This is a genomic window from Dehalococcoidia bacterium (assembly GCA_028711995.1).
In the GTDB taxonomy this organism is placed as follows: Bacteria; Chloroflexota; Dehalococcoidia; order SZUA-161; family SpSt-899; genus JAQTRE01.
This window is the reverse complement of record JAQTRE010000003.1, coordinates 1-55,810: the sequence shown is the minus strand read 5'-3', so window position 1 is coordinate 55,810 and position 55,810 is coordinate 1. Positions and strand designations below refer to the sequence as shown.

69 protein-coding genes, 1 pseudogene and 1 riboswitch (1 of these 71 cut by a window edge) are annotated in these 55,810 nt (G+C 52.4%); of the genes and pseudogenes, 46 read left to right on the top strand and 24 right to left on the bottom strand.

Annotated features, from left to right (window positions below; genetic code table 11):
* The 35 genes from fusA to rpsI form a co-directional block, all read left to right on the top strand.
* Positions 1-686 carry the final stretch of an elongation factor G gene (gene fusA, locus PHV74_01350; GenBank protein ID MDD5093015.1) on the top strand. Its footprint begins 1,393 nt before the window's first position, so only the last 686 of its 2,079 coding nucleotides appear in the window; its start codon lies beyond the left edge, outside the window; its stop codon occupies positions 684-686.
* Between the two features lie 8 nt (positions 687-694).
* Complete coding sequence (gene rpsJ, locus PHV74_01345; protein ID MDD5093014.1) at positions 695-1,003, top strand: 30S ribosomal protein S10; 309 nt, start codon at positions 695-697, stop codon at positions 1,001-1,003.
* Between the two features lie 71 nt (positions 1,004-1,074).
* Positions 1,075-1,686 (top strand): 50S ribosomal protein L3, encoded by a 612-nt coding sequence (gene rplC, locus PHV74_01340; protein ID MDD5093013.1) that lies wholly within the window; start codon positions 1,075-1,077, stop codon positions 1,684-1,686.
* A gap of 352 nt (positions 1,687-2,038) precedes the next feature.
* Positions 2,039-2,680 carry a 50S ribosomal protein L4 gene (gene rplD, locus PHV74_01335; GenBank protein MDD5093012.1) on the top strand — a complete coding sequence of 214 codons (642 nt, stop codon included), beginning with the start codon at positions 2,039-2,041 and terminating at the stop codon, positions 2,678-2,680.
* A gap of 15 nt (positions 2,681-2,695) precedes the next feature.
* A complete protein-coding gene (gene rplW, locus PHV74_01330; GenBank protein ID MDD5093011.1) occupies positions 2,696-2,980 on the top strand; it encodes a 50S ribosomal protein L23 in 285 nt (94 codons plus the stop codon).
* 8 nt (positions 2,981-2,988) lie between these two features.
* A complete protein-coding gene (rplB, locus tag PHV74_01325; GenBank protein MDD5093010.1) occupies positions 2,989-3,813 on the top strand; it encodes a 50S ribosomal protein L2 in 825 nt (274 codons plus the stop codon).
* 12 nt (positions 3,814-3,825) lie between these two features.
* Positions 3,826-4,110 carry a 30S ribosomal protein S19 gene (rpsS, locus tag PHV74_01320; protein MDD5093009.1) on the top strand — a complete coding sequence of 95 codons (285 nt, stop codon included), beginning with the start codon at positions 3,826-3,828 and terminating at the stop codon, positions 4,108-4,110.
* 41 nt (positions 4,111-4,151) lie between these two features.
* Positions 4,152-4,484, top strand: coding sequence for a 50S ribosomal protein L22 (gene rplV, locus PHV74_01315; GenBank protein ID MDD5093008.1), 333 nt, complete (start codon positions 4,152-4,154; stop codon positions 4,482-4,484).
* Positions 4,485-5,174, top strand: a complete 690-nt coding sequence (gene rpsC / locus PHV74_01310) for a 30S ribosomal protein S3 (protein ID MDD5093007.1) — start codon at positions 4,485-4,487, stop codon at positions 5,172-5,174. It abuts the gene before it with no gap.
* Positions 5,175-5,585, top strand: coding sequence for a 50S ribosomal protein L16 (gene rplP, locus PHV74_01305; GenBank protein MDD5093006.1), 411 nt, complete (start codon positions 5,175-5,177; stop codon positions 5,583-5,585).
* 40 nt (positions 5,586-5,625) lie between these two features.
* Entirely contained in the window at positions 5,626-5,808 is a 183-nt protein-coding gene (gene rpmC, locus PHV74_01300) for a 50S ribosomal protein L29 (GenBank protein MDD5093005.1), read from the top strand.
* A gap of 4 nt (positions 5,809-5,812) precedes the next feature.
* Positions 5,813-6,094, top strand: a complete 282-nt coding sequence (gene rpsQ, locus PHV74_01295) for a 30S ribosomal protein S17 (GenBank protein MDD5093004.1) — start codon at positions 5,813-5,815, stop codon at positions 6,092-6,094.
* Between the two features lie 6 nt (positions 6,095-6,100).
* Positions 6,101-6,469, top strand: coding sequence for a 50S ribosomal protein L14 (rplN, locus tag PHV74_01290; GenBank protein MDD5093003.1), 369 nt, complete (start codon positions 6,101-6,103; stop codon positions 6,467-6,469).
* Between the two features lie 2 nt (positions 6,470-6,471).
* The gene (gene rplX / locus PHV74_01285) at positions 6,472-6,783 is read left to right on the top strand and encodes a 50S ribosomal protein L24 (GenBank protein ID MDD5093002.1); all 312 of its coding nucleotides are present in this window, start codon (positions 6,472-6,474) and stop codon (positions 6,781-6,783) included.
* On the top strand, positions 6,783-7,331 hold the full coding sequence (gene rplE / locus PHV74_01280) for a 50S ribosomal protein L5 (protein ID MDD5093001.1): 549 nt from the start codon (positions 6,783-6,785) through the stop codon (positions 7,329-7,331). Before rplX ends, rplE begins: the two co-directional genes overlap by 1 nt.
* A gap of 8 nt (positions 7,332-7,339) precedes the next feature.
* Positions 7,340-7,525 (top strand): type Z 30S ribosomal protein S14, encoded by a 186-nt coding sequence (locus PHV74_01275; GenBank protein MDD5093000.1) that lies wholly within the window; start codon positions 7,340-7,342, stop codon positions 7,523-7,525.
* Positions 7,526-7,538: 13 nt separating this feature from the next.
* Positions 7,539-7,940 (top strand): 30S ribosomal protein S8, encoded by a 402-nt coding sequence (gene rpsH, locus PHV74_01270; protein MDD5092999.1) that lies wholly within the window; start codon positions 7,539-7,541, stop codon positions 7,938-7,940.
* A 21-nt stretch (positions 7,941-7,961) separates the two neighbouring features.
* Positions 7,962-8,513, top strand: coding sequence for a 50S ribosomal protein L6 (rplF, locus tag PHV74_01265; protein MDD5092998.1), 552 nt, complete (start codon positions 7,962-7,964; stop codon positions 8,511-8,513).
* 21 nt (positions 8,514-8,534) lie between these two features.
* The gene (gene rplR, locus PHV74_01260; protein MDD5092997.1) at positions 8,535-8,897 is read left to right on the top strand and encodes a 50S ribosomal protein L18; all 363 of its coding nucleotides are present in this window, start codon (positions 8,535-8,537) and stop codon (positions 8,895-8,897) included.
* Between the two features lie 7 nt (positions 8,898-8,904).
* Entirely contained in the window at positions 8,905-9,414 is a 510-nt protein-coding gene (rpsE, locus tag PHV74_01255) for a 30S ribosomal protein S5 (GenBank protein MDD5092996.1), read from the top strand.
* Between the two features lies 1 nt (position 9,415).
* A complete protein-coding gene (gene rpmD / locus PHV74_01250; GenBank protein MDD5092995.1) occupies positions 9,416-9,613 on the top strand; it encodes a 50S ribosomal protein L30 in 198 nt (65 codons plus the stop codon).
* Positions 9,610-10,056 carry a 50S ribosomal protein L15 gene (rplO, locus tag PHV74_01245; GenBank protein MDD5092994.1) on the top strand — a complete coding sequence of 149 codons (447 nt, stop codon included), beginning with the start codon at positions 9,610-9,612 and terminating at the stop codon, positions 10,054-10,056. Before rpmD ends, rplO begins: the two co-directional genes overlap by 4 nt.
* Positions 10,057-10,094: 38 nt before the next feature.
* Complete coding sequence (secY, locus tag PHV74_01240) at positions 10,095-11,426, top strand: preprotein translocase subunit SecY (GenBank protein ID MDD5092993.1); 1,332 nt, start codon at positions 10,095-10,097, stop codon at positions 11,424-11,426.
* A gap of 18 nt (positions 11,427-11,444) precedes the next feature.
* Entirely contained in the window at positions 11,445-12,086 is a 642-nt protein-coding gene (locus PHV74_01235) for an adenylate kinase (protein MDD5092992.1), read from the top strand.
* Positions 12,087-12,091: 5 nt separating this feature from the next.
* Positions 12,092-12,841 carry a type I methionyl aminopeptidase gene (gene map / locus PHV74_01230; GenBank protein MDD5092991.1) on the top strand — a complete coding sequence of 250 codons (750 nt, stop codon included), beginning with the start codon at positions 12,092-12,094 and terminating at the stop codon, positions 12,839-12,841.
* Positions 12,842-12,902: 61 nt separating this feature from the next.
* A complete protein-coding gene (gene infA, locus PHV74_01225) occupies positions 12,903-13,124 on the top strand; it encodes a translation initiation factor IF-1 (GenBank protein MDD5092990.1) in 222 nt (73 codons plus the stop codon).
* 17 nt (positions 13,125-13,141) lie between these two features.
* On the top strand, positions 13,142-13,255 hold the full coding sequence (gene rpmJ, locus PHV74_01220; GenBank protein MDD5092989.1) for a 50S ribosomal protein L36: 114 nt from the start codon (positions 13,142-13,144) through the stop codon (positions 13,253-13,255).
* A 53-nt stretch (positions 13,256-13,308) separates the two neighbouring features.
* On the top strand, positions 13,309-13,698 hold the full coding sequence (gene rpsM, locus PHV74_01215; GenBank protein MDD5092988.1) for a 30S ribosomal protein S13: 390 nt from the start codon (positions 13,309-13,311) through the stop codon (positions 13,696-13,698).
* A 34-nt stretch (positions 13,699-13,732) separates the two neighbouring features.
* The gene (rpsK, locus tag PHV74_01210) at positions 13,733-14,128 is read left to right on the top strand and encodes a 30S ribosomal protein S11 (GenBank protein ID MDD5092987.1); all 396 of its coding nucleotides are present in this window, start codon (positions 13,733-13,735) and stop codon (positions 14,126-14,128) included.
* A gap of 80 nt (positions 14,129-14,208) precedes the next feature.
* A complete protein-coding gene (gene rpsD / locus PHV74_01205; GenBank protein ID MDD5092986.1) occupies positions 14,209-14,838 on the top strand; it encodes a 30S ribosomal protein S4 in 630 nt (209 codons plus the stop codon).
* 30 nt (positions 14,839-14,868) lie between these two features.
* Positions 14,869-15,921 carry a DNA-directed RNA polymerase subunit alpha gene (locus PHV74_01200; protein MDD5092985.1) on the top strand — a complete coding sequence of 351 codons (1,053 nt, stop codon included), beginning with the start codon at positions 14,869-14,871 and terminating at the stop codon, positions 15,919-15,921.
* An 8-nt stretch (positions 15,922-15,929) separates the two neighbouring features.
* On the top strand, positions 15,930-16,268 hold the full coding sequence (rplQ, locus tag PHV74_01195) for a 50S ribosomal protein L17 (protein MDD5092984.1): 339 nt from the start codon (positions 15,930-15,932) through the stop codon (positions 16,266-16,268).
* A gap of 5 nt (positions 16,269-16,273) precedes the next feature.
* The gene (gene truA / locus PHV74_01190) at positions 16,274-17,044 is read left to right on the top strand and encodes a tRNA pseudouridine(38-40) synthase TruA (GenBank protein MDD5092983.1); all 771 of its coding nucleotides are present in this window, start codon (positions 16,274-16,276) and stop codon (positions 17,042-17,044) included.
* Positions 17,041-17,481: a 50S ribosomal protein L13 gene (rplM, locus tag PHV74_01185; GenBank protein ID MDD5092982.1), complete on the top strand. Its 441-nt coding sequence runs from the start codon at positions 17,041-17,043 to the stop codon at positions 17,479-17,481. The genes truA and rplM overlap by 4 nt, the downstream gene beginning before the upstream one ends.
* Position 17,482: 1 nt before the next feature.
* Entirely contained in the window at positions 17,483-17,881 is a 399-nt protein-coding gene (gene rpsI, locus PHV74_01180) for a 30S ribosomal protein S9 (GenBank protein MDD5092981.1), read from the top strand.
* Between the two features lie 57 nt (positions 17,882-17,938).
* Here rpsI and PHV74_01175 read toward each other — a convergent pair whose 3' ends face one another.
* The 16 genes from PHV74_01175 to proB all read right to left on the bottom strand — a co-directional run bounded on the left by PHV74_01175 (position 17,939) and on the right by proB (position 34,287).
* Positions 17,939-18,865: a glucosamine-6-phosphate isomerase gene (locus tag PHV74_01175; protein ID MDD5092980.1), complete on the bottom strand. Its 927-nt coding sequence runs from the start codon at positions 18,863-18,865 to the stop codon at positions 17,939-17,941.
* Positions 18,866-18,935: 70 nt separating this feature from the next.
* Positions 18,936-19,412, bottom strand: a complete 477-nt coding sequence (locus PHV74_01170; GenBank protein MDD5092979.1) for a GNAT family N-acetyltransferase — start codon at positions 19,410-19,412, stop codon at positions 18,936-18,938.
* Between the two features lie 5 nt (positions 19,413-19,417).
* A complete protein-coding gene (locus PHV74_01165; protein ID MDD5092978.1) occupies positions 19,418-20,413 on the bottom strand; it encodes an ATP-grasp domain-containing protein in 996 nt (331 codons plus the stop codon).
* Positions 20,398-21,405, bottom strand: a complete 1,008-nt coding sequence (locus PHV74_01160) for an ATP-grasp domain-containing protein (GenBank protein MDD5092977.1) — start codon at positions 21,403-21,405, stop codon at positions 20,398-20,400. Before PHV74_01160 ends, PHV74_01165 begins: the two co-directional genes overlap by 16 nt.
* A 2-nt stretch (positions 21,406-21,407) precedes the next feature.
* A complete protein-coding gene (locus PHV74_01155) occupies positions 21,408-22,766 on the bottom strand; it encodes a KamA family radical SAM protein (GenBank protein MDD5092976.1) in 1,359 nt (452 codons plus the stop codon).
* Positions 22,767-22,955: 189 nt separating this feature from the next.
* The gene (locus tag PHV74_01150; GenBank protein ID MDD5092975.1) at positions 22,956-24,077 is read right to left on the bottom strand and encodes a type III PLP-dependent enzyme; all 1,122 of its coding nucleotides are present in this window, start codon (positions 24,075-24,077) and stop codon (positions 22,956-22,958) included.
* A 148-nt stretch (positions 24,078-24,225) separates the two neighbouring features.
* Positions 24,226-24,582: an adenosylmethionine decarboxylase gene (gene speD / locus PHV74_01145; GenBank protein MDD5092974.1), complete on the bottom strand. Its 357-nt coding sequence runs from the start codon at positions 24,580-24,582 to the stop codon at positions 24,226-24,228.
* 25 nt (positions 24,583-24,607) lie between these two features.
* Positions 24,608-24,796 carry a helix-turn-helix domain-containing protein gene (locus tag PHV74_01140; protein MDD5092973.1) on the bottom strand — a complete coding sequence of 63 codons (189 nt, stop codon included), beginning with the start codon at positions 24,794-24,796 and terminating at the stop codon, positions 24,608-24,610.
* A 92-nt stretch (positions 24,797-24,888) separates the two neighbouring features.
* Entirely contained in the window at positions 24,889-28,350 is a 3,462-nt protein-coding gene (locus PHV74_01135) for a DNA polymerase III subunit alpha (protein MDD5092972.1), read from the bottom strand.
* A gap of 249 nt (positions 28,351-28,599) precedes the next feature.
* Positions 28,600-29,508 carry a signal recognition particle-docking protein FtsY gene (ftsY, locus tag PHV74_01130; GenBank protein MDD5092971.1) on the bottom strand — a complete coding sequence of 303 codons (909 nt, stop codon included), beginning with the start codon at positions 29,506-29,508 and terminating at the stop codon, positions 28,600-28,602.
* Positions 29,501-30,205, bottom strand: a complete 705-nt coding sequence (gene rnc / locus PHV74_01125) for a ribonuclease III (protein MDD5092970.1) — start codon at positions 30,203-30,205, stop codon at positions 29,501-29,503. The genes ftsY and rnc overlap by 8 nt, the downstream gene beginning before the upstream one ends.
* Positions 30,206-30,393: 188 nt before the next feature.
* Positions 30,394-30,705, bottom strand: a complete 312-nt coding sequence (locus tag PHV74_01120; GenBank protein ID MDD5092969.1) for a hypothetical protein — start codon at positions 30,703-30,705, stop codon at positions 30,394-30,396.
* 96 nt (positions 30,706-30,801) lie between these two features.
* Positions 30,802-32,097, bottom strand: coding sequence for a glutamate-5-semialdehyde dehydrogenase (locus PHV74_01115; protein MDD5092968.1), 1,296 nt, complete (start codon positions 32,095-32,097; stop codon positions 30,802-30,804).
* 60 nt (positions 32,098-32,157) lie between these two features.
* Positions 32,158-32,577, bottom strand: coding sequence for an anti-sigma regulatory factor (locus PHV74_01110; protein MDD5092967.1), 420 nt, complete (start codon positions 32,575-32,577; stop codon positions 32,158-32,160).
* 88 nt (positions 32,578-32,665) lie between these two features.
* Positions 32,666-33,049 carry a PH domain-containing protein gene (locus tag PHV74_01105; GenBank protein ID MDD5092966.1) on the bottom strand — a complete coding sequence of 128 codons (384 nt, stop codon included), beginning with the start codon at positions 33,047-33,049 and terminating at the stop codon, positions 32,666-32,668.
* A 125-nt stretch (positions 33,050-33,174) separates the two neighbouring features.
* Positions 33,175-34,287 carry a glutamate 5-kinase gene (proB, locus tag PHV74_01100; GenBank protein MDD5092965.1) on the bottom strand — a complete coding sequence of 371 codons (1,113 nt, stop codon included), beginning with the start codon at positions 34,285-34,287 and terminating at the stop codon, positions 33,175-33,177.
* Positions 34,288-34,388: 101 nt separating this feature from the next.
* Here proB and PHV74_01095 point away from each other — a divergent pair, with 101 nt between their 5' ends.
* From PHV74_01095 to PHV74_01070, 6 genes are all read left to right on the top strand, one after another.
* Positions 34,389-35,183 carry a ribonuclease HII gene (locus PHV74_01095; protein MDD5092964.1) on the top strand — a complete coding sequence of 265 codons (795 nt, stop codon included), beginning with the start codon at positions 34,389-34,391 and terminating at the stop codon, positions 35,181-35,183.
* Entirely contained in the window at positions 35,173-35,538 is a 366-nt protein-coding gene (locus PHV74_01090; protein MDD5092963.1) for a YraN family protein, read from the top strand. Before PHV74_01095 ends, PHV74_01090 begins: the two co-directional genes overlap by 11 nt.
* Positions 35,539-35,765: 227 nt before the next feature.
* Entirely contained in the window at positions 35,766-36,161 is a 396-nt protein-coding gene (locus PHV74_01085) for a zinc ribbon domain-containing protein (protein MDD5092962.1), read from the top strand.
* Positions 36,118-36,531 (top strand): zinc ribbon domain-containing protein, encoded by a 414-nt coding sequence (locus PHV74_01080; protein MDD5092961.1) that lies wholly within the window; start codon positions 36,118-36,120, stop codon positions 36,529-36,531. The genes PHV74_01085 and PHV74_01080 overlap by 44 nt, the downstream gene beginning before the upstream one ends.
* An 11-nt stretch (positions 36,532-36,542) precedes the next feature.
* Positions 36,543-37,598: a thiamine phosphate synthase gene (locus tag PHV74_01075; GenBank protein MDD5092960.1), complete on the top strand. Its 1,056-nt coding sequence runs from the start codon at positions 36,543-36,545 to the stop codon at positions 37,596-37,598.
* Positions 37,585-38,235 (top strand): haloacid dehalogenase, encoded by a 651-nt coding sequence (locus PHV74_01070; GenBank protein ID MDD5092959.1) that lies wholly within the window; start codon positions 37,585-37,587, stop codon positions 38,233-38,235. Before PHV74_01075 ends, PHV74_01070 begins: the two co-directional genes overlap by 14 nt.
* Before the next feature lie 79 nt (positions 38,236-38,314).
* Here the strand turns inward: PHV74_01070 and PHV74_01065 are convergent, their stop codons facing one another.
* From PHV74_01065 to PHV74_01055, 3 genes and pseudogenes are all read right to left on the bottom strand, one after another.
* On the bottom strand, positions 38,315-38,839 hold the full coding sequence (locus tag PHV74_01065; protein ID MDD5092958.1) for a chemotaxis protein CheW: 525 nt from the start codon (positions 38,837-38,839) through the stop codon (positions 38,315-38,317).
* A gap of 113 nt (positions 38,840-38,952) precedes the next feature.
* The gene (locus PHV74_01060) at positions 38,953-40,983 is read right to left on the bottom strand and encodes a HAMP domain-containing methyl-accepting chemotaxis protein (GenBank protein MDD5092957.1); all 2,031 of its coding nucleotides are present in this window, start codon (positions 40,981-40,983) and stop codon (positions 38,953-38,955) included.
* 540 nt (positions 40,984-41,523) lie between these two features.
* Positions 41,524-41,610, bottom strand: a riboswitch (cyclic di-GMP riboswitch).
* Between the two features lie 369 nt (positions 41,611-41,979).
* Positions 41,980-42,206, bottom strand: a pseudogene (locus tag PHV74_01055) (chemotaxis protein CheW).
* A gap of 428 nt (positions 42,207-42,634) precedes the next feature.
* Between PHV74_01055 and PHV74_01050 the strand changes: the two are divergent.
* The 3 genes from PHV74_01050 (at position 42,635) to PHV74_01040 (ending at position 47,907) form a co-directional block, all read left to right on the top strand.
* Positions 42,635-44,905, top strand: coding sequence for a sodium-translocating pyrophosphatase (locus PHV74_01050; protein ID MDD5092956.1), 2,271 nt, complete (start codon positions 42,635-42,637; stop codon positions 44,903-44,905).
* Positions 44,906-45,111: 206 nt separating this feature from the next.
* Positions 45,112-45,423 carry a helix-turn-helix transcriptional regulator gene (locus PHV74_01045; protein ID MDD5092955.1) on the top strand — a complete coding sequence of 104 codons (312 nt, stop codon included), beginning with the start codon at positions 45,112-45,114 and terminating at the stop codon, positions 45,421-45,423.
* Between the two features lie 39 nt (positions 45,424-45,462).
* Positions 45,463-47,907: an AAA family ATPase gene (locus PHV74_01040; GenBank protein ID MDD5092954.1), complete on the top strand. Its 2,445-nt coding sequence runs from the start codon at positions 45,463-45,465 to the stop codon at positions 47,905-47,907.
* Between the two features lie 148 nt (positions 47,908-48,055).
* Here PHV74_01040 and PHV74_01035 read toward each other — a convergent pair whose 3' ends face one another.
* Entirely contained in the window at positions 48,056-48,715 is a 660-nt protein-coding gene (locus PHV74_01035; GenBank protein ID MDD5092953.1) for a response regulator transcription factor, read from the bottom strand.
* Entirely contained in the window at positions 48,712-49,944 is a 1,233-nt protein-coding gene (locus PHV74_01030; protein ID MDD5092952.1) for a sensor histidine kinase, read from the bottom strand. Before PHV74_01030 ends, PHV74_01035 begins: the two co-directional genes overlap by 4 nt.
* 225 nt (positions 49,945-50,169) lie before the next feature.
* On the opposite strand from PHV74_01030, the gene cooS reads away from it, so the two are divergent.
* The gene (cooS, locus tag PHV74_01025) at positions 50,170-52,152 is read left to right on the top strand and encodes an anaerobic carbon-monoxide dehydrogenase catalytic subunit (GenBank protein ID MDD5092951.1); all 1,983 of its coding nucleotides are present in this window, start codon (positions 50,170-50,172) and stop codon (positions 52,150-52,152) included.
* A gap of 161 nt (positions 52,153-52,313) precedes the next feature.
* Here cooS and purM read toward each other — a convergent pair whose 3' ends face one another.
* Together purM and purF are read right to left on the bottom strand one after the other, a co-directional pair.
* Positions 52,314-53,345 carry a phosphoribosylformylglycinamidine cyclo-ligase gene (gene purM, locus PHV74_01020; GenBank protein MDD5092950.1) on the bottom strand — a complete coding sequence of 344 codons (1,032 nt, stop codon included), beginning with the start codon at positions 53,343-53,345 and terminating at the stop codon, positions 52,314-52,316.
* A 4-nt stretch (positions 53,346-53,349) separates the two neighbouring features.
* Entirely contained in the window at positions 53,350-54,744 is a 1,395-nt protein-coding gene (gene purF, locus PHV74_01015) for an amidophosphoribosyltransferase (GenBank protein MDD5092949.1), read from the bottom strand.
* 311 nt (positions 54,745-55,055) lie between these two features.
* Here purF and PHV74_01010 point away from each other — a divergent pair, with 311 nt between their 5' ends.
* Positions 55,056-55,631, top strand: a complete 576-nt coding sequence (locus PHV74_01010) for a CoA pyrophosphatase (GenBank protein ID MDD5092948.1) — start codon at positions 55,056-55,058, stop codon at positions 55,629-55,631.
* On the opposite strand, the gene PHV74_01005 is transcribed toward PHV74_01010, so the two are convergent.
* The coding region (locus tag PHV74_01005; GenBank protein MDD5092947.1) for a CinA family protein at positions 55,622-55,810 on the bottom strand (189 nt) is incomplete at its 5' end. The genes PHV74_01010 and PHV74_01005 overlap by 10 nt on opposite strands.

The following is a 55,810-nucleotide window of genomic DNA, read 5'->3' as shown; positions in this document are numbered from 1 at the left end:
GCGAGTTTAAGGTCCACGCGAATGTAAGCAAGCCTCGTGTGGCTTATAAGGAGACTATCACGACCTCCGCCAAGGCTGAGGGTCGGTTCATCCGCCAGAGCGGCGGCAGAGGTCAATATGGGGATGTATGGCTCGAAATGGAACCTTTGGAGCGAGGGAAAGGGTTTGAATTTGTCAACCGTCTCGTCGGTGGGACGATACCCAAGGAATACGTTTCGTCGATACAAGCCGGGGTAAAGCAGGCTTTAGATGAAGGCGTCATAGCAGGCTATCCGGTGATCGATGTGCGAGCTACAGTTGTGGACGGAAGTTACCATGAAGTAGATTCTTCCGATATCGCTTTCAAGATGGCCGGGTCCATGGCGGCGAAAGCTTGTATCCAGAAAGCTGCCGCGGTAATCCTTGAGCCAATCATGAAGGTGGAAGTTTCAACCCCGGAGGAGTTTCTTGGTGACGTCATTGGCAGTCTGAATTCAAAGCGAAGCGGTATTGAGGGTATTGAGCAAAATGAGGGGATCAGTATTATTCAATGCTATCTTCCCCTGTCAGAGAGTTTTGGTTATGCCACTGACCTGAGGTCCATAAGTCAAGGGCGGGCCAGCTTTTTTATGGGTTTTGACCATTACGAAGCAGTCTCTAAAGATATGGCTGAAAAGATCACATCAAAATACAGGATCGGGAGATAGCGGTTAACATGGCAAAGCAAAAAATCAGGATCAAGCTGAAATCTTATGATCATCGAATACTAGATCAGTCGGCGGCTCATATTGTTGAGTCTGCGGAAAGCACCGGGGCAGCCGTAGTTGGGCCTGTACCGCTGCCGACACACATCAAGAAATTCTGCGTTATTCGCTCACCGGTTATCGATAAGGACTCCCGCGAGGAGTTTGAAATTCGTACTCATAAGCGCTTGATTGATATCGTGGATCCGACATCGAAGACAGTTGATGCCCTCACCCGTCTCAATTTGCCTGCCGGTGTGAGCATCGAGATCAAGATTTAAAAGCGATCCGTGCTTGACTGACGATCGAAGATGGCAGCGAAGGTGCTGTGAGTCTAGGGAAGGAAAGTGAAATGGTTGGTGGAATTTTAGGTAAGAAGATAGGCATGACCCAAATCTTTGCTGATGATGGCGCGGTGGTTCAGGTCACTGCCATCGAGGCAGGCCCTTGCGCTGTGACACAGATCAAGACATTGGACAAGGAAGGCTACAATGCCGTTCAGATTGGCTTTAGCGAGTCCAAGAAACTGAATAAACCGGAGAAGGGGCATCTCAAAAAGTCCGGGAATTTCAAGCAATTGCGCGAACTGAGGACGGATGATATTTCCGGAGTGGAGCTTGGTCAAAAAGTAGGCGTTGATATTTTCAAGCCTGGAGATATTGTCGATGTTATCGGCACTTCAAAGGGAAGGGGCTTCGCCGGTGGAGTGAAGCGCCATCACTTTAAGGGTGGCCCTAAAACACACGGGCAGTCTGATCGTCACCGGGCTCCCGGTTCCGTTGGCGCCGGCACTGGCCAATCCAAGGTGCTAAAAGGGCAGCGCATGGCCGGACATATGGGGAACGAAAGGGTGACCGCCAGAAGATTGAAGGTAGTAAAGGCCGACCCGGACCGCAACCTGCTTCTTCTGCGAGGTTCTGTTCCCGGGCATAGAAATGGGCTGGTCATCATCCAGAAGGTCTAACGTTTGTTGGGCACAGTGCGATTCGGTCGAGACACACTGTAATTGTTGCGAGATGCTATAGGGTCTTATTGAGCTCTATTTTTAGGGTGAAGATGCTAGCAGGGAAGGAATGGGGATTATTAATGGTTTTTGAAATTGGCGTGATCTCAGTTATAGGGGTGCTTTTTGGCGCTACCCTCTTGACTTTGCTGATATTTCCTGTAAGCTATAGTAGTCCAGTTGGTAGGGAGTGCGGGGCCGCATCTAGTTTGCGAAATCTGGTAGCTACAGCCCACAGTCTACAGTCACCAGCAAAGAGGACAAACTGTAAGCTGTTGGCTGTTTTTGTGAGTGAAGCACCCAAGGGGATATGATGCAAATTCCAGTTTATGATGCTGAAGGGGCAATTGTAAGGCAGCTCGATCTAGATGAGAGCGTTTTTGGCGTGGCTATGAATGAGGCTGTCGTTCACCAAGCAATGGTGAGGCAGCGAGCCAATGCCAGAGTGGGCACGGCTAACACGAAGACCCGTAGTGAAGTAGCAGGCAGCACTCGTAAGCTATTCCGACAAAAACATACCGGCCGAGCGAGAGCGGGTGACCTTAGATCACCTTTGCGCCGCCATGGCGGGGTAACGTTTGGTCCTCGCCCCAGGAGCTATCGACAGGCCATGCCCAAGAAGATGCGTCGTTTGGCGATAAAGTGCCTGCTTTCCGGAAAGCTTTCTGATGGGGAGCTGAAGGTAATAGATAGCTTGGTGATGAGCGAACCCAAAACCAAGAACATGATCAGTCTCTTGAAGGCTTTGGAAGTTGATCGCTCAGCCCTCATTGCCTTATCTTCGCCGGACGCGAATGTGATCAAATCAGCATGTAATCTCAGTCGAACCAAGGTGACTCAGGCTCGGCAGCTGAATGTGGTCGATCTGCTCTCCCACAAGAGTTTGATAATGACGGCTGATGCTGTCCGGGCGGTTGAAGAGCTTCTGGGGGCAGAGAAACCCGCTGTTGCATGAGGATAGGTTATCAAGATGCATATCTATGAAGTACTCCGAAGGCCAATAGTCACGGAAAAGAGCTCCGACCTCAGGGTTCAGAATAAGTATGTCTTCGAAGTGATGAAAAAGGCCAACAAAGCTCAGATAAAAGCAGCCGTAGAGAAGGCTTTCAAGGTTACCGTAGTCTCGATAAATGTGGTCATGGTTCCGTCCAAACCCAGAGGCTTCGGAAGGATGAAAGGCCAAAAGCCGTCGTGGAAGAAGGCTATCGTTATGCTGAAACCGGGCGACAAGATCGAGATATTCGAAGGGGTCTAGGAAGAATAATGGCAATCAAGTTACATAAACCAACCTCACCGGGTCGCCGGGGCATGAGTGGGCAGGATTTTCGTGAGCTGACCAAGAAGAAGCCTGAGAAATCGCTGGTTGTGCCCCTACGCAAGAAGGCAGGCAAAAACAATCAGGGGCGGATCACCGTAAGGCACCGTGGGGGTGGGGTAAAGAGGAAATACCGGATCATCGATTTCAAACGGAGCAAGCATGATATCCCCGCTAAAGTGGTGGCTCTTGAGTATGATCCAAATCGTTCAGCGCATATCGCTCTCCTTCAATACGCTGATGGGGAGAAGAGATACATCTTGTCGCCGCTGGGGCTCAAGGTCGGTGCAGAGGTTATGTCTGGTGAGAAGGCCGAGATAAAAGTAGGGAATGCTCTCCCGCTCAGGCTCATTCCTGCGGGAACACCTATTCACAATATTGAAGTTCATCTAGGGCGGGGCGGACAGCTCGTTCGAAGCGCCGGGTCGGCCGCCCAACTTATGGGCAAAGAGGATAAATATGCCTTAGTGAGACTTCCTTCAAAGGAGACTCATCGCATCCGGCTGGAATGTATGGCAACGATCGGTCAGCTTGGAAATATTGACCATAACAGTATCGTTCTCGGCAAGGCGGGCAGGAAGCGATTGATGGGGTGGCGTCCAACGGTGCGAGGTACTGCCATGACGCCGCGTGATCATCCTCATGGTGGTGGTGAGGGAAGGTGCTCAGTGGGTTTCCCTGGTCCGAAAACCCCTTGGGGTAAGCCTGCCCGTGGCGTCAAGACTCGGAAGAACAAGCGAACCGACAATATGATTATCAGAAGGCGAAGGTAAGCGGAGGTTCAGGTGGGAAGATCCACAAAGAAAGGCCCATTTATTGATCCCAAGTTAATGAAGAAGGTGAATGCTCTCAAGGAGAGTAAGCAGAAGGCCGTAATCAAGACTTGGGCTCGCAGTTCAACCGTCATACCTGAGATGGTTGGCATTACGCTGGCGGTTCATGATGGCAGACGCCATGTTCCTATCTTTTTGACGGAGAACATGGTGGGTCATAAACTGGGAGAGTTTGTGCCGACTCGGACGTATCGCGGGCATACTGCCAAAGCGGAAAAAGCAACTCGCAAAGCGTAACTTTCAACGAAAAAAGAAAATCCCCGGTTGGTAGAACGAGAATGGAAGTAAGAGCAACAGCAAAAGGAATAAGGCTTTCTCCTGAGAAGGCACGGCGGATTGTCGATAGTGTGCGCGGGAAAAAGGTCGATGAGGCTCTAGGTATTTTGAGTTATATGCCAAGCGCAAACGCTCGGATTGTCTCGCGAGTGGTGAAGTCTGCTGCTGCCAATGCAGAGAACAACTTTCAGATGGCACCAGCGGAACTCAAAATTGTCGGAGCATTCGTGGATGACGGATTGCGCATGAAGAGGATGCGGTTTAAGGGTCGTGGTAGGGTCAATCCAATCCTCAAGCGAATGTGTCACATTACGATCGTGGTTGAGGAGACATAAATGGGGCAGAAGGTTCACCCAGTAGGGTTTAGGCTTGGTAGCTTCAAGACGTGGCAGTCCAAATGGCATGATGATCACCATTATGCTGCACTGGTGCACGAGGATCTGTCTATTCGCAGTGCCATTAGATCCAACTATAGCGGAGCCGGTATTTCAAAGTTGGAAATCGAACGCGGCACCGGCGATGTCACGATTACCATCTATACGGCTAGGCCCGGAGTGGTTATTGGGCGTGGGGGGCAGAGGGTTGATGAGATGAGGGGCATCCTGGAAAAAGTTGTCGGAAAAAAGGTCCGGCTGAATATTCAAGAGATACGGGAGCCCGAACTTGATGCCTATCTGGTGGCTAGAAATATTGCAGACCAGCTGGAGAGAAGGATTTCCTATCGACGGGCCATGAAGCGGGCTATGCAGCAAACTATGGATGCCGGAGCCAAGGGAATAAAGATCCAGATCAGTGGAAGACTTGACGGACATGAAATAGCTCGGCGTACAATGGAACACCAGGGGAGCGTTCCTCTGCATACCCTGTGTGCCGATATCGATTATGGTCTTGCCGAAGCTCTTACGGCCACAGGTAAGATCGGTATCAAGGCGTGGATTTTTAAGGGCCTCATCGTCCCTGAAGTCCGACAGCCAGTTGTGAGAGAAAGGCTCGAGGCAGCTGAAGAGCCTGGGGAGTCATCTTAGATGTTACAGCCAAAGAGAGTCAAATATCGGAAAGCACAGAGGGGCCGTATGAAAGGCAAGGCCCAGTCTGGGAACTCTGTTGATTTTGGAGAATTCGCTCTGCAGGCATTGGAGCCCGCTTGGATTACCAGTCGCCAGATTGAGGCCTCCAGGCGCGCCATCGTGCACCATGTAAAACGCGGAGGGAAAGTCTGGATTCGCGTCTTCCCTGATAAGCCGGTTAGCTCCCGCCCACCGGAGACCAGGATGGGCAAGGGGAAGGGTGCCGTAGATCATTGGGTAGCTGTGGTGAAACCGGGCAGAGTTCTATTTGAGATGGCAGGCATTCGCGAGGACGTGGCAAAGGAGGCCTTGAAGCTGGCTTCCCATAAGCTTCCAATCGCTACCCGGATCATAACGAAAGCACAATAGGTATATTGAAGAGGAGTTTGGAGAGTTGCGGATAACAGACATGCGGAAGTTGAAATACGAGGAACTCCGGCGAGAGCTCGAGAGTTCACGTCAGGAGCTTTTTAATCTGCGATTCAGAGCTTCCACGAGGCAGTTGACCGACTATCGCGAGGTCAACAAGGCAAAGAAGAAAATTGCCCAGCTCCAGACTATAATGCGCGAAATGGAACTATCCAGGAGTTAGAAATATGGGTAACAGGCGAACCCTCGTGGGGAACGTAGTGAGCAATAAGATGGATAAGACGGTTGTGGTGCTGATAAGCACTCGTCGCCAGCATGTTCGCTACAAGAAACATGTCGTTTATAATAAGAAGCTCAAAGCCCATGATGAGACCAACGCCTGTAGTGTTGGCGATAGGGTCAAGATCAGCGAAACGCGACCTCTATCGAAGGAAAAGTGTTGGCGGGTAGCGGAGATTCTGACTAAGGCAGAGACAAGAGAGCCGTCAATAAAAGAGGAAGCGAGTTAAGAAGTCATGATCCAGATATATACTAGGCTCAGAGCGGCGGATAACTCCGGGGCAAGGGAGATTATGTGCTTCGGGATTCCCGGAGGGACGAGGAAGCGATATGCCACAATAGGCGATGTGATCGTGGCTACAGTCAAGGAGGCAAATCCAGGCGCTGCAGTCAAGAAAGGCGATGTGGTCAAAGCGGTCATAGTCCGTGTAGCTAAACCATATGGCCGTCGGGATGGTTCGTATATTAGATTCGATGAAAACGCGGCTGTCATCTTGGATGAAAAGGGAAATCCGAAAGGGAGCCGCATCTTCGGTCCGGTAGGCCGTGAGCTTCGGGAGAAAGACTTCATGAAAATCGTCTCGCTGGCTCCTGAGGTGTTGTGATGATGAAGATCAAGAAGAACGATGAAGTGCTGGTGATATTGGGGAGAAGTGAAGGAAAGAAGGGGAAAGTACAACGGACTTTCCCTAAGGATGAGCGGTTAATTGTGGAAGGGGCCAATATGACCAAGCGGCATATGAAGCCGCGGGGAACGATGAGGCAGGCGGGAATTATTGAGAGAGAAGCCCCCATTCACGTTTCCGACGTGAAGTTGATTTGCAAGAAATGCCACCAACCTACACGGGTAGGGTTCCGCTTTCTTGGGGACAAGAAAAAGGTTAGAATATGCAAAAAGTGTCACGAGGTAATCGACTAATGCCCCAGATTTCACGTCTAAAGCAGAAGTATCACGAAGAAGTAGTACCGCAGATAATGCGGGAGAGCGAGTATCGGAGCCCGATGAGGGTTGCTCGGTTGGAGAAGGTGGTGCTCAATATAAGCATGGGCGAGGCCATCCAAAACGCGAAGGCACTTGAGGCAGCAACCACAGATCTGGCAACGATCACAGGGCAGCATCCGGTAACTACCAAAGCCAGAAAATCAATCGCCGGTTTCAAACTGCGCCAGGGCATGCTGATCGGGGTCATGGTAACACTCCGGGGCAAACGGATGTATGATTTTCTTGATCGTTTGATCAATGCTGTAATCCCGCGCATCAGAGACTTTCAGGGAGTGTCCAGAGATTCATTCGACGGCCATGGAAACTATTCGTTAGGAATAAAGGAGCAAATCCTCTTCCCCGAAATCGACTATGATAAGATCGATAAAGTGCGAGGGTTGCAGGTCTCTATTGTAACCACGGCGCAGGACGATGAAGAAGGCAGGCGTCTTTTGGAGCTCATGGGCATGCCCTTTGCCAAGTAAGGAGATAAGTGGCGAAGACTTCTCAAATAGTAAAATCACAAAGAACCCCGAAATACAAGGTACAGCATAGGAATCGATGTCGCTTGTGTGGGCGGCCGAGGGCTTATATGCGCTACTTTGATCTCTGCCGCATTTGCTTCCGCAAACTGGCCAATGAAGGACAGTTGCCGGGGGTTCGGAAGTCCAGTTGGTAATGGGAGAGCAATCATGACTGTAACTGATTCTATAGCTGATATGTTAACGCGGATAAGAAACGCTAATATGTCGGGCTCAAATTTTGTGCTCGTTCCTTGTTCAAAGAGCAAGATTGCCATTGCCAAGGTTCTCAAAGATGAGGGATTTATCAGAGAGTACGAACTCTTGAAGGGTGAGACACCGCAGCGGGTCATAAAGATACATCTCAAGTATACACAAACAAAGGAGCCCGTTTTAAAGGGACTCAAGCGTGTGAGTAAGCCAGGTCTCAGGGTGTATGTCGGTAAAGGGGAAATCCCTCGCGTTTATGGGGGGATGGGGATAGCCATGTTATCTACTACGCAAGGGATAATGCCAGGAAAACAAGCGTGGCGGAGTGGGCTGGGGGGGGAAATCTTGTGTTACGTATGGTGAGTGACACATTGAGGATAGAGGATGTCAAGAGTAGGAAAAAAACCCGTAACAATACCCAAAGAGGTTGAGGTTAAGATTGAGGGAAGTAAAATAACTGTCAAAGGGCCTAAAGGGGCCCTTAGTTGCTCCGTGCAACCGGCTATGTCCATTGAAGTTGACGGGAGCATTCTGACAGTTTCGAGGCCGTCTGATAGCAAAGAGCATCGTTCTTATCATGGTCTCACCCGGACGCTGATCGATAACATGGTTCAAGGGGTAAGCCAAGGATTTCAAAAAAACCTGGAGCTTGTGGGAGTCGGATATCGTGTTCAGGCGGCGGAGGGAAAGCTGATGCTTTATTTAGGCTATCCCAAGCCCATCGAATTCATGTCACCCCCGGGGATTTCGCTTACTGCTCAGGGAACTAATAAGATTACTGTCTCGGGTATTGATAAGGAGCTAGTGGGGAGAACATCGGCCCAAATCAGAGGGCTAAAGCCGCCTGATCATTATAAGGGTAAGGGTGTCAGGTATTCAGGCGAATATGTGAGGCTAAAAGCAGGCAAAGCCGGCAAGATCGGCGGCAAGAAGTAAAGAGTTTTAAGAAGAACTGCTATGACAAGTGTGAAAGAAGCTAGAGTCAACCGAACAAGGAGACATTTAAGGGTCCGAAAAAAGGTTAGCGGCACAGCAACCAAGCCCAGGCTCTGTGTTTTCCGTAGCTTGAAGCACATATATGCTCAGCTTTTGGATGATAGTGAAGGGCGGACTCTGGTCTCGGCCTCCTCATTTGATACAACGAAAGAAGCCGGTCCAAAGAGCAAGTCTGAGGATGCCAAGCTTGTTGGCACTCTGTTAGGAAAGCGGGCTCTAGATATCGGAGTTGAGCAGGTTGTTTTTGACCGTGGGGGGTATAGGTATCACGGCCGAGTCAAAATCCTGGCGGATGCAGCCAGAGAAGCCGGACTAAAATTCTGAGGTCTTCATGAATCAAAGGATTAATCCAGAAGAGCTAAACTTGACCGAAAAGCTGGTCCACGTAAGGCGTGTTGCTAAAACTGTCGCTGGTGGGAGAAAGCTTTCATTTAGTGCCCTGGTAGTGGTGGGTGATGATCAGGGTCATGTGGGTTTCGGCCTTGGTAAGGGCAAGGAGATACCTGTTGCTATCAGAAAAGGGGCAGCTGTAGCTAGAAAGAAACTCATCCGGGTACCGATCAATGGAAGCACCATTCATCATGAGATAACCGCCAAATTTGGCGCCGCCGAGGTTTTTCTTAAGCCGGCAGCTCCGGGAACCGGAGTGATTGCGGGGAAGGCTGTTCGAGCTGTGGTTGAATCGGCAGGAATAAGAGATATTCTGAGTAAGTCTAAGGGTAGCTCAAATCCGATCAATGTCGTCCAGGCGACTCTGACGGCGCTGAGTCAGCTCAGAGACCCAAGAGAGGAATTGGCCAAGCGTGGCAAGGCATTGCCGCAAGACAGGGAGACCAGCTAAGATGTCCACACTGCGCATTACCTGGAAGAGAAGCACGATTGGTTATGCCAAGGACCAAAGAAGGGTGATTGAAGCCTTGGGTTTGCATTCATTAAATGGTGTTGTGGAACACCGCGATTCGCCGCAAATTCGGGGAATGGTGAGGAAGGTCAGACACCTGGTGGAGGTAGAGGAAATGAGCCAGGAAGGTGAGTCTTGAAACAGAATGAATTACACCCCCCAGTGGGGGCTAAGCATAAGCGGAAGCGTGTAGGGCGCGGTCTGGGAAGCGGGCATGGTACTTATTCTTGCCGTGGACTGAAGGGACAGAAGTCCCGTTCGGGAGGTGGGGTTCACCCGCTTTTTGAGGGGGGGCAGAATCCTCTGGTGAAGCGTTTGCCGTACAAGCGCGGATTCAATAACATATTCCGTACGGAATATGTTATTGTAAATATCGAGAGGTTGAGCATTTTTCCCGAGGGATCCGAGGTGACTCTCGAAGCTATGGTTGCTGCAGGGATACTGAAAGGATTGAATAAGCCTGTTAAGATATTGGGAGACGGTGAGATCGCGCGCAAGATGGTGGTGAAAGCGAATAAATTCTCGCAAGCAGCTAAGAGCAAGATAGAGGGCGCAGGGGGGACGGCGGAGGTGATCGCCTGATGCAGCGTCCAGAGGCAAGGCAGAGCGGGATGCCCAAACTGGTACAGGCGGTGGTGAATGCTCTTCATCACCCCGATCTTCGACGAAAGCTGTTGTTCACCTTCGGCATTCTGGTGATCTTCCGCTTCATTGCTCATATTCCCGTGCCTGGTGTTGACACTGAGGCACTCAAGGACCTCTTCGAGCAAAACCAGTTGTTGGGCATGCTGGATATCTTCAGCGGAGGCGCCATGCGCACGCTGAGCATAGCTGCCATGGGGGTCTATCCCTATATAACTGCCTCAATCATCATGCAGCTTCTGGTTCCGATAGTCCCGAGACTGCAAGCGTTATCTAAAGAGGGCGAAGACGGAAGAAATAAGATAAACAAGTATACCCATTGGCTCACCGTCCCGCTGGCTATGATGCAGGGGTACGGTCAATTGGAGCTTATGAGTCGACCTGTCTCTGGAGGTGGGGTTCCTCCCATCCACGGGGTTGGCCTAACAGGGAGCGATCTGCTGCCCACAGCTGCGATGGTGATAGCTCTCACAGCGGGCACCATGTTGCTTGTATGGATGGGTGAACGTATAACAGAGAGCGGGATCGGAAATGGGATTTCAATCATAATCTTCGGGGGCATTGTAGCCGGAATGCCGCAGAATTTGGAGCGCACTCGTCTCTTATCAGGCTATGGCGGCTTGTTTAAGCTGGCAATATTGCTGGTGGCTATCGCTTTCTTGATCGTATACGTTACGGAAGCCTTTCGGCGCATTCCGGTTCAATATTCGAGAAGTACCTTCCGTGGAGGAAGGGTTTATCGGCAAAGTGGGGGAACGCACATTCCGCTTCGAGTGAATTCGGCCGGAATGATCCCTCTCATTTTCGCCATGTCACTGATGGTATTCCCGGGTACGGTGGCCAGTTACTTTATGAATGCAGAGGGGCAGAACTCTAATTTTGCCAATTTCATCTACGAACTATTCAATACAGGAGAAGGATACGGATGGTTTTACTGGTCCTTCTATTTTCTGCTGGTGGTTGGGTTTACCTTCTTTTATACGATGGTTATTTTCCAACAACAGAATATCGCCGATAACTTGCAGAAGCAGGGAGGGTTTGTTCCGGGCATTCGCCCGGGGAAGCCAACAGCAGAGTATCTTAATGGTATAACCAACAGGCTCACTTGGGGAGGGGCGCTATTCTTGGGGTTGGTGGCCATTATGCCCGTATTCGCAGGAGTGATGGTGGGCTCTTCAGCTACTAACGCGCAGACACTTATGCTCATCAGCAGCGCGGGGATACTGATCGTGGTCGGGGTGGTCCTCGACACAATGCGGCAGATGGAAGCGCAGCTTTTGATGCGTCATTATGAGGGATTTATTAAGTGATCTCTGGGGAGAAGTGAGATGAATATCATTCTTTTGGGAGCGCCAGGGGCAGGCAAGGGGACTCAAGCAGTTGTTCTCGTCAAAGAGAAGAAGATGGCGCATGTTGCTTCAGGGGATCTCTTCCGGGAGGCTCAGAAGAGCGGGACGGAGTTGGGTAACCTCGCCAAGTCCTATATGGAAAAGGGGGAGTTGGTTCCTGACGAGGTAACAGTAAAGATGGTTCTGGAACGCATCGCGAAACCCGATTGTGCCAATGGGTTTCTGCTGGATGGTTTTCCACGAACCATACCGCAGGCAGAAGCGCTGGATAAAGCCCTGTCATCGCAGAATAAGGCCATCGATAAGGCTGTTTACATTTATGTGCCGGAAGAAGATTTGATCAAGCGTCTTTCGGGTCGCTGGATCTGCCGAAAGTGCCAGGCGCCTTTTCATCTGGTCGACGCACCGCCGAAGGTGGTCGGCAAGTGTGATCACTGCGGCGGTGAGCTCTACCAGCGTGCCGATGATAATGAGAAGACGGTGAGAAATCGATTAGAGGTCTATCTAAAGCAGACCTCTCCCTTGATTGATTACTATGCAAAGGCAGCCAAGCTGCTCAAGGTCAACGGTAAGCAGAGTGTCAATGATGTGAGCAAGGAGATGCTCGCTGCCTTGGCCTGAATAAGATGGGAATCATTATCAAGTCGCCAAGCGAAATCAGAGTAATGCGGCAGGCGGGGAAAATCGTAGCCATTGTGTTGGAGATTCTGAGCAAAGAGGTCAAACCGGGAATCACAACTGGTGAGCTTGATGGCATCGCAGTCAAGGCGATAGAAGAGCAGGGAGGTAGGCCTTCATTCAAGGGATACAGAGGTTTTCCGGCTTCTATTTGCACTTCTGTAAATGAACAAGTAGTTCATGGTATTCCGGGAGGGCGCATTCTCAAAGAAGGCGATATTATTGCCATCGATGTGGGCGCGATATATAATGGTTTTCAGGGTGATGCAGCCGTCACCGTTGGGGTAGGCAAGATAAGCCCTGAGGCGAGAAGCCTCATCGATGCAACTTCCGGATCGCTGGAAGCAGGTATTAAGGAGGCTAGTGCGGGGGCCCGTTTAAGCGATATTTCAGCTGCGATTCAGGCTTATGCTGAATCCAGAGGCTTTGCAGTGGTGAGGGAGTATGTGGGCCATGGCATTGGTCGGGAGATGCATGAAAAGCCGGAGGTGCCCAATTTTGGGCTGCCCGGCAAAGGGCCAATCCTGAGGCAAGGTATGACAGTGGCCCTAGAGCCAATGATTAATGCTGGTGGCTGGCGCACGAAAGTGCTTGATGATCATTGGACGGTCGTCACCGAAGATGGTAAGCTGTCAGCTCATTTTGAGCACACGATTGCGATCACTGATGGGGCGCCGGAGGTTTTGACTCGACTCTAAGTTGGTTTTGAAGAGGCAGAGATTATCAGGAAGATATTAGCTAGAGTAAATGAGGGGGGTTATGGCGAAAAAAGAGGCCATTGAAGTTGAGGGGGTAGTAACTGAACCCTTGCCCAATGGCATGTTTCGCGTTGAGTTACCCAATGGACATCTGGTCTTGGCCCATGCTTCGGGTAAAATGAGGCGTTACTTTATAAAGGTTGTGCGCGGTGATCGTGTTCTTGTGGAACTCTCGCCTTATGATCTGACCAGGGGCAGAGTTACTTATCGGTTCAACAAATAGATATCGAGGTTAAGTAAATGAAAGTCCGAGCTTCAGTGAAGCCACGTTGTAACAAATGCAAAATAGTCAAGCGCAAGGGAGCAGTTCGAGTTACGTGCTCAAATCCCAAGCATAAGCAGAGGCAGGGATAAGGCTGTTTCTTGCGAAATTGAGGTTGCGCCTCGTTAAGGAGTAAGGAGAATACATGCCACGTGTTGCAGGTGTTGATATCCCAGCAAATAAAAGGGTCGAAATTTCTCTTAGCTACATCTATGGGATTGGGCCCACCCTCAGTAAGAAGATTCTGGCTCAAACGGGTGTTGATCCTGATACCAAGGTCAAAGAGCTCACTGATGAGGAATTAAACCGTATCCGAGAGGCCATTGACAAGGGTTATCGGGTGGAAGGCGATCTAAGGAAAGAAGTCACCTTTAATATCAAGCGGCTTATCGAGATAGGGAGCTATAGGGGCATAAGGCACAGAAGAGGGCTTCCTGTGCGGGGTCAGAGAACGAAGACCAATGCCCGCACCAAGCGTGGACCGAAGAAGACGGTTGCGGGTCGAGGGCGACGCCGTGGCATGACCAAGAAATAGGGATCATAGTCAAGAGTTAGCGAGGGGTACATAGATGGCAGTAAAAGGCAAGGGAACCAGGGTTAAGAAACGTGAACGCAAGGGCGTTGTAAGAGGACGTGCGTACATTCAGTCGACTTTTAACAATACGATAGTCAGCCTGACCGATGATAGGGGGGGGGTGATTTCTTGGAGCAGTTCCGGGACCACTGGGTTTAAGGGATCACGTAAAGGAACAGCTTTCGCAGCTCAACGAGCTGCGGCGGAAGCCACGCGCAAAGGTATGGAACATGGATTACGGCAGGTTGATGTCTATATAAAGGGGCCTGGCAGTGGACGTGAGGCGGCTATCCGCACATTGCAGGCAAGCGGTCTTACCATTTTGAGTATCAGGGATGTTACCCCAACACCTCATAATGGATGCCGCCCCCCGAAGAGAAGAAGAATTTAGAATAAGATCGAGGATAAGGAACGGAGATTGCGTATGGTTCTTATCTCCGCTTTCCGCATTCCGTTTCAAGAGGAGGAGATATGGCCCGATACACTGGGCCCGTTTGTCGGCTTTGTCGACGACAAGGCGAAAAATTGATGCTCAAGGGTGAAAGGTGTGTCACACCGAAGTGTGCCGTCGAGCGGAGGCAAAATCCTCCTGGGCATAGGCGTCGTACGCGCCCTCGCAAAATGTCGGAATACGGCATAAGGCTGGTTGAAAAGCAGAAAGTCAGGAATATTTATGGCGTGATGGAACGCCAGATGCGCAGACACTTTGCGGAGGCTGAAACGGCTCCCGGGCGAACGGGTTTGCGCATGCTCCAGATATTGGAATTGAGACTGGATAACGCAGTTTTCCGCCTTGGTTTCGCTGAAAGTCGGCGTCAGGCGAGACAGCTGGTGACACACGGACATTTCACCCTAAATGGGCGTAAGACAGATATTGCCTCATGCCAGGTGAAACCAGGTGATGTCATTGCTTGGAATACAGGAAGAGATAAGCTCGTTCCCTATCAGGCTGCGCTGCAGAATATCACGTCTAAAACGATACCGGGATGGTTAAGTGTGGATAATAAGACCCTTGTGGCAAAGGTTCTGAGCGAGCCATCGCGGGAAGATATCGGGGTTACGATTAATGAGAGGCTCATAGTTGAATATTATTCCCGATAAAATGGGTCTCTTCGCTAGGAGGTCAATAAGTTGCCTGAGTCAGTAACTCCCACAATTGAATATCGTCTGGTTTCGGAGAATTGCGGGACCTTTGTAATTGAGCCGCTGGGACCGGGCTATGGAATTACTCTGGGCAACGCTTTGCGGCGGGTTCTCCTGAGCTCGTTAACCGGAGCCGCAGTGAGCGAGGTGATGATCGAGGGCATTCAGCACGAATTCTCTACCATTCCGCATGTCAAAGAAGACACGATGGAATTTTTGTTGAATGTTAAAGGAATACGCTTACGCCGCTTGTCCGATCGCCCTGGCAAGCTCATCCTTGAAGCTTCCCGGGAAGGTGAGATCTGTGCAGGTGACATAAAGCCTTCGGCCGATTTTGAGATCGTAAACCCTGAACATGTTCTGGCCACTTTGGATTCACGCAATGCCAAACTGAATGTTGAGTTTACAGTCAATATTGGTAAGGGATACCTTGCTGCAGGTCACAGTGAAGGGCGTCCCTTGGGAATGCTGCCCGTGGATGCGGTTTTTACGCCGGTCAGGCGGGTAAACTATAGGGTGCAAAAGACCCGTGTGGAAGATAAGAGCAATTATGATCAATTGACGCTTGACGTGTGGACCGATGGCACGATCTCTCCCGATGAGGCAGTGGCCGAATGCGCCCGTCTTTTGATTGAACAATTCTCTATCTTTTCCAAACTTGTTCAAATGCCAGATAAGGCAATTACCGTTGTAGAAAAGTCGCCACTGGAACCAGAAAACTACGACATGTCCTTGGATCAACTGGGGCTCTCCATGCGAACTCTTAATGCACTGAGACGAGGGGGAATCACCAATGTGGGGATTCTCTTAGGGAAGAGCAGAGAAGAATTGCTCGATTTGAGGAACTTCGGTCAGAAATCATGGGAGGAAGTTCAAGACCAATTAGTTGAGAGAAACCTGGTGGAGAGAATTGAAGCCGAAGAGGTTGCATCTGAAAGTGGTGACGAGCCAGCTAGTGAAGATAAGATAGCTGAGGATGCAGAGAAGGAAGAAATGAGAAGGAAGCTGCAGGAGAGATTCAATGTGAGGGAGGAGAAATGAGACACCGGGTGGCAGGGCGCAAACTCTCAAGGAGCACAAGCCATCGCGTGGCGATGTATCGAAACCAGGTAACAGATCTCCTGAAATACGGCAAGATTGTCACCACCGAGGCTAAGGCCAAGGAAGTCCGTTCGTTGGCTGAGAAGATGGTTACGCTTGGGAAAGCCGGGAATCTTAGCGCTCGACGTCAAGCGCTGGCCTATATATATAGCGAAGACGTGGTGAACAAGGTATTCAGTGAAATAGCGCCAAGGTATGCCGATCGCGCTGGTGGTTATACCAGAATGTTGAGATTAGGCACGCGCCTCGGCGATGCAGCAACCGTGGTCCAGCTCGAGCTGGTTTAGCAGGTGTGGGTGGAATTGTTAAGATTGCTCTGCTGATTGAATACGAAGGCACGAACTACTATGGGTTTCAAATTCAGACAAGCGTGCCTTCCATCCAGGGGGAGTTAGAGAAAGCGATATCGAAAGTTACAGGGGAAGTTGTCCGTCTCCATGGTGCCGGTCGTACTGATGCCGGAGTTCACGCCAGCGGACAAGTTGCAACCTTTGAAACGCAATCGGGCCATCACCCTTGCACTTTCGTTAAAGCACTTAATTTTCATCTGCCAGCGGATATCGCGATCAGGGATGCCTGCCAGGTAGAAGCAGATTTCGATCCGAGGAGACATGCTCTCAGTAGAGAGTATCGCTATACGATTCTGAATAGTCCGGTGCGTTTGCCGTTAACCCGCAGATGGGCATATCTAGTACCTAGAAAACTGAATATCGGGGCAATGAGCGAAGCGTGCGATATGTTGCTGGGGCAGCATGATTACGCATCATTCACCAACAAGGAAGGTGGTGCCAAGAATACGATAAGGACTATTCTGGGAGCCAGTCTGAAGAGAAGGGGCAATTCCGTAGTCTTTGATATTTCAGCTAATGCGTTCCTTCCTCAGCAAGTTCGGCGCACTGTGGGGTGTTTGATAAGGATCGGATTGGGCGATATGGAAGCAGCGGAGTTGGGTGAAATGGTCGTTTCGCCCAAAATAGGAACAGCAAGACCAACCGCGCCATCGCACGGATTGTGCCTGATAAGGGTCAATTATTCTTATATTGGATTTGGTAGTCAATTATGAAAACATACAGTACTAAAGCGTCAGATATTCAACGGAAGTGGCATGTAATTGATGCCTCCGGGAAAACGCTGGGCCGTTTGTCCACGGAGATCGTCCAGCTTCTGAATGGGAAAAACAAACCCATCTACGCGCGTCATCTGGATACCGGTGATTTTGTCATCGTGGTGAATGCTGAAAAAGTGAAAGTGACAGGAAACAGTAAACCCCTGCAGAAGATTTATTATCGGCATTCAGGATATCCCGGGGGAATTAAGGCAGTTACATTCGAGAGGATGATGGAAACCCATCCAACCAGGGTTATCGAATATGCCGTGAAAGGAATGTTGCCCAAGGGTCCGCTGGGACGAGCAATTTTCAGAAAATTGAAGGTCTATGAAGGCCCAACCCATCCCCATGGGGCTCAGGTAAAGGCTGCAAGCGAGGTCGAGGAGGGATAGTTTGAACCAACAATTACGTTACTACTATGGCACGGGGCGCAGGAAGGAAGCGGTAGCGCGCGTGCGGCTCTATCCGGGAAATGGAGCCATCAAGGTCAACGATAAGCCTTTTGAGAGCACTTACGGAACAGAGAGCCTAAAGAGAACTGCTTTGCAGCCGCTTGTGGTGACCAACACTCTGGGCAAGTTTGATATCGTGGTGAAGGTAGAAGGCGGCGGGATATCTGGTCAGGTGGGGGCGATAAGGCATGGCATTAGTCGCGCCCTGCTCGCAGCCGATGAGAATTCGAAACCTGTCCTTCGAGGCAACGGATTTCTTACCCGGGATTCGAGAACCAAGGAACGCCAGAAATATGGGTTCAAGCGCGCCCGTAAAAGAAAGCAGTATCGTAAGAGATAATCTCAAAAAGGCTCCCCAAGAGGGGAGCCTTTTTCATTTGATGAGCGGATGAGCCATTCACTGCATCAGCATCTCGCAGGTACTGATCCCGCCACGGTAGAAGTTAAACTGTAGATTTGGGTGATCGGCCAGCAGTGACATCGGCACAGCGGCGTCGGTGATCTTCTTTGAGATCATAAACGTGGTCAGCCGTATCCCAAAGGGATTGTCATCATCCCCCGGGTGCCAGATAGACACTTTGTCTGCCTTCCACGTTTCCACCGGACCGACAGTAAGCGCCTGGGTGGGTATGTTATGAATCATGCCTCCTCCAGAGGTTCGGGCGTTCTGGATCAGGCTCAAGGGATGAAGGTCAACTAGGCGAGTGGTCAGCTTGCGGAATTCCTTTGGAGAAGGTGGGGCATCTCCATATTTCCCTTCTCGCCTGGGCGGGTCATTGAAAGCCCAGTGCTTGACCTCTCCCTGCCCGCCTTGCATGATCACGCAGTGAGCCTTGTCCCAACTCTCGATGTAATCCCTGGTGTCCACCTTGGGGAAATGGATGTTCTTTGAAGGCATGCGCAGGTCTTCGCGGATGCGATTGAAACACAGGCGCATGTCAGCCCCCGCAAGGCTGAGGGGGTGATCGAACTCCAGCTCCTTTCCATCGGAAACCCACTCGTCCATGCCCCAAAAATGGCAATGATCGAGGTTAATCTCAAGCTCGTTGACCAGCCGGGCAACCAGCGGAAGTTGTTCCGATGGGCCAATAGGGCCACAAATACCGGCCGGTTTATCCGCCGAGGCCTGTTTCCATGCGGTGATATACTCCATTGCTTGGGCGAGGAAGAAGTCCTCGAGGGTATCGTAGAATTTGATAGAGAAGCCTTTTCGGCTCAGACCCAAGAGGTCTTCCGCCGTAAGCCGGGCAGCCTGATCCAGAATCTTGTGATCCAGCGTGGTATAGTCCCACCATCCGGGAGCGATTTTGCTGATCGGTCTCACAGGGCCCTCCTTTCACAGAAAGTTGCAGTGAGCAGGTATGGGCATCACTTCTCGCGCTGCTGACTGCCTATCACAAAAGCTTGCGCAGAATCAACCGGTCGTCACCGACATCATAAAAATCAGGAACTCGGCTGACCTCATGGTAGCCTTGCTTCTGATGAAAACGTAAGGTCTTGGCATAGCTTGGTTTTCCGGATGTCTCAATCAGAGAGAGCCTTCCATTGGCTTCTCTCATATTTTTCTCGGCAGCTGCCCAAAGCGCGCTTCCGATACCTTTCCCTTGTTTGGTGGGATCAACTGCTGCCCAGTACATGTCCCATGTCCCTTTGGTTAGGGGTGTAGGTCCGTAACAGATATAGCCTGCAACAGAGGAATCAACCTCGGCCACCAGTATTTTGTAATCAGGGCCGGAAGGATCGCGCAAATAGCTATCCATCACCTCTTCTGCCACAACTACCTCTTCTGCCATAAATTCAGGAGTATTCCTGAGAATCTGCATGATAACCGTCTTGTCGCCAGAAGTCATAGGCCTGATATTGGGTTTCATACTTCCTACCTTTCAAGTGCCAGTGATACGATCCTTTTGATGAATTGAGCGTAGGTCATTCCGGCGGATCGAGCCTGAAGCGCAGCACCAGAGCGAGGGGCTATGGCCGGATTGGGGTTCACCTCCAGCACTTTTGCCCTTCCCTCGGCATCCAGTCGCATGTCAATTCTGGCATATCCCCGGCAACCCATCAGTCGATAGGCTGAAAGCGAGGTTTCAGCAACCTGATCCCACAGTTCCGTATCGATCTCCGCGGGACACACCGGGTCGGTGTTCTCAAAATAGATATCCCCGGGCAACCACTTGGCGCCAAAAGTAACCAGGCGGGGCAGTTCGGGTGGCAAGGTATAGACTATTTCTGAAATTGACAGGATGTGAATGTCCTGGTTACCCATGACGGTGGAATTGAATTCCCGGCCGTCAATGAACTCTTCCACAAGAGCCGACCCGCCATAGTTGAGGCACACCTTTTGTACTTGCCGCGCCAAGGCAGCGGAATCATTGACTACGCTATCGACAGTGATGCCGTGGCTGGCATCTTCGGCTGGCGGCTTGACAATTACTGGGAAATCTAAATCAAACCGACCCATTGTTTCCGGACGCAATACGTGATATCTGGGAGTGGGCACACCGGAACCGATCAAAAATTCCTTGGACTTAACCTTGTCCAAGGCCAAAAACAATGTGGGCGAGGTGGAACCAGTGAATGGCTTTCCTGAAAGTGCCAGCATGCCGGCGATGATGGGTTCAGTATCCGGCTGACCGGCAAAGCCCTCAAACAGATTGAAGAAGATATCTACGTCCAGATTCCGTATGGTTTCCCTTACTTCATCCAAAGGCGGAACCAGGGGCACATTGATGACGTCGTAACCCAATTCTTTCAGGGCATCATTGACCGTCTCTACCTCTTCCAGAACGTCGGAGACAGCATCGGCCTCGCCAAACTGGGTGTAGCGATCAGGGATGGGGTCGTTGTAGACAATGGCTATCTTACTTCGCACTGTGGATACCTTAACAGAGCGGCGACAAGTATGCCAGAGATTAGGGCCTGGTAGCCAATCCCCAGCTTGCCAACCATAATGGGCAGGTCGCTGCTATAAGGATTCAGTCCGGCTAGCGGATTGATCTCCAAGAAATACGGTATCCCTTCGCGACTAATCCTGAAATCGATTCTGGCGAAGTCCCGGCACCCCAAAAGCTCAAACGTCCTCAGGCTGGAAAAATTGATCTTCTCCAGAACGTCATCCCCAAGCTGAGCGGGGCATTCATATTCCACCAGCTGTTCCCAATCCCGCTTCACTTCCAGGGAATAAACAAAATATGCCCCCTTTTTCTTGGGGAGAATGCGCATCACACCAAGAACTTTGGGGGGGGAATTGCCTGTTATCCCTACCGTGACTTCATCCCCGTCGATGAATTCCTCCGCCAGGATTGGTTGGCGGTACTGCTCCAAGAGACTAGCGATGACAGAAGCGGCTTGGCCGCCATCCTCAACTCTCGAATTGAAGCGAATGCCTTTGCTGGACCCGTCATAGGCTGGCTTGACAATGGCAGGCAGAGGGAATTGAGCCCAGTCGATCTCCTTCAATTGACGAGAATCGGTGATCACCAATCCCTTCGGAACACAGATGCCTGCCGCTGCCACCAATTGCTTGGTCAAAGGTTTATCCAGACAAACCGCCAGACTCTGCGGGTCAGAGCCTGTATAGGGGATATCTAGCATCTCGAGGATACAGGGCACTTGAGATTCTCGGCTCCTGTAGTTTCCACGTCCCTCGGAAATGTTGAAGACGAAATCAACCTTCTGTTGCAGTATCTGGGTGAGGAAATCTCTTCCCCCACCCAGCCTGATCACCGAATGTCCCTGGCTCTCTATGGCCATCTCAATTGCCGCCACCGTTGCCGGAGAATCGTATTCCTCGAGGGCATCATCTGTCTGGGCCGACCCCACGGTCACGGCTTCTTTGAGATCGTACGAGAGCCCGATCTTCATCGCTATCGTTTAACCCCGACAAGCTGAGGTTGGGGTTGTTCGGCTGCCAAAGGCGAGCTGGGTAGGGGCAATATCGTTTGTACCGGCTCGCCCACCCGCTTGCCATTGCGGCGGATATTTTTGTTCCGGCTCTGGCTCATGGGATTTCGATACTGGAAGAGATTGCCTTGATAGTTTCTCAGTATCATTCCATCTTCAGTTTGCGCCACCACATAGTTTGGCTGGACGGGCACCTTCCCTCCCCCGTGAGGGAGATCGATCACGTAGTGAGGAATAGCCAAGCCTGAAGTGTGGCCCCGCATACCCTCAATTATCGCAATCCCCGTTTCCACCGATGTGCGCAAGTGTTCCGTTCCTTGCACCTCATCCGTCTGGAAAAGGTAATAAGGTCTTACCTTTATCCTGAGCAATCCGTGAGACAGCTTCAACTGTGTTTTGACGGTATCGTTCACTCCGCGAAGAAGCACCGACTGATTGTTCACTGGTACCCCGGCCCTCAAAAGCCGATCAACAGCCCGCGCTGCCTCCGGTGTTATCTCTCGCGGGTGGTTGAAGTGCGTATTGAGCCATATCGGCCCATACTTGGAGAGCATGGCGCACAACTCGTCATCGATACGCTGCGGCAATACCACCGGGAACCTGGTGCCAATGCGGATGATCTCCACATGCCCTATACGCCGAATTGCGGCAATGACGGTTTCCAGACGATGCGTAGTAAGAGTCAGACAGTCACCACCGGAGATGATGACATCGCGGACTTCCCTGTGCTTGCGGATATAGTCCAGCATTGCCTCAACCTCGGCCGGCGTACGCACCCATTCGCCATTGCGCCATTCTCTCTTTCGGGTACAGTGACGGCACAGCATCGGGCAGATGTCGGTTAACACCATCAATACCCGGTCTGGATAACGGTGAACCAGCCCCGGAACTACAGAATGACGCTTCTCTTCCAGAGGATCCTCAACCCCCATGCCGGCCAGCGCCACCTCATCAAAACAAGGCACTGCCTGTTTTCGAATGGGGTCATCAGGATCGCAAGGATCGATGAGCGAGAGATAGTAAGGGGTTATCGCTAGGGGATACTTGGCCGTTACCAGTTTGAGCCGGGACAGCTCTCTGGCTGATAGGGGAATGTATCGTGCCAACTCTTCAACCGATGTGATTCGGTTTCGGAAATGCCATTTCCAGTCGTCCCAACTTTCAGCTGGAACATGGCTGAAGAACCTGTTTCTAAATGTCAGGGCCGAAATACCCGGAGGCTCCTCTTCGGCCTCATTGAATACGGCACTACAACCCGGAGGCTCCTCTTCGGCCCGGGCTACTGTTTCTTGCTGCTGCAGAATTGTCGATGTTTTTATCACTTTCGGCTACACCTCCTTAAATTGTGGAATTTTTTGAATTCGCCTGTATCTTTATTCGCGCTGAATTATATCACATTTGTCAAGTGTTGCATATTGGTCTAAACCACCAATTCCCGGAAGATCTCAAGGTAGAGGCAAAAATGCCTGTTTTAGGGCTAGGGGGTTAAGTCAAACTTTTTCAGCAGCCCGCTAAAGGAAGTACGTCTTTGGGATGGGAAAGCCATTGAATCGAGAGGCATAAACTGTGGTATAGGCGCCTGCCGAAAGGATATACACCTTGTCGCCTATTTCTAACTCCGGCAGGTCTTTATCATTGGAAATAACATCCATGCTATCGCAAGAAGGCCCTGCCACCACCCACTTGCGCGTTGGTCCTTCCCGATGGGTAACCATTGAATATCGAAACCCACCCACGCTCTCCATCAGTCCGTTAAAAACCCCAACATCCAGATAGAGCCAATTCTGCTCACCGCGCCTTGCCTTGCCAATAACGGTGGTCACCAGAATGCCGGCTTCGCCGACGAAAACCCTTCCGGGCTCCACGAAGACCTCTGTGCTTTCAAGAAAGTCACGGCCTACCGTTTTTTCTATCGCCCTAGAGATTCGGCTGAGGGGAGGGATAGCATCCGTATAGTGGATAGGAAAGCCACCGCCGATGTTGAGCATACGCAGTTTTACGCCTTTTGCTGCCGTCATGTCCCAAACTCGCTTGCTTTTCGAGATCGCATTCACCCATGCGATCTCATTGGTGCATTGCGAACCAACATGGAAAGTTAAGCCATACGGCACGAGAGATCTCTTGGCAGCAGTTATAAGGAGTTCGGCGGCCTCATCGATTTCCACGCCGAATTTCCGGCTCAGCGGCCACTGGCTTCCCTCGTTTGATACGGTAAGCCGTACATAGACCCTGCTCCCGGGGGCATATCTCGAGAGCTTTTCGATTTCATCCAGGGAGTCAAAGGCGAAATCCATCACTCCAGCTTGATGGCAAGCCTGGATAAAAGGCACGCTCTTTACCGGATTACTGGTGATGATCTTCTGAGGAGCTATCCCACAGTCGAGTAGTAAATTCAGCTCTTCCTCTGAGGCAATCTCAAAATCACTTCCCATGGCGTGCATCGTCTTCACGATGCGCTTGTGGGAGTTGGCCTTGACCGCATAGAATATTCTGCAGGCGGGCAATGCCTCCCGGAATTGCTGGAATTTATCCCGGATCGATTTCTCATCGATAGCAAGAAAGGGTGTTTTTCGATTCTGCGCCAGACGTAATACGCTCTCAGGGACCGCTGCTGTTGGGAGATTAGTGGACAATTCTGCGAAACCTCTCAGGATTTAGACTTCTATGACCCACGGCATGAACCCGGCATCTTCTATCTATCCGTGGCCTTGATCTCCGCCATTCTCCCTTCGCCGGTCTGTTGTCGCTCCTGCCATTTATCGGACGTAGTATGAATCCCACCTATTCTGTGATTGAATGCGGCCGGTTGAGAATATAACTTTTTACGTCAGCCAGGCCGAATTGTTGTTCCAGCCCTCTTACCACCTGTTCAGGATCAAAATCCTTACAGGAAAAGACATCGATGTTGATATAAGAACTTTCAGGGAAAACATGAATGCTGATATGACTCTCGGCAAGGAGGACAAATCCGGATATTCCCTGCTCCTGATGCTCGCTATCCTGATATTGAGATACTTTTGGCGTGGAAACCTTGGTCATCTGTATTTGTTGGGGGTAGGTATCAAGGAACTCACGAATGAACTCCTTATCCATTATCTTGCCGCGATCTCTTGCATATCCATCAATTATCAGATGCATTAGACCCACCCCCTTTTTCAGTTTATTACTGGAATACGTTTTCTTTCAGGAATTTACCTTCGTACCACCTGTCCAGATCAGCTTTCTTGATGCGATACGATTTGCCAATTTTTGCCGCAGGGACTTCCCCCTCATGGCACCATCTCTGCACCGTTATCTTGCTAACTTTCAGAATGCCACCCACATCTTCCGTTGATAATAAATCGGGATCCATAAATTGGAGCCATCACCCCCTCTGTCGCTTGATCTAGCCGATGCGAACAGCATATTAACACATTTTGGCATAGGATACAATACTTGCTTGGCCTATGCAAGGGCTAACCCATCTTCCCCCACCACCTCAGCAAGCTGCCGATGCAGCTCCTCACAGTAAGTCACCGGGCAATTGGGAAGCTCCATCTTGACCATTCCCATCCCATTGGCGACCTTCAGATATGTCTTATCTTCACCGGGAAATCCCTCAAGTATAGCGAAAACCCGGTTGAGACGCGAGACATCGGCCGCTTCATCGCCGGTTTGATGGAGGCTGATGATAAGCTGGTAAACGCGTTTTGAAGGCGGACGCTGAGCCGCAGCCCAGGGAATTTCCATGCCGGTCTGGTAAGCAATAACATCTTTGCAGGTTAGCTGTACCCGGTCTCCCCGCAAGTCGACTTTCCCGAACAGCAATAGGGTTTTGCCCTCCTCCCAGAGTTCCGCTGTCCGACTATACACCTCCGACCATGCAGTGACTTCAATCTCGCCGCCGATATCTTCCAGCACGGCGCTGACGAACGGTTTGCCATTCCGGGTCACCCCCTTGCGCGCCGAGTTGACCATTCCAACCAGCGTGACTTCCTGGCCGGCCATTTCCTCATCGATCTGTCCGCAGAATGCGGTTAAACGATCCCCCAAATCTTTTGCTGCCGATACGAGGGGGTGAGCGGAAAGATAGACACCGAGCAGTTCTTTCTCCCAGTTCAATGTTTCGCTCTCCGGTATGGCGAGATTCTTCAATTCGAGTTCGGGCAACGGGGTCGCGGCGCTTTCGCCCCAGAGATCGAACATCGTCGCCTGTCCGCTCTCCTTGAGCTGCTGTTCCTGCTGCGAAAGGCGCAAGATTCGATCCATCCCTGTCAGCAGCGCCCCTCGCTGACCCAACGAATCCAGGGCGCCTACTTTGATGAGGCTCTCCAGGGCGCGTTTGTTGAGCCCCCGAAGATCGCAGCGGCGGGCAAGGTCTTCAACTGATTTAAAAGGTCCTCCCTTCTCCCGGGCAACGATAATGGGCTCGATAGCGCCCTCCCCGACGTTCTTGATGGCCGCCAATCCAAAGCGAATCGCCTGCGACCCGTCGTCCGCGTTCTCAATGGTGAAGGACTTTTCGCTTCGATTTACGTCCGGCGCCTGGACCGATATTCCCAGGCGTCGGCACTCCGCCACCGCAGTGGAGATTTTTTCTTGATTGCCCATATTGGTAATGAAAAGGGCGGTCATGAATTCTGCCGGATAGATGGCCTTCAGATAAGCGGTCTGATAGGCAATCATGGCATAGCTGGTGGCATGGGCTTTGTTGAAGGCATAACCGGCAAACGGTTCGATGAGGTTGAATACCTGCTCGGCAATCTCCCGGGAAAACCCCTTCTTTTCGATAGCCCCGGCGATGAATTTGTCCCGCTCTTTCTGCATGATTTCGGGAATCTTCTTCCCCATCGCCTTGCGCACAATATCGGCTTCCCCGAGGGTATATCCGGCAAACGCCTGGGTAATTCGAAGCACCTGATCCTGGTAGACAATGACGCCGTAGGTTTCCTCCAGTATCTTCTCCAGCGCCGGATGGGGGAACTTGATCGGTATCTCCTTGTGCTTGGACTTAATGAAGGTGGGAATGTGCTGTTTGGGTCCCGGACGATAAAGGGCCACCATGGAAGCGATATCGCTGAAGGTGCTCGGCTTAAGCTCTTTGATATAGCGCCGCATCCCGGCGCCTTCGAGCTGGAAAACACCCGTGGTCTCTCCGGCGGAAAGGAGCGCAAAGGCCTTGGCATCATCAAGAGGAATATGCTGCAGATCGATCTCGATGCCGCGAGTCCTGGCGATAATGTCTTTGGCCTTGCCCAGGGTGGTCAGGTTGGCCAGTCCCAGGAAGTCCATCTTGAGGAGCCCGACCTTGGCCACCTCTTCCATCGCCAGTTGAGTGGTAGCGATACCTCCCTCGTTGCTCCCGGTGGGGCGTTGCAGGGCCACATGATTACTCAAGGGCTCACTGGAGATGACAACTCCGGCAGCATGAGTGGATGCATGGCGAGCCACTCCTTCAAGCCGGATGGCGGTATCAACCAGCTTCCCGATTTCCTTATCACTTTTATAGATGCCGGCAAGATCAGGGTTCTGCTCGATTGCTTCGGTGAGCGTGCTTCCGGCTGTAGGTACCAGCCGAACCACGTTGTCCACCTGCCCATAGGACATTCCCAGCGCCCTGCCCACATCCCTGAGCGCCGCTCTGGCGCCGAGGGTTCCAAAAGTGATGATCTGAGCCACATGGTCTGCGCCATAACGCTGGGATACGTAACGGATCACTTCCTCGCGGCGGTCATCCTGAAAATCGAGGTCGATATCCGGCATCTCCTTGCGTTCCACGTTAAGGAACCGCTCGAACACCAGTTTGTGAGCCAGCGGATCGATATCGGTGATGCCCAGACAGAAGAGAACCAGACTGGCAGCGGCGCTTCCCCGGACGCCAAAGAGGATTTTCTCTTTCCGGACAAATGAGACGAGTTCCCAAACCACGAGAAAGTAGTTGGCAAACTCGGTCTTCCGGATGACATCGAGCTCGTAGGTCAGGCGCTCTCTCACTTCTTCGGAAGCGTCGGCATAACGGAGAGCCAGCCCTTTCCAGCACAGATCCGAGAGATACTCCTGAGGAGTCTTGCCCGGCGGTATATCAATCTGCGGCTGGTGGAGCCGGCCGAACTCCAGATTGAGTTCGCACATCTCGGCAATGTGTCCGGTATTGGCAATGGCCTCCGGGCATTCGGCGAACAGACTGGCCATCTCCTGAGGACTTTTGAGATAGAAGGCATCGGAGGACATCTTCATGCGCTTTTCATCGTGAATGGTAGCGCCGGTTTGAATGCACAGCAGAATCTCATGAATAGGGGCGTCGTTTTTATTGGTGTAATGGATATCATTGGTGGCCACGAGGGGCAGATTCAGCTTTTTCCCCATGGCGATGAGCGCTTTGTTGGCTTGCGCCTGTTCCGGTATGCCGTGATCCTGAAGCTCCAGATAGAAATCGCCAAAGACCTCTTTATACCATCGGGCGGCTTTCTCGGCATCTTTGTGCCGTCCTTCCAGAATCAGCCTGGGAACCTCCCCCTGAATGCAGGCCGAAGAAGCGATCAGCCCTTCATGGTATTGGGCCAGGAGTTCCCGGTCAACCCGCGGTTTGTAGTAGAATCCTTCCAGAAAAGCCTTGCTGCTGAGATGCAGCAGGTTGTGATAGCCGGTGATATTTTTGGCCAGGACGACGAGATGGTAAGGGCTTTTGTCGGATGAGGTTTTGGAGGTGCGCTCTCCGGGAGCTACATAGAGTTCGCAGCCCAGTATCGGCTTTATCCCGGCTTTCTTGGCCTGGGAATAGAATTGAATGATGCCATAAAGCGCGCCGTGGTCGGTGATGGCCAGGCTATCCATCCCCAACTCTTTGGTTCTCTCGATAAGCTGAGGGATGCGGCCCATACCGTCGAGCAGGCTGTATTCGGTGTGAGTGTGAAGATGAGTGAACATTGCTCAATTACTCGTTTGTGTCATTCCCGACCTGATCGGGAATCTATAGTCATCTGTTCCGATTGGTACGATGCCAGTGTTTCTGGCTAAATCCCCTTGATCCCTCAATTCTTTGGGGGGCTTTCTAAAGCCCCGGCAGAGGGAGTCCTCTTTGCACACCCCGACCAAACCGATTCCTGCCTTTTATGGATTCCCGATCAGGTCGGGAATGACATTGAAACGTCGTTGCGAGTCCCTTAAGAGAGGGATTTACCTATCAAGCAGAGCCTTCACAAACTCCCCGGCGTCAAAAGGCGCCAGATCATCTAGTTCCTGGCCGGTGCCAATAAACAGGATCGGGATCTTCAGCTCATCAGCGATGGCGATCACGATTCCGCCCCTGGAGGTGCTATCGAGTTTAGCCATGATGATGCCATTGACGTCCACCGCCTCGGTGAAGGAGCGAGCCTGGCTAAGTCCATTCTGACCGGTGTTGGCATCCAGCACCAGCAGCACCTGAGGTGCAATCTCGGATTTGCCGATGATCCTCCTGACTTTCTTGAGCTCCTCCATCAGATTGGCTTTGGTCTGGATTCGGCCGGCGGTATCGATGATGAGGACATCGGTCTTTCGTTTCTTGGCAGCCTCCAGCGCATCATAAACCACTGCACCGGGATCTCCGCCCGGCTGGCTGGCAATGACGTCGATCCCCACCTTTTCCCCCCAGTATTTTAGCTGGTCTATGGCCGCTGCTCGGAAAGTATCGCCGGCAGCCAGTAAAACGCTCTTGCCTTCCCCTTTTGTCCGATATGCCAATTTGGCAATGGAGGTGGTTTTCCCCGTGCCATTGACGCCAACCACCAGTATCACTTCCGGCTTGCCGGCCGTCTGGGAAGAAGCACTCATCGAGGATTGAAGAATGTTGACCATCTCCTTGCTGAGAGCACCCCTTGCTTCGGATACTTGCTTGATCTTTTCCGCCTTGACCCGCTCTCGTGTGCCCTTGATGATTTTCTCTGTCGCAGCCATCCCTACATCAGCGCCAATCAGCACCTCTTCAAGTTCGTCCCACAGATCGTCATTGAACTCGGCGCGATCGAAGATATCATTGACTTTTCCCGCCAGAGCCTTGCGAGTACGGTCCAAACTATCCTTGGTCTTCTTAAGGATGTTAAGCAATATTCTCTTCCCCCTCCAGATTCCTCAGGGCATCCCGTGCCGCTTCCTGTTCGGCGATCCGCTTCTTCCGGCCGCTGCCCCGGCCAAGCAGCGTCTCACCCGCAAAAACTTCTACCGTGAACACCCTTTCATGATCCGGGCCAGTGGCATCGATGGTTCGGTAGGTCGGTGTCACCCGATGCCCTGCCTGTATAACCTCTTGCAGCTTCGACTTCGGGTCATTTTGAAGTTTTCCTTCGGCAGCCTGCCGGAGTTCTTCTCGAAGTATTCGCAAAACGAACCGCTTGGCCACTCCAAATCCCCGGTCGATGAGCACAGCGCCGATGACGGCCTCCAGTGTGCAAGCCAGATTCCTCTCTCGATTGCGCCCTCCGCTTTCCTCCTCCCCTTTTCCCAGATAGAGATAATCTCCTAGTTGCAAGGAGTGAGCGATGCGCGCCAGGGTCTCCGTCCGCACCAGGGATGACCGCAGCTTGGTCAGGTCGCCCTCGGAGAAGCCGGGAAAGTCGGAGTACAGCTTTCGGGCGACGACGAATCCGAGCACCGCATCGCCCAGGAACTCCAATCGTTCGTTGGATGCCGGATGACAATCACCAGCCTCATTCAAATAGGATCGATGGACAAGCGCCAGTTCCAGATGAGATACGTCATCAAAGATGACGCCAAGGGACTCTTGCAGGCGATCCAGTTCAGTCACTGCGGGTGGCATCCTTTTGGTCTGGTTTCATATTCATTGAATGAACCTCGGGCATGAATGCAATCGTAATTCCTCTTAACAGAGTAGTGAGATAGTCTGACTCAACCCCGCTGGTTGGGGGTGTTTTGGCAGGGGCTCGGCATGCCGAGCCCCTGCTCTGGAATCCCTCTTTTGATCAGGGGAGCTGGTCAATCTTCGAGTTCGTCTTCCTCCCCAAACTCCTCATCGGTGAAGATACCGGCTTCGCGTCCCTGATATACGGTGACAAAGAAGTCATCGCGGGGCATATCGGCGGAGAGCACAATTTCTTCATCGATGGTATCAATCAGTTCTCGAATCTCCTCGGCCGTCATGTTCTCTCCTACGCACAGGGTCGCGGTGACCGTATACGTAGTGTAATGCAGATCGATTCTCCCAATGGGGTCCTCATCCACCACGATGGTATAAGCCTCAGAATAAGGTGTGCGGCACTCCCTCTCAAAACGATAGTCTGGCATCATCCCCCCTTTTTTAGTTTGGTTTGTCCGTTAACGAAGCCTGGATTCCGGATCGATCCGGAATGACAGACATTGAAAAGCCATTATTAAGACAATATATTAGCTGAAGTCTTCCCGGAGACCCCGATGGGTGAAGGTTTTGCCCTGTTCACCCGAGTAGTCGGCCACAATATGACCATCGCCAACGAGCTTCCACTTGTAGATGACTAGCCCTTCCAGGCCAACAGGGCCTCTGGAATGAATCTTTCCGGTGCTGATACCGACCTCGGCTCCCAGTCCGTATCTGAAACCATCGCTGAACCGGCTGCTGCAGTTCAGAAATACGTTGGCCGAATCCACATAATCCATGAATTGAACACCGCTGGCTCTATCGGCAGTTACAATGACATCCGTGTGGCCTGACCCATACCGATTGATGTGATCGACGGCCTCGCCCAGATTCTTCACCACCTTGACTGACAGGATCAAATCGAGATATTCGGTTCGCCAGTCATCTTCTGTGGCAGATTTAACATCGATGATTTTCAGCGTTTCCGCGCAGCCGCGAAGCTCTACGCCTTTCTCTTCGAGCGCCTTTTTGATCCTGGGCAGGAATGCTCGGGCGATATCCTGGTGCACCAATAGCGTTTCTGCCGCATTACACACTGCCACGTACTGAGTCTTGCTATCGACCACGATTCGGACGGCCATATCGAGATCGGCTTTGCTGTCGACATAGACATGACATATTCCGTCGGCGTGGCCCATCACCGGAATGCTCGTGTTTTGCATGATGTAGCGGACAAAGTCGTTACTGCCTCGCGGAATGATCAAATCGATGTACTGATCCATCCTCAGCATTTCGGTGACATCCGAACGCGCTTCCAGAAGCGTCAGCCATCCTTCGGGCATGCCCGCTTTCAAGGTTGCCTCTGTGATGATATCTGCCAGGATGCGGTTGGTGTTGGCTGCTTCACTGCCCCCCTTCATCAGGACGGCATTTCCACTCTTCAGACACAGGGATGAAATCTGCAGCAGCGCATCCGGCCTCGACTCAAAGACGATGCCGATCACACCGATGGGACAACTCATCTTGTAGAGCTTCAGCCCATCATCAAGTTCCATGGCGCTCAGCGTTTTGCCGGTGGGGTCCGAAAGGCCGATCAGGCTATTCAACCCCTGAATGCTTTCCCTGATCTTGGCTTCATCGAATTTCAGCCTTTTGAGTAGAGGAGGTGACAGAGCTTCCTTCTGGGCCTTTTCCATATCGGAGCGGTTGGCGGCCAGGATATGCGCCTGGCGATGTTCAATCGCCAGGGCTATTTCCGAAAGCGCGGCATTCTTGGCATCAGTGTTAACAGCCGAGAGCTGAATAGAGGCTTCTCTGGCTTCAATCGCTTTTTGCTCGATATCCATATCCCGATGTCCTCAATCTCAAAGAAGTATATTTTCCTCTGTTATCTGCCAATCGGATGGCTATTGACAGGTCTGCTGTTCAGTCTTCCATTTGCGGATGGTCACCGTGGTTCCTCTCCCCACCCCTGATTCTATCTCGAATTCATCCATCAATCGTTTGGCACACAGCAGGCCTCCGCACAACTCACCTCCGGATGCGCAGACGCCTCTTATCGCCAATTCAGTATCGGCAATGCCGGGTCCGCTATCCACTGCCATAATCTCCAGCCCACTGTCTTCAGCGTCACCAAGGAAATGGAAACTGATTACCCCGCTCCCGGCATAGGCAATGATATTCCGAGCCAGTTCTGCGATAGCCGTAACGATGTGGGATTGCTCAACAATCCCCAACCCGATCCTGGCGGCCATCTGTTTTCCCGTAAAGCAGGCATTCACAATATCCGATTCATTTTTGATTAATACGCTTTTTTCCTCACCCATCTGTACCCTCACTGAGGGACCGCTTCCCGGGATAAAAGGCGTGCCATGTTGAACAGAACTTGCCGGATAAGGAGCCAGGTAAAATCCCCTATTTCAAGAGATACTCCATGATAATCGCATAAGCACGATGCGCCTTATCTCCGCCCCGGAATTCAAATTCAAAAGCGTCATTGCCTGCGTGGAGCGTTAATCGGCTGCTGGCCAGAAAACCGCGCTTGATCAGCCCTCCGGTATCGTCCTCGCTGCTCACGGCATGAATCCTGCCATACGGAATCGTCACCATCGCCTTTTTCTTGTGCATGAAGGCCTTATCATAGAAAATCACCCGTTTGTCCGTGATCCCAATGAAACCCGTACCCCCACCTTTCATATCGAACACCGCCCGGATCGTCTCATCGGGCAAGCAGTAATCCTCGATCTTTTCCAGTTGGTCCTTCTTATCAACAACGATGTCGTCAGCATGTTTTGCCATGTTGCACACTCCTTCAAAATCCTTTCTCCGTTCTGATATTGCCCAAACCAATGAATCTCGGATCAGGTTCTGATCAACCCCCTGCACCACTTAACCAGGGCTTCCCTGTTGGCCAGCCCAACAATCTATAAAATTACCATATTATCCCGGTGTACCACCTCATCCCCGTATCCGTGACCGAGGACTTTTGGGATACTTTCGGAACGGGAGCCTCTAATCCGGGATATATCCACCGCACCATAGTTGGATATGCCAATACCGATGCTCCCATCCTGGGAATCCACAATCGCAACCGCATCCCCCCGCTCAAAAAACCCCTCCACTCCAGTGATTCCGGCTGGAAGGAGGCTGCCATTATTCTTTTTCAGCGCGGTTTTCGCGCCGGAGTCGACCGCAATCTTGCCCTTGGTCGGAAGGCCAAGCATCCAGCGTTTTCGGCCTTCGATCCTGGAGGCAACCGGTTCAAAGAATGTCCCCAGAGCCTCCTTCTCGGCCAGCCTGAGGATCACATTGGGCTCCTGTCCACTGGCGATCACCACAGCCGTCCCGGAAGCTGTTGCCAGCTTGGCCGCCTCAATCTTGGTCGTCATCCCTCCGGTACCCCGTTCACTGCTTGTCCCTCTGGCAAGTTCCTCAATCGAGCGATCTATTCGCGCCACCCGCGGAACAAGTTCAGCTGCCGCATCCTGGTTTGGATCGCTGGTATAGAGTCCGGACACATCGCTGAGGATGACCAGAAGATCGGCATCCACCAGATTGGCCACCATTGCTGAAAGATTATCATTGTCTCCAAATGTGGCCCCTTCGAGCTCTTCCACGAATACCACGTCATTCTCATTGATGATCGGCACCACGCCAAGTTCCAGGAGCGCCAATAATGTATTGCGCGCATTCAGATAGCCCAGACGACTGGAAAAATCCGGCCTGGTGAGCAATGTCTGGGCTACGGTGATCCCATGAGCGCTGAAGAGTTCATCGTAGGCCTGCATTAGTCGCCCCTGGCCCACCGCCGCCATCATTTGTCGGAAGGGAACATCCCGGCGCTTCTTTCTTATCCCCAGTCTATGCTTGCCCGCAGCCACCGCCCCAGAGGTAACGACCAGTATCTGGTACCCGCGCTGATGAAGCTGTGTCGCCTGCCCAATCAGGCGCTTCATCGTTTCGCGGTCAAGACTATCCTTGCCAGCCGTAATCAGATTGGTCCCCAGCTTAATCACCAAGCGATGGTAGCCAGACATCTTATTTTCTAGTACCCCTGTCAGCAGTTTTTGTATAGGAAAATTACAGACTGATTATAACATAGCCGATGACCTGCTGATGAAGCGATTCCCATTCCAGAATGGGCCTGATTTTGAGGGGCTGTCCTGTACCTGTAGAAGGCGTCTATCTGCGATGCGATTCGCTTCTGTTTCGGGCGAGAATCGATGGAAGAAGGGGAACAGGGGTATACAGTCTGCTGGGAAATGCGCCGGAAAGCAAGTATAATCGAAGTATCAGTCATATGAATCAGGAGCCGACTTTTGTCCAGGAGCAGGAGCTATGGCAGCAGGGGTATCGGTGTATCGCCGGGATCGATGAGGTGGGAAGGGGGCCGCTGGCAGGGCCGGTGGTTGCGGCCGCGGTGATTCTCTCTTTGGAAAACAGGCCGTCCTGGCTGTTTCAGGTGCGGGACAGCAAAAAGCTGAGCCCTCGAAAGCGGGAATTCCTCTCCGAATGCATTCGGAGAGAGGCCTTGGCAGTGGGTATAGGTGAGGTTTCAGCGGAGACGATTGACGAAGAGGGAATCGTGGCGGCTACAAAAATGGCCATGCGCTCTGCGGTGCGGGAGCTTGCCGTGCCTGCCGACTTCTTGCTCATAGATGCTTTGGTCCTGTCGGAAGTTGATATCCCCCAGAAGGGGATTATCAGAGGCGATAACATATCTTTCTCTATAGCGGCAGCCTCTATCGTGGCCAAGGTTTACCGGGATCGGATCATGCATGATTATGACAGCCTGTACCCCGGATATAGTTTTGCCCGGAACAAGGGGTATCCCACGGCGGAACATATTCAAGGGTTGAGGCAGCTTGGATGTTGTCCTGTCCATCGCCGGAGCTTTGCGCCTGTTCGCGGGATAGAGGAAGATGAGCGATAGTCGCCAGCGCTTGGGAGCGTTCGGGGAAAGGGAGGCGAGAGATTATCTTCTGAAGCGCGGTTATGAAATTCTGGAGTCGAACTTCCGTTGCCCGATCGGTGAGATCGATATCGTAGCCAGGGATGGAGACTTTCTGGTATTTGTGGAGGTGCGCACCAGAAGAGGCTCGGAATTCGGCACTCCCGAAGAGTCGATCACTCAGGCCAAGAAGGGAAAACTGGTTCATCTGGCCCAGTATTATATCCAGCAGCACGCCGGATTGCCTGCCTCATGGCGCATCGATGTGGTGGCCATCGAGGTGGGAAGGAATGGGAAAATCTCTCGAATCGAACTGATTGAAAACGCTGTGGATTAGAGAAGCTCTGATTAGTGTGCTGCAGAAATGGTTGGGATCAGGATTTAGAGAGTGCAGGGACATATCCCTGCCGGGGGTTTGGGGATGTCCCCCAAATTCTGTATTTTTTCCCCAAGCGTGGGGGTCAAGGGGTTTATTTGAACGTGATCAGCGATTCCCAGGAGGGGGTCTCATTTGCACATCGGCCCCGGCGTCTGGTAAAATCTTGAGGCGGAAAGAGGTGAAACATGCCGGTTTATGAATATGATTGCGGAAATTGCAAACGTCGAGTATCCATCTTTGTGAGGGGATTCGATCAGCCCGATTCCCTTAAGTGTCCTGAGTGTGGAGGACAGGACCTCTCTCGTCGGTTCTCCAAGTTTGGCATTGGCAAGGGAGAATCTTATCTGAGAAAGGGCATATATGAGGACATGCTGACCGATCGCAATCTGATGAGAGGGCTCAAGGCCAACGACACTCGCGCGCTGGCTGAGTGGAATCGAAGAATGACTCATGGATGTGGCGAGGATATAACCCCGGAGAGTGAGGATCTGATGGCCAAAATGGACGCAGGCGCGCCATGGGATCAGGTGGTAGCGGATGCCAAGGCTACTTATGGAGAACTTGGAGGCGGTGAGGAATAGCGTCATGCCCATCTACGAGTTTCGCTGTCAGGATTGCCGCCGGAAGGCTACAATTTTTGTGAGGAGCGTATCTTCCCCGATCGATACGCGGTGCCCTTCGTGCGGAAGTGGGGAGCTTGTCCGCCTCGTATCCAGCTTTGGCATCAGCAGATCGGTTAAGAGTGTCCACGAGCGATCCGGCGCGACCGGGATGTATGGCAATCCGGATTATTACAATGACCCCCGCAATATCGGGAGAGGGGTTGAGGATAAATTCGCTCAAATGGGTATGGAGATGCCCTCCGAAATCCGGGGCATGATTGATGCCGCCAGAGAAGGCGATCTTCCGGATTCGGTGAAGGACCTGCAGCCGAACGTTAAGGAGCTATAGATATCTTGCAGATGTTGCGAATTGTCGATGCCAACCTGAATCGCCTGGGTGAGGGGCTCCGGGTTCTGGAGGAGATCGCCCGTTTCATGCTGGATGATGTCAAAATGAGCGAGAAGCTCAAAAACATGCGCCACGATCTGCTGGTAATCTCCCCGGAAACTCACAGCAGGCTACTGGCTGCGAGAGACTCGGAGGGCGATGTTGGGCGTGATATTGTCGTCTCTTCCGGCAGCAGCCGGGAGAAAGTGAGCGACCTGGTTGCCGCCAACTCCAAGCGGGCACAGGAAGCGTTGCGCGTTCTGGAAGAAGTCGTCAAGTTGCCGGAGATGCCTTCGGATCTGGCAGGGCGGGAATTTGAGAAAGCCAGGTTCAGCCTCTATGAAATAGAAAAGGGCCTTTTCCTCCGCCTGGCAAGGCATGCCATGATGGAGAAATTATCCGGCCTTTATGCCATCATCGATCCCCAGGTGCTGGCAGGGCGGGTCAGCGAGGCTGAAGCCGCTCGTCAGGTGATTGAGGGGGGAGCCAGCGTAATTCAATTTCGTGATAAAGATCGGCCCAGGGGAGAGCTTGTGCCCATCGCCCGGGAGTTAAAGCGGATTTGTGCCCAGGCGCAGGTTCTTTTCATCATCAATGACTATGTGGATCTTGCGCTGGCGGTGGATGCGGACGGGGTTCATGTTGGTCAGACCGACCTCCCCCTGATGGTGGTGAGGGGGATTTTGCCGCTGGACAAGATCATCGGGTGTTCGGCAAATACCGTCAAGCAGGCTCGCAAAGCTGAAGCGGAAGGGGCCGACTATCTTGGTGTGGGGGCTATATATCCCACGGCTACCAAGCCGGATGCCGGTGTGGTTGGCTTGGAGGGTCTGCGAAAGATAAGGGCTGCAGTTTCTCTGCCGATTGTGGCGCTGGGAGGTATTGATCAGAACAATGCAGGTGAGGTCATTAAGTCGGGAGCAGATGCCGTAGCTGCGATCAGTGCAATTTTGAAGGGTGATATAGAGAAATCAACCCGGGTGCTGGCCTCAAAAATGGCCGGAGGGAAAAACAATGAGCAGGATTAGTCCAGCTTTGGAGAAGATCGGAGACAGGATCAGGGGATCGTTTGCCGCCAAGCATGAGGCGCGAGATAAGGCGATTAAGCTTTCGCGAGAGGCAATCTATAAGTGCTCCACTTCGATCAGGGCGGCCCATCGTGGCGAATACGAACTGGCCAAGTCGTTAGCCCAGGCTGCCAAGGAGATCATCGATGATGTGGGCCAGGCCATCAAGGATCAGGACGAGCTGCGATACACTGGATTCGTTCATGATTCTCACAAGGAATACGCTGAGGCTTGCATCACGCTGGCACTGGTTTCGGGAGGGAATATCCCTGATCCCGATGACCTGGGTGTGGAGTATTCCTCTTATCTGAATGGTCTGGGTGAGGCGGCGGGAGAACTCAGACGTCATATCCTGGATGTGATGAGGCACGGCGAGCTGGATCGCTGCGAGGATATACTGGGGATGATGGATGACATCTTCAGTATGCTGGTGACCATGGATTTTCCGGATGCGATGACCGGTGGACTTCGAAGGACCACCGACATGGTAAGGGGGGTTCTGGAGAGAAGCCGGGGCGATCTGACCGTGGCGCTGAGGCAGAGGGAACTGGAAATCAAGCTGGACAATTTCAATAAGAGCATCTCGTCACCAGGATAGCTGTCCCGCGATTAGACTCCCCCGATAAAAGCTGGAGGAAGGAGATCGCTTTGCGATCTCCTTCCTCCATAAACTATCTTTAAGCTCTAGCTAGGGTCATTTTATGGGCGGTTTTCTCGGTTTGGGTGAGGTCAACTTCCTCGAGGCCTTTGGCCTGATCTCGGCTAAACACCTTGCTCAGGTCGAGCAGGGTGATGAGCTTGTGATCGAGCTTGGCGATTCCGAGGAGATAATCGGCATCGCCGGTGGTGATCATCGATGCCGGAGGCTCCACAGAATCGGCAGAGATGCGCAGCACTTCTGTTACGGCATCAACCATAATGCCGACCTGTTGCTCCAGAATGTCTACCACCACGATTCGGGTCTCCTTGGAGGTCTCCCCGGCAGGAAGGCAGAAAACCTTGCGCAGATCCACCACGGGGATGACCTTGCCTCTGAGATTGATGACCCCTTGGACAAAATTGGGCGCTCTGGGCACTCGGGAGATATCCTGCATGCGGATGATTTCATTGACCGTGCCGATATCGACTCCGTAGGATTCATTGGCCAGGCTGAAGATCACCAGTTGGCGCTCGGCTTCTTTTGTTTTGGTATTCGTGTTCATAAACAGTCGTCCTCCTCCCTAATTGATGATGGGTATCAAGCGATATTTGTCAGTATCGGGGCTTGTGAATGCGGGGAAGGGGAATCTTGATTCCCCTTCCCCCAAACTTTGCCTTAATTTCGGACTAACACCTTCTCGTTAACCGACAGCGTCTCGCTTCCGGCCAAATCTTTGTGAGCGCCGTGGCCATTGGTCTTGAACACGGATACGGTGGTCTGAAGTTCCTCGGCCATTTGCTTGAGAGAAAGGGAGGCGGCGACGATCTCCTCGACCTGGGAACTCATCTCTTCGGCGGAAGCCGATGTCTCCTGGGTGGCCGCGCTGTTCTCTTCGGCGATACCAGCGACGTTCTCGATGGCATTGGCCACTTGTTGAGCGTTAGCGGTCATCTGTTCGGTGGCGGCCATGCTCTGTTCCGTCACTGCCCCGACGCTATCGATGATACTGACCAGATCATTGGTGGAGTTGCTCACTTGCTGAGCTCCTCTGGATATCTGCTCGATCTGATTGGCGGCTTCGGTGGCCTCTCTGAGGATCTCTTCCAGGGCCTTGCCGGACTGGGTAGCGAGCTTGCATCCTTCGTCTACTTCATGCTGCCCCTGTTCCATGGCTTTGGCGGACTCTCCGATGTTGCTCTGGATGCCGGTGATGAGAGCGGCGATCTCCTTGGTGGCAGTGGAGGAACGCTCGGCAAGCTTTCTGACCTCGTCGGCAACTACCGCAAATCCTCTGCCGTGTTCGCCTGCCCGGGCCGCCTCGATGGCGGCATTGAGAGCCAGGAGGTTGGTCTGGGCGGCGATGTCGTCAATCACCGCCACGATTCTGCCGATCTGCTCGGAGTTCTTGTTCATCTCGGAGATCTTCTGGAAGACGGCCAGTGAGCTATCCCTGACGCGCTCGATGCCTTCGACGGTCTTCCTGGTGACCTCGGTGCCGGTCTTGGCGGTCTGGGCGGCCTTCTTGGCGCTATCGGCGGCGCCGAGAGCGTTCTTGGCCATTTGCTGAGCGGATGTGGAGACTTCACCGATAGCGGAAGTGGCTTTCTCGACACCGCTGGCCTGATCCTGAGCCCCCTTGGCGATTTGTGAGATGACTTCGGTGAGCTGGTCAACGGCTTTGGCGGTTTCCTGAGTGCTGACGGCCTGATCCCCCGCACCCTTGGCCATCTGCTGGGTAGTGCTGGCCACCTGCTGGGTGGCGGAACCAGCTTGTTCAGCCGATGAAGCCAGTTGGTCGCTGGCCGAGCTCAGTTGCACCGAGTTTTCGGCCACCTTGCCGATGAGGCCGCTCATCTTGGTGGTCATCAGGGAGAAGGACTGGCCGGTTTCATGGAGACGGGCGATCATTCGGTTGAAGGAATTGGCCAGATCGCCCAGTTCGTCATTGGATTTTACGGCTATGGGCTGGGTTTGCACGGCGACCGACCGGGTCAGGTCACCCTCTGACATGGCCGCAGTGGCGCTGGCCAGAGCTGCCAGGTCGGTATCGGCAATTTGGTCGGCAGCCTGAACCACCTTCTTGGTGTTGTTGGCGATGGAGCGCGAGATGAGAAATCCGATAACAAGAGCCAGCGCTACGGCGATGCCTGCCATGATCGAGGTCATGATGATGGCCGACGTTTTGGCATCATCGGCGCTCTTCTGGGCTGCCAGCATCGCCTCGGTCGCACTCCCTTTTAGGGCCGCCTTGGCAGCTTGGGAGGCTTTGTTGCTTTCCATCATGGCAGCCAAGTCCATTTGGCCCTCAGTATTGCCCGTAATGGTGATGATCGCCTCGCCGTATTTGACGATATCTTCAAGCACGGCAACCTGATCGACAGGCAATAAGCCTCGTAACGTATCAGCTTCGGTATAGTAGTTTTGTTTGATTGCCTCCGCTTTCTGGAAATATGTCTCTTCTTGGGGGCCGCCTATGCTAGCGACCCAATCTTTGACCATGTAGTACCTCGTAACTGCGTGGTACTCCATATTTTGCAGATGGCTTTCAATCTCGCTTTGCTTGACGACCTCGTCTTTCTTATCTCCCATGTCGCTGAGTCCGGTATAGGCGATGCCGAACACGGCCAGCAATAGGATGACCACTAGCATGAACCCGCCCAGGAGTTTAGCCCTTATGCTCATTCGCATGGTTGTTAACTTTTTCACTTCCGTTTGTCCTCCTTTACACAAGATAGTTTTGTTGCCGGGGAATACTCATTTGTTGGCTTTGTCTTCTCAGTTTTCGATTTATCCTTCTCTCCCCCTTTTTTATTTTTTGAATTTGTGTTTGAAGAGACAGTGATCGAGCTTTGAGGAAAATCAAGGTCTCACAACCGTCAATTCAGGTATGACCGGGATGTTTATCATCAGCGCAGGTGAATTGCGGGTTGTGCTGCGAACGGGCGTCAGTATCCGTCCAGATAGAGGCCTTGAGGGTATTGGCCTGTTTCCCTTCTGGCTCGTTGGCTCTGGTCGGTTGCGGTGGAGAAGCCAATCCGAACCAATCCTTTCATATGAGGGTTTTACGCTTCCAGGATATCCGTATGCCTGCTTATGATAGTCCAAGTTGTCCCGTCCTCATCGTTTCGCCAATTCCTTTCGGCCTTTTCCCTGCATCCCACCGCCTCGGCGCATTCTCTAGTGATCGCATCTGTGCGAATTTGCACCCTGACAGAAGTTGTGCAAACCCCACCACGATTGAGGATCTTCGGCAACCCGGCTGCCTTGTCCTGGTTGGACGTCAGGCCCGTGGCTTTGCGTCTCAGGATTTCTCCTGATTTGCCTTTCTCGGATATTCCCAGCCGCTCAATAGTGAAACAGAATAACGGCCAGGCTCTCTATGAAATTGTAAGGAGGGACTCCCTAAGTCAGTCCTCGAAAGTCGCCTCTGAGCTAATTTACCAGACGGGGCAGTCCTCTAAAACAGGGCCAGCAACAAAATTTACTGAGGGTATCCCCCAGTTTGCGATAGGGAAATTGTTCAGTATGGCTGCATCATGTGCATCCCATGGGGATATTTGAACATATTGCAATCGGAGGCTTGATTCAAAAGAGGATTCAGGGGATAAAGCCTTCCGACAGAGGTATTCCAACCCCCTGTCGGAAGATCGATTTCATCAAGGTCAGCTCAGCATCTACGAGGTCTTTGGCCTGGTCTTGACTGAAGACTCTGCTCAGGTCCACCACCGGGATGACCTTGTCTCTGAGATTGATGACCCTTGGACAAAATTCGGCGCTCTGGGCACCCGGGTGATATCCTGCATTCGGATGATTTCATTGACCGTGCCGATATCGACTCCGAAGGATTCATTGGCTAGGCTGAAGATTAATAGTTGCGCTCGGCCTCTTTTGTTTTCGTATTCGTGTTCATAACAGTTGTGCGCCCTAATAGATGAAGGTAATTAACCACAATAGCTGTCAGGCTTCGGGCTGGCAATAAACTTTGCTGGGAGAATTCCCCAGTTTGTGATGGGGGAAATCCATCTGAATCCACTGATTAGGGGTTTTCATAACCTATTGCAGAACATCATGATCTTCGCTATACTTGGTTCGGTCATGCGTCAAGAGGGCGGTAAGGTCTTCAGATCAAATCTAATGAACACGGAGTTGGTATGTCCCTCCATCGACTTCCGATAGGGGCAATGGTAACATTGCCCCTATTTTTATGAAAAGGACAGTTAGTCGATAAAAGGGGGATCGAGCCGCCTCTATGAGTTGGCAGAAAGGGAGGTGCCGGATCCAAGAATGCAAGAAGAGCATCACCGATGAAAAAACGGCAGTTCAATTCTCACGGACGCGAATAAAAGAGGAGGTGTAAATGGAGACTGAACATTTTATAGCCATGGTTCTGGGCATCAGCGTCTTCGGACTGTTGTGTGCCGTGTACCTGGCAAAATGGGTTCTCAAGCACGACACCGGAAGCGAGGAGATGCTAAAAATCTCCAATGCCATCAAGGAAGGTGCGGAAGCCTTCCTCCGCCGCCAGAACAAGACAATTGCCATGATGGCGGTTGTGCTGGCGGTTTTGTTGTTCTGCTATTACGCATTTGTGCGTGGTTCTAAGGACTTTGACCCTGTTAATGAAGGCTGGGAAATGGCGATGTGGATCACCGTGTCGTTTGTTTTCGGCGCGATCTGCTCGGTCATTGCGGGTTATGTAGGGATGTGGATTTCCATCCGAAGCAATATACGGGCTGCCAATGCGGCCCTTACCAGCCTCAATGATGCGCTTCGCGTCGCCCTCCGAGGTGGTGCGGTTTCGGGGTTGCTCGTCACCTGCATGAGCCTCTTGGGAGTGGCCGGCCTTTTTGGACTGGTAAGTCTGGTGACCGATGTTAAGGAGACTCAGATACCGCTTCTGATCATTGGCTACGGCTTTGGCGCGTCGTTCGTGGCTTTGTTTGCCCAGCTGGGCGGCGGTATCTATACCAAAGCCGCTGATGTAGGCGCTGACCTCGTCGGCAAGGTGGAAGCCGGTATTCCGGAGGATGACCCCAGGAATCCGGCGGTTATCGCCGATCTGGTGGGCGATAACGTGGGCGACTGCGCTGGCCGTGGCGCCGACCTGTTTGAATCGACTGCCGCGGAAAACATCGGTGCCATGATCCTGGCTGCAAGCTTGGCTCAAATCGCGATTCAACAGGGTTTTGAGTTCCGCGAAGGGATCATCGGCGTTCTGATGTTCCCGCTGATTGCCCGTGCCTTCGGAATCATCGCTTCCGTCATCGGCATCATGTATGTCCATATGGATAAGGAAGAGAAGATGGATCCGATGCAAGTCCTGAACAGAGGATATTACGTCGCCGTTGCGCTGGCGATGGTGGGGTTCGGTGCGGCCTCCTACTGGCTGCTGGATGCCAAGTTTGTTGACCCTATTACGGGGGTGACTCAGGCTACTGATGCCTGGTGGCATTTCTACCTTTGCGGAGTCATCGGCGTAGTTACCTCGGTGGCTTTTGTGTACGTTACCCAGTATTACACGGAATACAAGTATCGGCCTGTCAAGAGCATAGCCGAGGCCTCAGTCACCGGTCCGGCAACCAATATCATCGCCGGTATCGGGGTGGGTTTTGAGTGCGTGGCCTTACCCGTCTGTTTCATGGCGGCAGCCCTGCTGGGATCCTATCAATTGGGAAACACCTGCGGTCTTCCTCATGCCGGACTGTTCGGAACGGCAGTGGCCACCATGGGCATGCTCTCTACCGCGGCTTATATCCTGGCGATGGATACCTTCGGGCCCATCACCGATAACGCAGGCGGCATTGTAGAGATGTCCCAGCAGCCTGAAGAGATTCGCGCGAAGACCGACAGGCTGGATGCGGTGGGCAACACCACCAAGGCGCTCACCAAGGGATACGCCATCGGCTCGGCCGGTCTGGCGGCGTTCCTGCTCTTCCAGGCATACATGGATGAGGTCAGGAATTATGCTGGTCTACCGATTGATTCCCCGTTCCCAATTGACCTGGCTAAGCCACAGGTATTCATCGGCGCGCTCGTTGGCGCGGCGCTGGTTTACCTGTTTTCTGCCTTTGCTATTCGAGCAGTGGGTCAGGCAGCACAGGCTATCATTGCTGAAGTGCGCCGGCAATATGCCACGCTGCCCAGGGTGAACGACATGATTCAGTTCCCCAAAGACTTCAAACCCGACTATGGCACATGCGTGGATATCGTTACCAAGGCGGCCCTGCGCAAGATGATCGTTCCTGGGCTTCTCGCCGTTTGTGTACCGGTTGGTGTGGGCGTTATCTTCAAGCAGATATATGTGGATGATGCTCACCCGTTGATCGCTGCTGAGGCTGTGGGCGCTCTAATTATGGTAGGAACCATCGTCGGTATTATTACCGCGCTCTTCCTCAACAATGCGGGTGGAGCCTGGGACAACTCGAAGAAATACATCGAGACCGGCGCTCTGGGCGGCAAGTACCTCACCGACGCTTCGGGCAAGAAGATGAAGAACCCGACGCACGGCGCGGCAGTTGTGGGCGATACCGTGGGTGATCCGTTCAAAGACACGGCCGGTCCGTCATTGCACGTTCTGGTCAAACTTCTCTCGACGGTTACGCTGGTGCTCGCTCCGCTCTTCCTGTAGTCGCACAGAGTTCATAGCTCTCGAAAAACGGGGGATGGCCGAAAGGTCATCCCCCGTTGCTTTTGTATCTTTCAACATTCAATCTCATTATCAGGTATTATGATGATCAGTTTATCGCAATCTTGACGGGTAATCTTCACCTTACTACAATTTGATCAGAGGGTTGTTATAACTTCGCAAAGTCTTTTTGGTTTGGGAGTATGGAGATGAAATCGAAGGATGCGGAGCCTTGCTATGTGATCAGTGTGGCAGCCAGGATGATCGGGGTTCATGCGCAGACGCTGCGATATTACGAACGGGAAGGGATCATTCAGCCGTCCCGTTCCCGCGGCAATCAGCGGCTTTATTCCCCCGGTGATATCGAAAAGCTTCGTCACATAAAGACGTTGGTTGATGATCTAGGTGTGAACCTCGCCGGGGTTGAGGTGATCCTCAGGCTAACCCAGGAGATGGCCGAGATGGAGCAAAAAATGCAGGCAATCCTGGCGGAGGTGGAGGGAAGGACAAAGAATGAATGAGGCCAGCCGCTATCGTTGTTTGGCAGGAGGTGTGACATGATGAGACCGGATAGATTCACGGAGCAGGCTCAGGCGGTTCTGGCAGCTTCACAGGAACTGGTGAGGAAGTTTCGCCACAGCCAATGGGATGTGGAGCATATCCTTCTGGCGCTGCTAAATCAAGAGCATGGCCTGACGGATGAAATATTGCGCCAACTCGGTGTAGCCCCCGCGCAGGTTCGGCAAATGACGGAGGCAATTCTGGAACGCAGCCCCAAAGTGGCCTATGAAAGCGTTCAATTCTATGCCACCCCTCGGGTGATGCAATTGTTACAGAATGCCGATGCGGAGGCCAATCGCCTCCAGGATGAGTTCGTCAGTACCGAGCACGTCCTGATTGCTATTGTGGGTGAAAGGGGAGGACAGTTGGCGCCAATCTTTGAGACCTTTGGCATTGACCAGGAAAAGGTTTACAGGGTTTTGCAGGATATCCGCGGCGGTCAAAGAGTGACCGATTCTCGGCCGGAGAGCAAATACAAGGCTTTGGAAAAATACAGCCGGGACCTGACTATGCTGGCGCTCGAAGGGAAACTCGATCCGGTTATCGGGCGCGAAGAAGAGATAAAGCGCGTGATGCAGGTATTGACCCGTCGCACCAAGAATAACCCTGTGATCATCGGGGAGGTCGGGGTGGGCAAGACGGCGATTGCTGAAGGGCTGGCCCAGAAAGTGGCTGCCGATGATGTGCCGGAGTCATTGAGAGGACGCCGGGTGATCGCGCTGGATATGGGGTCCCTGGTGGCCGGAAGCAAGTTTCGCGGCGAATTCGAGGAACGCCTCAAAGCGGTAATGGATGAAGTCCGCCGGGCTCAGGGCGAGATCATCCTCTTCATTGATGAACTGCACACGGTGGTGGGTGCCGGTGCCGCCGAGGGAGCAATCGATGCGTCCAATATGTTGAAACCGGCATTAGCTCGGGGAGAGTTGCAGTGCATTGGGGCTACTACGCTGGATGAGTATCGGGAGCGGATCGAAAAAGATGCCGCTTTGGAGAGGCGATTTCAGCCGGTGCTCATCGATGAGCCGAGTGTGGAGACGACCATCGAGATGCTGAGAGGGCTGCGTCCCAAATACGAATCGCACCACAAAATCCAGATCACGGACTCTGCTCTTGAAGCGGCAGCCAAACTCAGCGATCGTTATGTCTCCGGCCGTTTTCTTCCCGATAAGGCCATCGATCTGATCGATGAGGCGGCCGCCAAGCTGCGAATCGATTCCGAAAGCTATCCTCCCGAGATCAAAGAGCTGGTACAAAAGCTCAGATATCTGACGGATGAAGAGGAAGCTGCGGCACAGAGAAGTGACTACGAGAAGGCAGCCAACTTGAAGGCCGAGAGATTGGGTATTGAACAGCAATACAATGAAGAGAGGAGCCGCTGGCTGAAGGAGGAGAAAATCGATAGGGTCGTTGATGAGGAAGACATTGCCCAACTGATCTCCAAATGGACGGGTATTCCTCCCAGCCGTATGCTGGAAGGAGAAAGCGAGAAGCTGGTCGATATGGAAGAGCGACTCCATGAACGTGTGGTTGGGCAGGATGAGGCCATAGCCGCCATCTCCGATGCAATCAGGCGCGCCCGTGCCGGGCTGAAAGATCCCAGGAGGCCCATCGGCAGCTTCATTTTCCTCGGCCCCACCGGTGTGGGCAAAACGGAACTTGCCCGGGCTCTGGCCGAGTTTCTCTTTGATGAGGAAGAGGCGCTGGTCAGAATGGACATGTCGGAGTATATGGAGAAACATACCGTATCTCGCCTGATCGGAGCGCCGCCGGGGTGCATCGGATATGAGGAAGGGGGGCAGCTCACCGAGATTATCCGCCGCCGTCCTTATCGGGTGATTCTCTTCGATGAGATCGAGAAAGCCCATCCGGATGTCTTCAATATTCTGCTGCAAATTCTGGAGGATGGGCAACTGACGGATGGACATGGGCGCACGGTGGATTTCAAGAACACGGTGGTTATTATGACCAGCAATCTAGGGAGCCTGGAATTTCAGCGAGGGACAATCGGCTTTCGCCGCAGTGATGAGACCAAGGCCGACCGTCAGCGTAAGAAAAGCGCGGTTGAAGACACTCTCAAGCGGACGTTCCGTCCGGAGTTTCTCAACCGGATCGATGAGATCATCATCTTCGATGAGCTGAGCGAAGAGCAAATCCATCAGATCGTGGAACTTATGCTGAATGAGCTTCAAGAGCGCTTGGAAGAGCGGCAGATCACTGTTGCGCTGACGGCCGAGGCGAAGTCATGGCTGGCTAAGGAAGGCTTTGATCCCTTGTATGGGGCTCGTCCGTTGCGCCGCGCCATTCAGCGTTTTGTGGAGAACCCGCTCTCCAAGAAGATTTTGCAGGGAGAGTTTCAGGAGGGGGACAACGTCGTTGCGGATGTTGATGCCAAAGGATTGGTTTTCCGAAAAGGCGGGAAGGATGATGTCCCTGCGTCAGGCTAGAACGAGAGTTGGGTATGAGAGTGCAGAGATATTTCATTGCCGGGGTTTTAGGGGTGTCCCCGAAATCTTCTTTTCCTCCCCCAAAGAGTTGGGGGATTGAGGGGGTTGATAGGGATTTTGCGGCGGCCTCCACGAGGGCGCCAGTACTTCAAGGCGAATGCTTTGCTTTAAGGTTGATGATCTCATAGCGGTTTTTGATTTTCAGTTTAGCGTAGATGCTGTTAATATGATTCTTGACTGTTTTCTCTGTGATGCCCAGAACTACGGCGATTTCAGCATTACTCTTTTTCGTCACCATTAGATCGAGGATATCCATCTCCCTGGATGTGATGCCGATCTCGCTCGTCCATCTTTGCGCGTATTTTTGCTCTAAAGGGCCATTGCGAGTGATGTTGAGCAGTGCCAGGGCAACGGCGGGTGATATCTCCATTCTGCTGCCCGATGCGACTGTGCGTACGGCTTTCAAGAGTTCCTCCGGGGAAAAGCGGCTGTATTCGAGACACCCTTTGGCCCCGGCCATCAGTGTCTGTGCCAGAGTATTGGGATTGTCCAGCGCGGTAATTACCAGAATGTTTGCCCTGGGCCTTAATCGCATAATCTCCGCCGTAGCCTTGATGCCATCCATACCGGGCATTCGAATGTCCATCAATACCACATCCGCTGATGTTTTTGCCATCCAGTGAATGGCCTCTGAGCCTGTTGAAGCTTCTCCCACGACCGTGAGATCAGGTTCGTTGGCCAGCAGGCTCTTGAGACCCCTCCGGATGATCAGATTATCATCGACAATCAGAACTGTTGTCCGGCTCATCGCCAAATCCCCTGAGAAGACAGCGGTATCTTTATCATCAACTGTGCGCCAATCTTGTTTTCGATGGCCAATTGGCCGCCGATGTGTTCGATACGCTCTTTCATTCCGAATATGCCAAATTTCCCTTGGCGTGGGAGGTTATGCAGGTATTCTCCGGCGAATGTAATACCGCACCCGTTATCGTGGATCCTGATTTCCAGCTCGGTTTCAAGCACCTCAACCAACACCTGCACGTGCGAAGCAGAGGCGTGTTTCTGGATATTGGTCAAGGCCTCAGACAGCACACAGCAAAGATGGTAGCTGATTATCGATGGGAGGCTCAGGTCTTCATTCCCAGTGCGAGTAAGGGATGTGGCTATACCGGTTTCTTTGTTCCAGTCATCCAATATCCGTGACATCTGCAAAAATATGCTTGCTTCATTATCATTATTGCGGAGCTCGTAGACGATGTTTCTGATCTCCTGGCTTGACTGGCGGCATGTACTTTCAATGTACCTTAGCTTCTCCTTGGTAGCCGAAGGCAGAGGTTGCTTTTGGAGCGCATATGCCTCCAGTGAAAGGCCATGGAGTGTTTTCAATACCGTATCATGTAAATCGCATGCGATGCGGTTGCGTTCTGCCAACGAAGCTTTCGTTTTTGCCAGCCGTTCATTCACTTGCCGATCTCTCTGGTTCTCCCGGACGATCAAGCCAACCGTCAGGGCAATCAGCATCATGAAGATAGTCCAGTATGCATAACCATGAATACTGAAGCCTATATCATATGCCGAAGAGCGGTAGATATAGGCAGAACACAAGCCTAGTGCAAACACAAATCCCATGGCCAGGCTCCCCATCAGTCCAAATCGCACCGCGCCTTCTATAATCACCAGGACAAAGTAGGCATACGCCGCAGTGTTTGGGTCATGGGTGAATTGCAGTATCCCGTACCAAAGCGCTAAGGCATCGGCGATTAGCATGCTGGCCCCCAGCATCCATTGAGCGTTCGGGCTCTTGATGGTGTAATTCAGGAGACAGGCGATGATATTGCAGAAACCGAAAATTCCAACCATGGCCACGAACAATGGGGTGGAGGCAGGATCATGCCATCGTGCCATGAGAAGTCCAAAGGGAACCTCCAGAAAGCGAATGAAGATAAAGGCCCATTCCATGTTTTTCATGGCCGGCAGGTTGCCCTTCGAGGGAGCCATGGGGAGGGGATGGAGAAGATAACTTTTTACGCTTAGCATTCCTCAGCCCGATTGCCGATTTTGACAATTACAGTGCTATTATAGCGCTTCGAGGCCCAGTTGTATAGGTCCGACATCTTCCCTTTTCGCAACTCCCAAACCTACAAAATGTTCCAGTAGTAAATTGAGATTGGGAGAAACTTTACACTTCAGATGCGGTGCGATAGCATAGAAATGGAATTGATCTTTCCCCGTCAGCGGGAAAAGATCCTTTGGGAGGCAGAAATGGGCGAAAAGGAAAGGCCCTTTATTAAAAGTATTGACCCAACTACAGTGGAGTTACTTGATATCTGTGCGACAGAGGGGGTTGATACGATATTTCAGCGTGCTGATGCGGTCAAAGCATGCCCCATCGGAGGAGTTGCTGCCTGCTGCAAAAGCTGTTTCATGGGACCCTGCCGTCTCACAGGTAAGACTCAAACAGGTTTGTGCGGCGCAACCAGGGCTACTGTTGCCGCCAGGAACTATGCCAGAGCCATTGCCGGTGGAGCAGCGGCTCACTCTGACCACGGCCGCGATATGGCACTCACGCTTCTTGCCGCTTGCGAAGGACATGCCCCGGATTTCAAGGTTAAGGATCAGGGCAAAATGATAGCGGTAGCCGAGCTTCTGGGCATCAAGACAAAAGGGCGCTCAAATGAGGAGATCGGCAAGGAAATTGCCCTCAAAGCGCTGGGGAATTTCAGCAGCACGCAGAAGGAACTGGACTATCTGAGGAGGGCGCCTCTGAAGCGACAGGCGATCTGGAGAAAGCTGGGCATCGCCCCGCGCGGCATTGATCGCGAAGTCGTGGAGATGATGCACCGCACCACTGCGGGAGTTGATCAGGATGCTGAGCATATTATGAGTCAGGCCTTAAGGACCGCTCTGAGTGACGGCTGGGGCGGATCGATGCTGGGGACCGATATCAGCGATATCCTCTTCGGCACTCCCGGACCAGTGCAGGCGAGGGCCAATTTTGGTGTTCTGAGTAATGATGACGTGAACGTTGTTATCCATGGCCACGAGCCGAACCTCTCCATGATGATGGTGGAGGCTGCCAGTAATCCCGAAATTATCGAATACGCCAAATCCAAGGGTGCCAAAGGGATCAATCTTGCTGGCATGTGCTGTACTGCTAACAAGATTCTTATGCGCCAGGGGGTCTCGCTGCTCGGTAATTTCCTCTCACAGGAATTCGCTATGGTGACCGGTGCTGTGGAAGCAATGGTGGTGGATATCCAGTGCGTGATGGAAGGCCTGGTGGCAGTAGCCGGAAAATATCATACCGAGATCATCAGCACTTCGCCGAAAGCCAAAATAACCGGCAGCACTTACATGGAATTTGACGAAGAACACGGCCTGGAACACGCCGAGAAGATACTCCGAAGGGCGATCGATAATTTCCCCAATCGAAAAAAGACTCGGATCCCGAACTATGTGAACAATCTGGTTGCCGGATTTTCCCACGAGTATATCAACTATATGCTGGGCGGCAGTTTCCGGCAGTCGCTGAGGCCGCTGATCGATAACATCGCCAATGGCCGGATCAGAGGCGCAGCGGGCGTAGTCGGCTGCAACAATGCCCGGCTGACGCAGGATGATTACCAGACTTATATCGTCAGAGAGCTGATCAAGAATGATATCCTGGTGGTCACTACCGGCTGCAATGCTATTGCTGATGCCAAACAGGGGCTTCTGACGCCGGAGATGATGACTCTTGCCGGTCCCGGCCTGAGGGAGATTTGTCAGACGATCGGCATTCCGCCCGTATTGCACATGGGGTCATGCGTCGATAACTCACGCATTTTGACCTTGCTGGCCCAATGTGCTACCGAGGGAGGGTTGGGTGAGGATATCAGCGATGCGCCTGTAGTCGGATTTGCCCCGGAGTGGATGAGCGAGAAGGCGGTTTCCATCGGGACGTACTTTGTGGCTTCCGGTGTGACCACATGGATGATCGGCCCCCATCCGTTTAGCAACAGCCCCGAGGTGATGGGGTTGTTGACCGAAGGCTATCAGAAGAAGGTTGGTGCGGCGCTGCACTTCGAGCCCGATGTTGAAAAAGCGCTCCAAGCTACAATTGCGCTCATCGATGCCAAGCGCGCTGTGCTCAAGCTCGACCGATACGATCCTGAAAGATACAAGAAGAGCGAGGCTTATTTCCCCGCCGATTACACTTCCGATGAAGTGTTTACCGAGGGAAGATACACGCGGTCGAGAACGTAACTCTAGCAGGCTGTTGAAAAAGAGGTGAAGGATTCCTCCTTCCGGGGGCCTGAGGGTGCCCCGGTAGGGGCGTATCATTATACGCCCTTACAATTCCCCCAACGAGTGGGGCCTAGGGGGTTGAGTCAAACTATTTCAGCACGCTAGTGAGGGAGAGATAACTAATCGATGAAGACCCGCCCATCCCCTTTGACCACTTCCCCGATGACTTTGGCCTCAGGCAGAGCCTTCAGCATGCCGTCGGCTTCGCCGGGCGGGCAGAAGATCACCATTCCGATTCCCATATTGAAGACATGATACATTTCATGCTCATCGATATGGCCTTGAGAGCGGATCAGTTCGAAAATGGGTAAAATGTCCCAGCTCCCCTTCCGGATATGCGCCGAAACGCCGGAGGGAAGAGAGCGCGGAATGTTATCCCAGAAACCGCCGCCGGTGATATGGGCCAATCCCTTGATCTTGGGCAGCAGAGGTTTCAACTGATGATAGTAGCAGCGATGCGGCTTGAGCAAGGCCTCTCCCAGCGTACCACTGAGTTCGGCATGATAAGTTTTCAACAAAGAACGTGACTCATCCCCGGCCCCGATGGCGAACACCTTCCTGGCCAGCGAATACCCGTTGGTGTGGAGTCCGCTTGAAGGAAGCCCGATGATGGCGTCACCTTGTTGGGTCGACTTCATATTGGGGAGGTTTCCTTTCTCGACCGCGCCGACGATGAATCCCACCAGGTCATAATCGCCCAGAGCGTAAGTTCCGGGCATCTCCGCGGTTTCGCCACCGATAAGGACGCAGCCAACATCCTTGCAGGCTTGAGCCAGCCCTTTCACAACTTCGCTGATCTGTTCCGGGACAAGCTTTCCGGCGCCGATGTAATCGAGGAAGAACAGGGGGTCGGCTCCCGAAGGGAGGATATCATTCACACAGTGATTGACCAGGTCGATGCCGATGGTATCGTGCTTATCCAGAGCGGCGGCGATCTTGAGCTTGGTGCCCACACCATCGGCGCTGGAAACCAGAACCGGCTCTCGATACCCTTTGAGTTCGAAAAGTCCGTTGAAGAAGCCGATATCGCTGAGCACGCTCGAATTCCTGGTGATGCGGGAGTGCTGCTTTATCAGGTCTTTGGCCCGGATGGCGGCATCGATATCGACACCGGCCCCGGCATAGGTTTCTTTATCGGGTTGTTTTGGCATTTCCTCAGACAGTCTCCAAAGCAAACTTATCCATTTCAAGCTGGATAGGTACGGGATAATTCCCGGTGAAACAAGCCAGACACAGACTCTCCCTGGGGAGATCGACTGACTCAATCAGTCCTTCAATACTCTGATATCCAAGCGAGTCGGCCCCAATCACCTCACGGATTTCGGGGACGGTTCTCTGCGCAGCGATAAGCTCCCGGCGGGTGGCCATGTCTATGCCGAAAACGCAGGGGTGACGGATGGGCGGAGCGCAGATTCTCACATGAATTTCCTTTGCCCCGGCTTTTTTCAGAAGGGCAACGATCCTGGGCGTAGTTGTGCCACGCACAATACTGTCATCAACCACCACTACCCGCTTGCCTGCAAGCACGTCCGGCAGGGGGCTGAACTTCAGTCTGACGCCAACGTCCCTCAGGCGCTGATCGGGTTGGATGAAGGTGCGCCCCACATAGCGGCTTTTCAATAATCCCTCGCTGAAGGGAATGCCGGACGCTCTGGAGTATCCCACACTGGCAGCGGTTGCTGAATCCGGCACACCTATCACAATATCAGCATCTACCGGATAGTCGCGAGCCAGCCTCGCGCCCATTGCCATTCGTGAAGGGTAAAGATGCCGTCCGCCGATAATACTATCGGGACGCGCAAAATAGATGTACTCGAAAACGCAGAGCGCTCTCTCAGGTTGGGGATTATCAGAAGGAAAACTATGAAGTCCGGATTCATCGATCATCACAATTTCGCCCGGCATTATTTCCCGGACAAAATTCATCCCGAGTTGATCCAGAGCACAACTCTCCGAAGATAATACCCAATGACCGTTCAAAGATCCCAGACACAAAGGGCGCACTCCCAGCGGATCCCTTATGCCGAAAAGTTTATCCTTTGTCATGATCACCAGGCTGTAGGCACCCTGAAGCCTTGCCATGGCATATCGCATTTTCTCTACGAATGTTTTTCCCGGTGCCGATGCCAATAAGTGAGCGATCACTTCAGAATCAGTGGTGGTGCGGAAAGCGTACCCTTCACTTTCAAGCCCCTGCTTGAGATAAGTGGCGTTGATCAGATTTCCATTATGGCCCAGCGCGATATCACCGAAGGGGCTGGGCACGATGATCGGCTGGGCATTAATGATGCGGCTTGATCCGGTGGTGGAGTAGCGATTATGGCCGATCGCGATCTTACCCGTTAGCTGCCCCAGGATATCTTCATCGAATACCTGGGCCACTAATCCCATGTCCGCATGAAGGCGAATGGAATATCCATTGCTGGCGGCAATACCTGAGCTTTCCTGACCGCGGTGTTGAAGAGCGTAGAGGGCAAAATAGGTGAGCCTTGCTATATCTTCACCAGGAGCATAAATTCCAAATACACCACAAGACTCATGTAGAGACATTCTGTATCCCAATAGCTATTATAGTCCTTCCGCTTTGATATGGTCAACTTTGAGTGCAGTGTAGTAACTGTCAACTTACGGTAGGTAATCCCTGAGCATCAGGTTGGCAGCTGTCTCGTGGTGTGCTATCCTCTTCTTGGCGTTTACGGGGGGTATTGCCCGCCGTAAGGCAGCCGTCTGATAATCTGAAAATAGCAGTTTCCAAAATATGGGGTGTCATGGCGAACGAGGGAGGAGCCCGGGTTTTCTGGAAATGATGTCAAAGCGGCAACGGGATCGCCACATGCGCGCCGATTTCTTGTGAGGTCAGAGTGAAGGTAACAAAGGAAAGTCTGAAGCAAATGCTCTTCCAGCGGGAAAAGAGGCGCCTGACGGATTCGGACCTAGTTTCTTCAGCCGTGCTCGTCCCTGTCTATAGAAAGGCGGGCCAATATCATATTCTGTTCATAAAAAGAACCGATACGGTTATGAGTCACAAGGGCCAGATATCTTTTCCGGGAGGGAAAAAGGATGAGTCCGATTACGACGTCCTGGCCACTGCCCTGAGAGAAGGCTATGAGGAAGTTGGCCTCCGGCCTGATGACGTAGAGGTATTGGGCGAGCTCGATGACGAGAGAACCATCGGCAGCCTGTTTATCATCCACCCTTTCTTGGCCGTGATTCCTTATCCGTACGAGTTTAAACTGTCGGTTGAGGAGGTGGATCGACTGGTGGAAGTGCCCGTCGAAGTGGTCTTGGACGAATCCAACTTTGAGGAAGGGATAGCGATAGACAACAGAGGGGAAACGGTTCCGGCCTACTTTTTTCACTCAGGGGATGATGTTATCTGGGGAGCGACTGCCAGGATATTGAAGAAACTCCTTGACATGGTTCGCAATCAATTGTGAGTCTTCTCCAGCAAAAGGCGCCTCAGCTCAAAGAGGGCCCCCATGGCTGCATAGCGTTTGATTCTTGGACGTTGCTGTGGAAAAGCAACGTGTATTGATCGTGTTATTTCTCCATCTGTGATTCCGATGTAGACTGTACCCACAGGCTTCCCCTCGAGTTCATCCGGTCCTGCCACTCC

Bases quoted from the DNA above. Each gene is read 5' to 3' on its own strand.
- rplE (MDD5093001.1), top strand. From the start codon at position 6,783: ATGCCCCAGATTTCACGTCTAAAGCAGAAGTATCACGAAGAAGTAGTA.
- PHV74_01030 (MDD5092952.1), bottom strand. From the start codon at position 49,944: ATGCTAAGCGTAAAAAGTTATCTTCTCCATCCCCTCCCCATGGCTCCC.
- rplF (MDD5092998.1), top strand. From the start codon at position 7,962: ATGTCAAGAGTAGGAAAAAAACCCGTAACAATACCCAAAGAGGTTGAG.
- rpmD (MDD5092995.1), top strand. From the start codon at position 9,416: ATGTCCACACTGCGCATTACCTGGAAGAGAAGCACGATTGGTTATGCC.
- rplP (MDD5093006.1), top strand. From the start codon at position 5,175: ATGTTACAGCCAAAGAGAGTCAAATATCGGAAAGCACAGAGGGGCCGT.
- proB (MDD5092965.1), bottom strand. From the start codon at position 34,287: ATGTCTGGCTACCATCGCTTGGTGATTAAGCTGGGGACCAATCTGATT.
- rplR (MDD5092997.1), top strand. From the start codon at position 8,535: ATGACAAGTGTGAAAGAAGCTAGAGTCAACCGAACAAGGAGACATTTA.
- rplC (MDD5093013.1), top strand. From the start codon at position 1,075: ATGGTTGGTGGAATTTTAGGTAAGAAGATAGGCATGACCCAAATCTTT.
- rpsE (MDD5092996.1), top strand. From the start codon at position 8,905: ATGAATCAAAGGATTAATCCAGAAGAGCTAAACTTGACCGAAAAGCTG.
- rpmC (MDD5093005.1), top strand. From the start codon at position 5,626: ATGCGGAAGTTGAAATACGAGGAACTCCGGCGAGAGCTCGAGAGTTCA.
- rpsC (MDD5093007.1), top strand. From the start codon at position 4,485: ATGGGGCAGAAGGTTCACCCAGTAGGGTTTAGGCTTGGTAGCTTCAAG.
- rplX (MDD5093002.1), top strand. From the start codon at position 6,472: ATGAAGATCAAGAAGAACGATGAAGTGCTGGTGATATTGGGGAGAAGT.
- rpsD (MDD5092986.1), top strand. From the start codon at position 14,209: ATGGCCCGATACACTGGGCCCGTTTGTCGGCTTTGTCGACGACAAGGC.
- rpsK (MDD5092987.1), top strand. From the start codon at position 13,733: ATGGCAGTAAAAGGCAAGGGAACCAGGGTTAAGAAACGTGAACGCAAG.
- PHV74_01050 (MDD5092956.1), top strand. From the start codon at position 42,635: ATGGAGACTGAACATTTTATAGCCATGGTTCTGGGCATCAGCGTCTTC.
- PHV74_01135 (MDD5092972.1), bottom strand. From the start codon at position 28,350: ATGTTCACTCATCTTCACACTCACACCGAATACAGCCTGCTCGACGGT.
- rplD (MDD5093012.1), top strand. From the start codon at position 2,039: ATGCAAATTCCAGTTTATGATGCTGAAGGGGCAATTGTAAGGCAGCTC.
- PHV74_01170 (MDD5092979.1), bottom strand. From the start codon at position 19,412: ATGAAACCCAATATCAGGCCTATGACTTCTGGCGACAAGACGGTTATC.
- rplB (MDD5093010.1), top strand. From the start codon at position 2,989: ATGGCAATCAAGTTACATAAACCAACCTCACCGGGTCGCCGGGGCATG.
- PHV74_01045 (MDD5092955.1), top strand. From the start codon at position 45,112: ATGAAATCGAAGGATGCGGAGCCTTGCTATGTGATCAGTGTGGCAGCC.
- rpsQ (MDD5093004.1), top strand. From the start codon at position 5,813: ATGGGTAACAGGCGAACCCTCGTGGGGAACGTAGTGAGCAATAAGATG.
- PHV74_01070 (MDD5092959.1), top strand. From the start codon at position 37,585: ATGAGCAGGATTAGTCCAGCTTTGGAGAAGATCGGAGACAGGATCAGG.
- PHV74_01080 (MDD5092961.1), top strand. From the start codon at position 36,118: ATGCCAAGGCTACTTATGGAGAACTTGGAGGCGGTGAGGAATAGCGTC.
- PHV74_01110 (MDD5092967.1), bottom strand. From the start codon at position 32,577: ATGGGTGAGGAAAAAAGCGTATTAATCAAAAATGAATCGGATATTGTG.
- rpsH (MDD5092999.1), top strand. From the start codon at position 7,539: ATGACTGTAACTGATTCTATAGCTGATATGTTAACGCGGATAAGAAAC.
- purM (MDD5092950.1), bottom strand. From the start codon at position 53,345: ATGCCAAAACAACCCGATAAAGAAACCTATGCCGGGGCCGGTGTCGAT.
- PHV74_01040 (MDD5092954.1), top strand. From the start codon at position 45,463: ATGAGACCGGATAGATTCACGGAGCAGGCTCAGGCGGTTCTGGCAGCT.
- rpsJ (MDD5093014.1), top strand. From the start codon at position 695: ATGGCAAAGCAAAAAATCAGGATCAAGCTGAAATCTTATGATCATCGA.
- PHV74_01140 (MDD5092973.1), bottom strand. From the start codon at position 24,796: ATGGATCCCGATTTATTATCAACGGAAGATGTGGGTGGCATTCTGAAA.
- PHV74_01090 (MDD5092963.1), top strand. From the start codon at position 35,173: ATGAGCGATAGTCGCCAGCGCTTGGGAGCGTTCGGGGAAAGGGAGGCG.
- PHV74_01075 (MDD5092960.1), top strand. From the start codon at position 36,543: ATGTTGCGAATTGTCGATGCCAACCTGAATCGCCTGGGTGAGGGGCTC.
- PHV74_01035 (MDD5092953.1), bottom strand. From the start codon at position 48,715: ATGAGCCGGACAACAGTTCTGATTGTCGATGATAATCTGATCATCCGG.
- PHV74_01115 (MDD5092968.1), bottom strand. From the start codon at position 32,097: ATGGATATCGAGCAAAAAGCGATTGAAGCCAGAGAAGCCTCTATTCAG.
- PHV74_01105 (MDD5092966.1), bottom strand. From the start codon at position 33,049: ATGGCAAAACATGCTGACGACATCGTTGTTGATAAGAAGGACCAACTG.
- PHV74_01120 (MDD5092969.1), bottom strand. From the start codon at position 30,705: ATGATGCCAGACTATCGTTTTGAGAGGGAGTGCCGCACACCTTATTCT.
- purF (MDD5092949.1), bottom strand. From the start codon at position 54,744: ATGTCTCTACATGAGTCTTGTGGTGTATTTGGAATTTATGCTCCTGGT.
- map (MDD5092991.1), top strand. From the start codon at position 12,092: ATGGGAATCATTATCAAGTCGCCAAGCGAAATCAGAGTAATGCGGCAG.
- rpsM (MDD5092988.1), top strand. From the start codon at position 13,309: ATGCCACGTGTTGCAGGTGTTGATATCCCAGCAAATAAAAGGGTCGAA.
- PHV74_01235 (MDD5092992.1), top strand. From the start codon at position 11,445: ATGAATATCATTCTTTTGGGAGCGCCAGGGGCAGGCAAGGGGACTCAA.
- rplM (MDD5092982.1), top strand. From the start codon at position 17,041: ATGAAAACATACAGTACTAAAGCGTCAGATATTCAACGGAAGTGGCAT.
- PHV74_01065 (MDD5092958.1), bottom strand. From the start codon at position 38,839: ATGAACACGAATACCAAAACAAAAGAAGCCGAGCGCCAACTGGTGATC.
- rpmJ (MDD5092989.1), top strand. From the start codon at position 13,142: ATGAAAGTCCGAGCTTCAGTGAAGCCACGTTGTAACAAATGCAAAATA.
- cooS (MDD5092951.1), top strand. From the start codon at position 50,170: ATGGGCGAAAAGGAAAGGCCCTTTATTAAAAGTATTGACCCAACTACA.
- speD (MDD5092974.1), bottom strand. From the start codon at position 24,582: ATGCATCTGATAATTGATGGATATGCAAGAGATCGCGGCAAGATAATG.
- infA (MDD5092990.1), top strand. From the start codon at position 12,903: ATGGCGAAAAAAGAGGCCATTGAAGTTGAGGGGGTAGTAACTGAACCC.
- rplV (MDD5093008.1), top strand. From the start codon at position 4,152: ATGGAAGTAAGAGCAACAGCAAAAGGAATAAGGCTTTCTCCTGAGAAG.
- PHV74_01085 (MDD5092962.1), top strand. From the start codon at position 35,766: ATGCCGGTTTATGAATATGATTGCGGAAATTGCAAACGTCGAGTATCC.
- rplW (MDD5093011.1), top strand. From the start codon at position 2,696: ATGCATATCTATGAAGTACTCCGAAGGCCAATAGTCACGGAAAAGAGC.
- rplN (MDD5093003.1), top strand. From the start codon at position 6,101: ATGATCCAGATATATACTAGGCTCAGAGCGGCGGATAACTCCGGGGCA.
- PHV74_01095 (MDD5092964.1), top strand. From the start codon at position 34,389: ATGGGCCTGATTTTGAGGGGCTGTCCTGTACCTGTAGAAGGCGTCTAT.
- PHV74_01160 (MDD5092977.1), bottom strand. From the start codon at position 21,405: ATGAAGATCGGGCTCTCGTACGATCTCAAAGAAGCCGTGACCGTGGGG.